General features: G+C 72.4%; 52 protein-coding genes, 1 tRNA gene and 1 riboswitch. Of the genes, 24 read left to right on the plus strand and 29 right to left on the minus strand.

The features are described 5' to 3' along the window. Positions 1-94: 94 nt before the first annotated feature. From Q8791_RS01555 to Q8791_RS01565, 3 genes are all read left to right on the plus strand, one after another. Positions 95-1,618: a flavin-containing monooxygenase gene (locus Q8791_RS01555; protein WP_330089725.1), complete on the plus strand. Its 1,524-nt coding sequence runs from the start codon at positions 95-97 to the stop codon at positions 1,616-1,618. Positions 1,619-1,651: 33 nt separating this feature from the next. Next, positions 1,652-2,002: a DUF4873 domain-containing protein gene (locus tag Q8791_RS01560; RefSeq protein ID WP_330089726.1), complete on the plus strand. Its 351-nt coding sequence runs from the start codon at positions 1,652-1,654 to the stop codon at positions 2,000-2,002. 155 nt (positions 2,003-2,157) lie between these two features. Further along, positions 2,158-3,054: an alpha/beta fold hydrolase gene (locus tag Q8791_RS01565; protein ID WP_330089727.1), complete on the plus strand. Its 897-nt coding sequence runs from the start codon at positions 2,158-2,160 to the stop codon at positions 3,052-3,054. Positions 3,055-3,150: 96 nt separating this feature from the next. On the opposite strand, the gene Q8791_RS01570 is transcribed toward Q8791_RS01565, so the two are convergent. After that, complete coding sequence (locus tag Q8791_RS01570) at positions 3,151-4,509, minus strand: four-carbon acid sugar kinase family protein (RefSeq protein WP_330089728.1); 1,359 nt, start codon at positions 4,507-4,509, stop codon at positions 3,151-3,153. Positions 4,510-4,627: 118 nt separating this feature from the next. Then, the gene (locus tag Q8791_RS01575) at positions 4,628-5,740 is read right to left on the minus strand and encodes a Gfo/Idh/MocA family oxidoreductase (protein ID WP_330089729.1); all 1,113 of its coding nucleotides are present in this window, start codon (positions 5,738-5,740) and stop codon (positions 4,628-4,630) included. Between the two features lie 209 nt (positions 5,741-5,949). Between Q8791_RS01575 and Q8791_RS01580 the strand changes: the two genes are divergently transcribed. The 3 genes from Q8791_RS01580 (at position 5,950) to Q8791_RS01590 (ending at position 9,362) form a co-directional block, all read left to right on the plus strand. Beyond that, positions 5,950-7,305, plus strand: a complete 1,356-nt coding sequence (locus Q8791_RS01580; RefSeq protein WP_330089730.1) for an ABC transporter substrate-binding protein — start codon at positions 5,950-5,952, stop codon at positions 7,303-7,305. Positions 7,306-7,386: 81 nt separating this feature from the next. Continuing rightward, positions 7,387-8,364: a carbohydrate ABC transporter permease gene (locus Q8791_RS01585; RefSeq protein ID WP_330089731.1), complete on the plus strand. Its 978-nt coding sequence runs from the start codon at positions 7,387-7,389 to the stop codon at positions 8,362-8,364. Continuing rightward, positions 8,361-9,362, plus strand: a complete 1,002-nt coding sequence (locus tag Q8791_RS01590; protein WP_330089732.1) for a carbohydrate ABC transporter permease — start codon at positions 8,361-8,363, stop codon at positions 9,360-9,362. Before Q8791_RS01585 ends, Q8791_RS01590 begins: the two co-directional genes overlap by 4 nt. Before the next feature lie 168 nt (positions 9,363-9,530). On the opposite strand, the gene Q8791_RS01595 is transcribed toward Q8791_RS01590, so the two are convergent. The 5 genes from Q8791_RS01595 to Q8791_RS01615 all read right to left on the minus strand — a co-directional run bounded on the left by Q8791_RS01595 (position 9,531) and on the right by Q8791_RS01615 (position 14,763). Further along, positions 9,531-10,478, minus strand: coding sequence for a fructosamine kinase family protein (locus tag Q8791_RS01595; RefSeq protein ID WP_330089733.1), 948 nt, complete (start codon positions 10,476-10,478; stop codon positions 9,531-9,533). A gap of 5 nt (positions 10,479-10,483) precedes the next feature. Next, entirely contained in the window at positions 10,484-11,011 is a 528-nt protein-coding gene (locus Q8791_RS01600; protein WP_330089734.1) for a low molecular weight protein-tyrosine-phosphatase, read from the minus strand. 70 nt (positions 11,012-11,081) lie between these two features. Continuing rightward, complete coding sequence (locus Q8791_RS01605) at positions 11,082-11,516, minus strand: response regulator (protein WP_330089735.1); 435 nt, start codon at positions 11,514-11,516, stop codon at positions 11,082-11,084. Between the two features lie 29 nt (positions 11,517-11,545). Next, entirely contained in the window at positions 11,546-13,480 is a 1,935-nt protein-coding gene (locus tag Q8791_RS01610) for an ATP-binding protein (protein ID WP_330089736.1), read from the minus strand. Between the two features lie 23 nt (positions 13,481-13,503). After that, a complete protein-coding gene (locus Q8791_RS01615; protein ID WP_330089737.1) occupies positions 13,504-14,763 on the minus strand; it encodes a PP2C family protein-serine/threonine phosphatase in 1,260 nt (419 codons plus the stop codon). Positions 14,764-15,270: 507 nt separating this feature from the next. Between Q8791_RS01615 and Q8791_RS01620 the strand changes: the two genes are divergently transcribed. The 3 genes from Q8791_RS01620 (at position 15,271) to Q8791_RS01630 (ending at position 17,113) form a co-directional block, all read left to right on the plus strand. Further along, positions 15,271-15,957 (plus strand): biliverdin-producing heme oxygenase, encoded by a 687-nt coding sequence (locus Q8791_RS01620; RefSeq protein ID WP_330089738.1) that lies wholly within the window; start codon positions 15,271-15,273, stop codon positions 15,955-15,957. Positions 15,958-16,029: 72 nt separating this feature from the next. After that, positions 16,030-16,680, plus strand: a complete 651-nt coding sequence (locus Q8791_RS01625) for a TetR/AcrR family transcriptional regulator (protein ID WP_330089739.1) — start codon at positions 16,030-16,032, stop codon at positions 16,678-16,680. A gap of 163 nt (positions 16,681-16,843) precedes the next feature. Further along, positions 16,844-17,113: a hypothetical protein gene (locus tag Q8791_RS01630; RefSeq protein WP_330089740.1), complete on the plus strand. Its 270-nt coding sequence runs from the start codon at positions 16,844-16,846 to the stop codon at positions 17,111-17,113. Between the two features lie 15 nt (positions 17,114-17,128). Here Q8791_RS01630 and Q8791_RS01635 read toward each other — a convergent pair whose 3' ends face one another. Then, on the minus strand, positions 17,129-18,067 hold the full coding sequence (locus Q8791_RS01635; RefSeq protein ID WP_330089741.1) for a 3'-5' exonuclease: 939 nt from the start codon (positions 18,065-18,067) through the stop codon (positions 17,129-17,131). A 312-nt stretch (positions 18,068-18,379) separates the two neighbouring features. Here Q8791_RS01635 and Q8791_RS01640 point away from each other — a divergent pair, with 312 nt between their 5' ends. The 3 genes from Q8791_RS01640 (at position 18,380) to Q8791_RS01650 (ending at position 23,369) form a co-directional block, all read left to right on the plus strand. Then, entirely contained in the window at positions 18,380-19,342 is a 963-nt protein-coding gene (locus tag Q8791_RS01640) for an asparaginase (RefSeq protein ID WP_330089742.1), read from the plus strand. Between the two features lie 44 nt (positions 19,343-19,386). Further along, entirely contained in the window at positions 19,387-20,655 is a 1,269-nt protein-coding gene (locus Q8791_RS01645) for an NAD(P)/FAD-dependent oxidoreductase (RefSeq protein ID WP_330089743.1), read from the plus strand. Between the two features lie 368 nt (positions 20,656-21,023). Next, complete coding sequence (locus Q8791_RS01650; protein ID WP_330089744.1) at positions 21,024-23,369, plus strand: DUF4153 domain-containing protein; 2,346 nt, start codon at positions 21,024-21,026, stop codon at positions 23,367-23,369. Positions 23,370-23,468: 99 nt separating this feature from the next. Here Q8791_RS01650 and pip read toward each other — a convergent pair whose 3' ends face one another. Together pip and Q8791_RS01660 are read right to left on the minus strand one after the other, a co-directional pair. Continuing rightward, entirely contained in the window at positions 23,469-24,428 is a 960-nt protein-coding gene (pip, locus tag Q8791_RS01655; RefSeq protein WP_330089745.1) for a prolyl aminopeptidase, read from the minus strand. A gap of 259 nt (positions 24,429-24,687) precedes the next feature. Next, on the minus strand, positions 24,688-25,575 hold the full coding sequence (locus Q8791_RS01660; protein ID WP_330089746.1) for a DUF4429 domain-containing protein: 888 nt from the start codon (positions 25,573-25,575) through the stop codon (positions 24,688-24,690). A 162-nt stretch (positions 25,576-25,737) separates the two neighbouring features. On the opposite strand from Q8791_RS01660, the gene Q8791_RS01665 reads away from it, so the two are divergent. After that, positions 25,738-27,456 (plus strand): AMP-binding protein, encoded by a 1,719-nt coding sequence (locus tag Q8791_RS01665; protein ID WP_330089747.1) that lies wholly within the window; start codon positions 25,738-25,740, stop codon positions 27,454-27,456. A 250-nt stretch (positions 27,457-27,706) separates the two neighbouring features. Next, positions 27,707-28,768, plus strand: a complete 1,062-nt coding sequence (locus Q8791_RS01670; protein WP_330089748.1) for a 3-deoxy-7-phosphoheptulonate synthase — start codon at positions 27,707-27,709, stop codon at positions 28,766-28,768. Between the two features lie 221 nt (positions 28,769-28,989). Here Q8791_RS01670 and Q8791_RS01675 read toward each other — a convergent pair whose 3' ends face one another. The 3 genes from Q8791_RS01675 to Q8791_RS01685 form a co-directional block, all read right to left on the minus strand. Continuing rightward, a complete protein-coding gene (locus tag Q8791_RS01675) occupies positions 28,990-30,231 on the minus strand; it encodes a metal-dependent hydrolase family protein (protein ID WP_330089749.1) in 1,242 nt (413 codons plus the stop codon). 128 nt (positions 30,232-30,359) lie between these two features. Next, positions 30,360-31,961, minus strand: a complete 1,602-nt coding sequence (locus Q8791_RS01680) for an AbgT family transporter (protein WP_330089750.1) — start codon at positions 31,959-31,961, stop codon at positions 30,360-30,362. Between the two features lie 33 nt (positions 31,962-31,994). Beyond that, positions 31,995-33,269, minus strand: a complete 1,275-nt coding sequence (locus Q8791_RS01685; protein ID WP_330089751.1) for a metal-dependent hydrolase family protein — start codon at positions 33,267-33,269, stop codon at positions 31,995-31,997. Between the two features lie 191 nt (positions 33,270-33,460). Here Q8791_RS01685 and Q8791_RS01690 point away from each other — a divergent pair, with 191 nt between their 5' ends. After that, a complete protein-coding gene (locus Q8791_RS01690) occupies positions 33,461-34,486 on the plus strand; it encodes an Lrp/AsnC family transcriptional regulator (protein WP_330089752.1) in 1,026 nt (341 codons plus the stop codon). 40 nt (positions 34,487-34,526) lie between these two features. On the opposite strand, the gene blaOXA is transcribed toward Q8791_RS01690, so the two are convergent. Further along, complete coding sequence (gene blaOXA, locus Q8791_RS01695) at positions 34,527-35,456, minus strand: class D beta-lactamase (protein WP_330089753.1); 930 nt, start codon at positions 35,454-35,456, stop codon at positions 34,527-34,529. A gap of 247 nt (positions 35,457-35,703) precedes the next feature. Further along, positions 35,704-35,804: riboswitch (glycine riboswitch) on the plus strand. A gap of 145 nt (positions 35,805-35,949) precedes the next feature. Between blaOXA and gcvT the strand changes: the two genes are divergently transcribed. From gcvT to Q8791_RS01715, 4 genes are all read left to right on the plus strand, one after another. Next, on the plus strand, positions 35,950-37,065 hold the full coding sequence (gcvT, locus tag Q8791_RS01700; protein ID WP_330089754.1) for a glycine cleavage system aminomethyltransferase GcvT: 1,116 nt from the start codon (positions 35,950-35,952) through the stop codon (positions 37,063-37,065). 157 nt (positions 37,066-37,222) lie between these two features. Beyond that, on the plus strand, positions 37,223-37,603 hold the full coding sequence (gcvH, locus tag Q8791_RS01705) for a glycine cleavage system protein GcvH (protein ID WP_330089755.1): 381 nt from the start codon (positions 37,223-37,225) through the stop codon (positions 37,601-37,603). 7 nt (positions 37,604-37,610) lie between these two features. Further along, positions 37,611-38,879, plus strand: coding sequence for a serine hydroxymethyltransferase (locus Q8791_RS01710; protein WP_330089756.1), 1,269 nt, complete (start codon positions 37,611-37,613; stop codon positions 38,877-38,879). Positions 38,880-38,956: 77 nt separating this feature from the next. Then, on the plus strand, positions 38,957-40,369 hold the full coding sequence (locus Q8791_RS01715) for an L-serine ammonia-lyase (RefSeq protein ID WP_330089757.1): 1,413 nt from the start codon (positions 38,957-38,959) through the stop codon (positions 40,367-40,369). Between the two features lie 7 nt (positions 40,370-40,376). Here Q8791_RS01715 and Q8791_RS01720 read toward each other — a convergent pair whose 3' ends face one another. From Q8791_RS01720 to Q8791_RS01730, 3 genes are all read right to left on the minus strand, one after another. Continuing rightward, positions 40,377-40,778 (minus strand): type II toxin-antitoxin system death-on-curing family toxin, encoded by a 402-nt coding sequence (locus tag Q8791_RS01720; RefSeq protein WP_330089758.1) that lies wholly within the window; start codon positions 40,776-40,778, stop codon positions 40,377-40,379. Continuing rightward, the gene (locus Q8791_RS01725) at positions 40,779-40,982 is read right to left on the minus strand and encodes a hypothetical protein (protein ID WP_330089759.1); all 204 of its coding nucleotides are present in this window, start codon (positions 40,980-40,982) and stop codon (positions 40,779-40,781) included. Positions 40,983-41,200: 218 nt separating this feature from the next. Then, complete coding sequence (locus Q8791_RS01730) at positions 41,201-42,079, minus strand: oxidoreductase (protein ID WP_330089760.1); 879 nt, start codon at positions 42,077-42,079, stop codon at positions 41,201-41,203. 92 nt (positions 42,080-42,171) lie between these two features. Between Q8791_RS01730 and Q8791_RS01735 the strand changes: the two genes are divergently transcribed. Beyond that, complete coding sequence (locus Q8791_RS01735) at positions 42,172-42,837, plus strand: helix-turn-helix domain-containing protein (protein WP_330089761.1); 666 nt, start codon at positions 42,172-42,174, stop codon at positions 42,835-42,837. Between the two features lie 124 nt (positions 42,838-42,961). On the opposite strand, the gene Q8791_RS01740 is transcribed toward Q8791_RS01735, so the two are convergent. Together Q8791_RS01740 and Q8791_RS01745 are read right to left on the minus strand one after the other, a co-directional pair. Further along, on the minus strand, positions 42,962-44,443 hold the full coding sequence (locus Q8791_RS01740) for a sodium:solute symporter family protein (protein ID WP_330089762.1): 1,482 nt from the start codon (positions 44,441-44,443) through the stop codon (positions 42,962-42,964). A gap of 176 nt (positions 44,444-44,619) precedes the next feature. Continuing rightward, positions 44,620-45,453, minus strand: a complete 834-nt coding sequence (locus Q8791_RS01745) for a MurR/RpiR family transcriptional regulator (RefSeq protein WP_330089763.1) — start codon at positions 45,451-45,453, stop codon at positions 44,620-44,622. A 149-nt stretch (positions 45,454-45,602) separates the two neighbouring features. Between Q8791_RS01745 and Q8791_RS01750 the strand changes: the two genes are divergently transcribed. Continuing rightward, on the plus strand, positions 45,603-46,871 hold the full coding sequence (locus Q8791_RS01750) for a metal-dependent hydrolase family protein (protein WP_330089764.1): 1,269 nt from the start codon (positions 45,603-45,605) through the stop codon (positions 46,869-46,871). Positions 46,872-47,051: 180 nt separating this feature from the next. Here the strand turns inward: Q8791_RS01750 and Q8791_RS01755 are convergent, their stop codons facing one another. The 8 genes from Q8791_RS01755 to purU form a co-directional block, all read right to left on the minus strand. Further along, the gene (locus Q8791_RS01755) at positions 47,052-47,642 is read right to left on the minus strand and encodes an Asp23/Gls24 family envelope stress response protein (protein ID WP_330089765.1); all 591 of its coding nucleotides are present in this window, start codon (positions 47,640-47,642) and stop codon (positions 47,052-47,054) included. 2 nt (positions 47,643-47,644) lie between these two features. Continuing rightward, on the minus strand, positions 47,645-48,250 hold the full coding sequence (locus Q8791_RS01760) for a DUF6286 domain-containing protein (protein ID WP_330089766.1): 606 nt from the start codon (positions 48,248-48,250) through the stop codon (positions 47,645-47,647). Between the two features lies 1 nt (position 48,251). After that, the gene (locus Q8791_RS01765) at positions 48,252-48,629 is read right to left on the minus strand and encodes an Asp23/Gls24 family envelope stress response protein (RefSeq protein WP_330089767.1); all 378 of its coding nucleotides are present in this window, start codon (positions 48,627-48,629) and stop codon (positions 48,252-48,254) included. A 63-nt stretch (positions 48,630-48,692) separates the two neighbouring features. Next, positions 48,693-48,866, minus strand: coding sequence for a hypothetical protein (locus Q8791_RS01770; RefSeq protein ID WP_330089768.1), 174 nt, complete (start codon positions 48,864-48,866; stop codon positions 48,693-48,695). Positions 48,867-48,903: 37 nt separating this feature from the next. Beyond that, the gene (locus Q8791_RS01775) at positions 48,904-49,221 is read right to left on the minus strand and encodes a hypothetical protein (protein ID WP_330089796.1); all 318 of its coding nucleotides are present in this window, start codon (positions 49,219-49,221) and stop codon (positions 48,904-48,906) included. A gap of 2 nt (positions 49,222-49,223) precedes the next feature. Beyond that, positions 49,224-49,694 carry an Asp23/Gls24 family envelope stress response protein gene (locus tag Q8791_RS01780; RefSeq protein WP_330089769.1) on the minus strand — a complete coding sequence of 157 codons (471 nt, stop codon included), beginning with the start codon at positions 49,692-49,694 and terminating at the stop codon, positions 49,224-49,226. Positions 49,695-49,740: 46 nt separating this feature from the next. After that, a complete protein-coding gene (locus tag Q8791_RS01785; protein WP_330089770.1) occupies positions 49,741-49,950 on the minus strand; it encodes a CsbD family protein in 210 nt (69 codons plus the stop codon). Between the two features lie 304 nt (positions 49,951-50,254). After that, positions 50,255-51,142, minus strand: coding sequence for a formyltetrahydrofolate deformylase (purU, locus tag Q8791_RS01790; RefSeq protein ID WP_330089771.1), 888 nt, complete (start codon positions 51,140-51,142; stop codon positions 50,255-50,257). Between the two features lie 169 nt (positions 51,143-51,311). Here purU and Q8791_RS01795 point away from each other — a divergent pair, with 169 nt between their 5' ends. After that, positions 51,312-52,550 (plus strand): amino acid deaminase/aldolase, encoded by a 1,239-nt coding sequence (locus tag Q8791_RS01795; protein ID WP_330089772.1) that lies wholly within the window; start codon positions 51,312-51,314, stop codon positions 52,548-52,550. Between the two features lie 144 nt (positions 52,551-52,694). On the opposite strand, the gene Q8791_RS01800 is transcribed toward Q8791_RS01795, so the two are convergent. Further along, positions 52,695-53,090, minus strand: coding sequence for a DUF3618 domain-containing protein (locus tag Q8791_RS01800; protein WP_330089773.1), 396 nt, complete (start codon positions 53,088-53,090; stop codon positions 52,695-52,697). Positions 53,091-53,109: 19 nt separating this feature from the next. Next, entirely contained in the window at positions 53,110-54,234 is a 1,125-nt protein-coding gene (locus tag Q8791_RS01805) for a CDP-alcohol phosphatidyltransferase family protein (RefSeq protein ID WP_330089774.1), read from the minus strand. 328 nt (positions 54,235-54,562) lie between these two features. Between Q8791_RS01805 and bcp the strand changes: the two genes are divergently transcribed. Further along, positions 54,563-55,045 carry a thioredoxin-dependent thiol peroxidase gene (bcp, locus tag Q8791_RS01810; protein WP_330089775.1) on the plus strand — a complete coding sequence of 161 codons (483 nt, stop codon included), beginning with the start codon at positions 54,563-54,565 and terminating at the stop codon, positions 55,043-55,045. 87 nt (positions 55,046-55,132) lie between these two features. Continuing rightward, positions 55,133-55,207, plus strand: a tRNA-Leu gene (locus tag Q8791_RS01815). Positions 55,208-55,505 lie beyond the last annotated feature (298 nt).

Raw genomic sequence — 55,505 nt, forward strand, 5'->3', positions numbered from 1 at the left:
CCCCCGGGGGCGTACGCGCCACGTCCCCGGGGGGCACACCCCACGACCCGAGCGGCAGCACACCCCGGGCCGGTTCGCACGAAGGGACCTGAACGTGACCGAAGCACCACCGCACTTCCGGGTGGCCATCATCGGGTCGGGATTCGCCGGCATCGGCATGGCAGTCCGACTCAAGCAGGCCGGCCTGGAGGACTTCGTGGTCCTGGAACGCGCCGGCGACGTCGGCGGCACCTGGCGCGACAACGACTACCCGGGCGCCGCCTGCGACGTCCCCTCCCACCTGTACTCGTTCTCGTTCGCGCCCAACCCGCACTGGAGCCGCACCTTCTCCACGCAGCCGGAGATCTGGGAGTACATGAAGCGGGTCGCCGGTGAGCACGGCGTGGACAGGCACGTCCGCTACGACAGCGACGTCACGTCCGCGCGGTGGGAGCCCGACGACAACCGCTGGCGGATCACGACGGAGAGCGGGACGGTCACCGCCCAGTTCCTGGTGAGCGGAGCCGGCCCCCTCGCCGACCCGTCCTACCCCGACATCAAGGGACTGGACACGTTCGAGGGGAAGGTGTTCCACTCCGCGGACTGGGACCACGGGCACGACCTCAGCGGTCGCCGGGTCGCCGTGATCGGCACCGGGGCGTCCGCGATCCAGTTCGTCCCGAGGATCCAGCCGAAGGTCGGCACGCTGTCGCTGTTCCAGCGGACCGCCCCGTGGGTGATGTTCCGGCACGACCGCGACATCACCCGGACGGAGAGCTGGCTGTACCGGAACTTCCCGGTCGCCCAGCAGATCGCCCGCAAGAGCATCTACTGGGGGCGGGAGAGCTACATCCTCGGCTTCGCCAAGAACCCGCGGCTGCTCTCCGTCGTGGAACGGCTGGGCCGGGCCAACATCGCCCGCAGCGTCAAGGACCCCGCGCTGCGGGCCAAGCTCACCCCGGACTTCCGCGCGGGCTGCAAGCGCATCCTGATGTCCAACGACTACTACCCGGCGCTGGCCCGGCCCAACGTCGACGTGGTGACCGACGGGATCGTGGAGGTCCGCCCCCACGCGGTCGTCACCCGGGACGCGTCGGGCCGGGAGACCGAGCACGAGGTCGACACGATCATCCTCGGCACGGGCTTCCACGTCACCGACCCGCCGGTCGCCCGGCGCATCCTCGACGCCGACGGGCACTCCCTCTCCGAGCACTGGGGCACCAGCGTGCAGGCGTTCCGGGGCACCACCGTCGCCGGATTCCCGAACGCCTTCGTCCTCGCCGGGCCGAACACCGGGCTGGGCCACACATCCCAGGTGTTCATGATCGAGGCGCAGATCCGGTACACGATGGAGGCGCTCAAGTACCTCTGCAGGAACGGGCTGGACCGGATGGACGTGCGGCCGGAGGCACAGCGGTCCTACAACGACATGGTGGCCGAGTCCATGGAGGGGACCGTGTGGGTGTCCGGCGGCTGTGACAGCTGGTACCTGAACGAGGAGGGGCGCAACACGACGCTGTGGCCCACCTTCACCTGGAACTTCGCGCTGCGCACCCGCTGGTTCGACCCGCACAACTACGACCTGCGGGTGGACCGCGCGCGCACGCGCGGCGCCCGCCGTTCCACCGTCGCGGCCTGACACCCGAGGTCCGGAGTCTGAGGAGGAGTACCGATGAGCGGGTTCGGTGACGACGAGGAGGAGTACCGGGGCACGGTCACGGTCGTGCTGCCCGGTCCGGACAGCGGGGAGGGCGGCGCCGCCGTCGAGGTGGACGCCCACCTCGCGGGCAACTTCTCACCCCTGACCGGCGACTACCGGTGGCGCGGACGGCTGTCGGCCAGTCCGGAGGTGACCTCGGCCTTCCGGGACGGCACCCGGACCGTCGTGGTCCGCACCCCGGACGGGTTCGAGGGCACCGGCGACCTCGGCGAGCCCAACCTGTGGGGCGGCCACCCGGTCACCGGCGCGGGCTCGCCGCCCTTCGCGGTCCCCCGGATCGACGTCGAGGAGCTCGACGACTGATCCGGCCCCGAACGTCCCCCCGGGCCACGCGCCGACCTGGGGGGACACCCTGTGGCACGCCGTGGCGGGGACGCTCCGCCACGGCGTGCCCGCAGCGCCGCCCCCCGCCCCGGCGCGGCACCCCCGACGCACCCCCAGAGCGAGAGGTAACCCCGATGGCAACCCGACACGTGGGTCAGGCCCGCGAGCTCCAGGTACGCTCCGCCGACGGCACACTGCTGCACGCCGAGGTCCGCGGCCCGGAGGACGGGCCGACGCTGGTCCTCGCCCACTGCTGGGCGACGTCGCTGGCCTCCTGGGGGCCGGTGGTGCGCGAGCTGGACGCGAACCTGCGGGTCGTGCTCTACGACCAGCGCGGCCACGGCCGCTCGCAGACGCCCCTCACCCGGGCGGGGTACGGCACGGAGAAGCTGGCCGACGACCTGTGCGCCGTACTGGAGGCGACCGTCCCCGCGGGGAGCCGGGCCGTGGTCGGCGGGCACAGCATGGGCGGGATGACCGTCATGGCCGCAGCGGACCGCCGCGTGTTCCAGGACAGGGCGGGGGCGGTGCTGCTCACCAACACCGGGTGCACCCAGCTCCCGGAGCGGTCGACGGCCATCCCGCTCCCCGGCGCACTGGGCACGCTGGGCGCGAAGGCGTTCCTCCAGGCTCCGCTGCCCCTGGGACCGGCCGGCGCGGCGAGCGCGCGGGCGCTGAAGTTCCTGGTGATGGGCAGGGAGGCGGAACCGCGCATGGTCAGGCTGTGCGCGCGGCTGGTGCACGCGTGCGGCGGCGTGCCCCGCGGCCGGTGGGGCGAGGTGATGAGCGGGCTGGAGCTGGACGAGACGGCCCGGCGGATCTCGGTGCCGGCCGTCGTGGTGGTGGGGACGCAGGACAAGCTGACCCCTCCGTGGCACGCGCACCACATCGGGGGCCTGCTCCGGAACTGCGAGGAGGTGCGGGAGGTCCCCGGCACCGGGCACATGGGGCCGCTGGAGAACCCGCGGGTCCTGTCCGACCTGCTGGAGAAGCTCGCCGTCGACCACCTGGGAGCGGAACTCGCCGCCTGACGCGGGGAACCGCCCCGGCACACGGACGCCCCGGCCCTCCGGCCGGGGCGTCCGCCGTACGTCACGGGGCGAGCGGGCGCCGGCGGAGCGGGCCGGTCAGAGGTCGCGGGCCAGGGTCGGGACCACGTGCTCCGACACCTCCGAGTGCACCTGGTGCAACCGTGTCTGCACGGCCCTCCGCAGCTTGGTCAGGCACTCGACCAGGGTGATGTCGTCCCCGACCAGGCCGCCCTTGGCCACGGTCGGGGTCCCGTCCAGCGGCCCCCCGCTGAGGTGCCCGTGCACCGCCAGGGGCACGATCTCGCCGCCGACGTCGAAGGCGTGCACGTCCAACTCGTCCAGCAGGCTCGCGACGAGGTCTCCCCCGGTCAGGTAGAGGCCGCTGGGCAGGGCGTGGGCGCCCGTGGTGTCGGCCACGTCGTTGACGACGTCGGCGACCAGGCGGGCGATCCGGGCGGGCAGCTCCGCCCGCGTCTGGCCGGGCAGCGCCCGCACGCGCTCGGCGCTGGTGACCAGCCTCAGCACGCACAGTTCCGGGAACCCCGACGACGTCAGCTGCTCGGTCAGCTCCGCCGCGACCTCGTCCTCGTGGCCGCTCTCGGGGTCGGCGAGGGCCACCGCGTCCAGGTCCACGAAACGCACGGCGCCCGTGCGCGCCACGGTGGCGAGCTGCCGCCGGGTCAGGTCGGTGGTGCTGCCGACCACGCCGAGCAGCGGTCCGCGCGAGCCCGCCTGGCCGCGCAGCCGCAGCGAGTACGCCAGCAGGGCCCCCGTCGGCCCGGGGTCGGCGGACACCCACACGACGCCGTCACGCTGGTGCGCCTCGGCGGCGGCCTCCGCGATGTCGGTGAGGTGCTGCTCGGTGCTCGCGTCGCAGACGACGACGGGCTCGTCGCCCGCGAGGAGCTCCGAGGTCAGCATCGTCTGGGTGATCTGTCTGACCGGGACGTGCCGCACGGGGAGGTCGCACTGGACGGCGAGGATGTCCGCGACGACGCTGGTGTCCATGGGGAACAGCGGGTCCAGCGCGAGCTCGGTGCGTTCCAGCGGCAGTCCGTTGAGCAGCTGCACTCCGTCCTCGGTGATCCGCCCCGCGCTCGGGAAGGCCGGGGTGAACAGGACCCGTACCCGTGTCCCGGAGGGCACCCGTTCGCGGACCGCGTCGTAGACGGCCTGCAGTTCGGCGCCGACGTTGCCCCGCAGCGTGGAGTCGGTGCGCTTGACCACCAACCCCACCGGCCAGACGGCTTCGACCACGTCGGTGACCAGGTCGGCGGCCTGCTCGGCGGGGACGTGACGGCTGTCCAGGTTGGCCACGACCACGTCGTAGTCACCGACGACCTGGCTCACGTGCTCCGGGGTCACCGTGGCCACGCGCATCCCGGTCCGGGCGAACCTGGCCCCGGTGGCGTTCGCACCGGTGAGGTCGTCTGCGACCACGAGGACCTGGGCCACGACACGTCTCCTTCGGTCTTCGGGGCGAAACCCTGGGGCAACCTCCCCCCAACATAGGGCCACGCCGGGGTGCCGCAGGCCCGGACGCGTTCCCCGGGGCTGCCAGAAGGAGGCGGCCCTAGAGGCCGACGACCGTGCGGGTGCGGGCGCTGCGCCGCGCCGCCTCGATGACCTCCAGGCCGTGGATGACCTCGTGCGGGTCCACCGGCAGGGGGTCGCCCTCCCCCACCGCGTCGCGCACGCCCGCGTAGAACTCCGGGTAGGCGCCGCGCACGGACGGCACGCGGCTGGTGTCCCCGTCCACGCCGAGGACGCCCCACCGCTCCTCGGGGACCACGCCCCAGTCGTGGGCGTCGGGGCGTTCCCCCGCCGCCAGCCGGGCCTCCTGCCCGTCCATCCCGTGGCTGGTGAACGCCCCCCGGTCGCCCAGGACCCGGAAGCGCGGCCCGTCCTGGGCGGTGAGCGCCCCCATCCACAGGTGGGAGCGCGTACCCCGGACGTGTTCGAGCGCGAGGAACACGTCGTCGTCGGCGCCCGCCCCCTCACGGAGGGCGTCGACCTCGGCGTAGACGGATCCGACCGGACCGAAGAGGTTGACCGCCTGGTCGATCAGGTGCGGCCCCAGGTCGTAGAGCAGGCCCGCCCCGGCCTCCACCTCGCCGGACTCCCTCCAGGTCGCCTTGGGACGGGGACGCCAGCGCTCGAAACGCGACTCGAACCGGTGCACCCGCCCCAGGGCGCCCTCCTCGATCAGGTTCCACAGCGTGAGGAAGTCGGCGTCCCACCGGCGGTTCTGGTACACGGTGAGCACGCGGTCCAGCTTGTCCGCCAGGTCGGTGAGCTCCCGCGCCTGCCGCGCGGTGAGCGCGAAGGGCTTGTCGACCACGACCGCCAGCCCGGCCTCCAGGGCGGCCCGGGCGAGGGGCGCGTGGGTGTCGTTGGGCGTGGTGACGACGGCGATCTCGTACCGGTCGGCGTCGGCCCACAGGTCGGCGGCGGTGGGGTAGACGGTGACGCCCGGGTAGCGGGCCTCGGCGGCGCTCCGGCGTCCGGGGTCGCCGGTGACGACGGCGGACAGCCTCAACCCGGGGACCGCGTCGATGAGCGGCGCGTGGAACACCTCCCCGCCCTTGCCGTAGCCGATGAGGGCGACGTGCAGCTCGGGCCCGTCGTGTCCTGGGTCGCCGTTCCCCGGCGCCGACCGGTCCAGTCCGTGGGGTGCGTCAGCCATGCACTCCAATCTAGGGCCTCGCCCGCCGAAATCCGGCTCGACCCCTCCGAACTGCATGTTTCGGCATCGTTACGAAAGAATTTGCACAATATGTAGACATTTGCAGAGAAGCGGGCTTGCATCATGTCCAGGTATGCCATGGGTCACACGGACCCCGGCGGCGGTCCGACGCGCCACCGCCTCCCCACACGGACCAAGGGAGAACCCCCATGCCGAGACCAGACCGCAGGCCCCGACGCCCCCTGGCCGTGGCGGCCGCGGCCGGAAGCATCGTCCTCCTCGCCTCCGGCTGCGGATTCCTCAGCGGTGAGGGCGGCGGCGGCACCGTCGACACCTCCGACCTGGACTGCTCCCCCTACGAGCAGTGGGCCGACACCGGCGGCACCGTCGACGTCTACGCCTCCATCCGCGACACGGAGGGCGACCTCCTGGAGGAGTCCTGGGCGGAGTTCGCCGCCTGTACGGGGATCACCGTCCAGTACGAGGGCAGCGGGGAGTTCGAGGCCCAGCTGCCGATCCGCCTCGACGGCGGCAACGCCCCCGACCTGGCCTTCATCCCCCAGCCCGGCCTTCTCGAACGCGCCGCCTCCGACGGCCACGCGGTCCCCGTCGGCGACGGGGTGCGCGAGAACGTCACGGCCGGCTGGAGCGAGGACTGGCAGGGCTACGCCACCGTCGACGGAGACCTCTACGGCTCCCCGCTGGGCGCCAACATGAAGTCGATGGTCTGGTACTCGCCGACGTACTTCGCCGACAACGGCCACGAGATCCCCCAGACGTGGGACGAGATGATCGAGCTCAGCGACACGATCGCCGAGTCCGGCACCAAGCCCTGGTGCGTGGGCTTCGAGTCCGGCGACGCCACCGGCTGGCCCGGCACCGACTGGATCGAGAACGCGCTGCTGCGCACCTCGGGCACCGACGCGTACCACGAGTGGATCGCCCACGACATCCCCTTCGACGCCCCGGAGGTCGAGGCGGCCTTCGACCTGGCCGACGGGATCATCCGCAACGAGGACTACGTCAACGGCACCTTCGGCGGCGTCGACAGCATCGCCGTCACGTCCTTCCAGGAGGCCGGGCTCCCGCTGCTCGACGGCGGCTGCGCCATGTACCTGATGGGCTCGTTCTACGGCGCCCAGTTCGAGGACGACGTCGAGATCGGCGAGGACGCCGACATCTACGGGTTCGTCCTGCCCCCCATGGAGACCGGCACCGACGTGCCCATCATGGGCGGCGGCGAGTTCGTCGTGGCCTTCGACGACCGCCCCGAGGTCGTCGCCATGCACGAGTACCTGTCCTCCGGCGACTTCGCGAACAGCCGGGCCTCCCTCGGCTCGTGGGTCTCCGCCCACCAGGACCTGGACCCCGCCAACCTGGCCGACCCCACGGACCAGTTCACCGCCGAGGTCCTCAACGACCCCGACACCGTCTTCCACTTCGACGCCAGTGACGCGATGCCCTCCTCCGTCGGTACCAACGTGTTCTGGAGCGGCATCATCGACTGGATCACCGGCAGCTCCACCGGAGACGTCCTGGAGACCGTCGAGTCCGCCTGGCCGTAACCCCCTCCCCCCTCCCCGCACGGGGTCCGGCACGGTCCCGCCGGACCCCGTCACACCTCCTGGTACCGACAAGGGGTCTCCATGGAGTACTCGTTCCTGAACGAGCTTCCCAAGATCGTGTGGATGCTCATCGGGATCGCCGCCTTCCTGGCCGTCATCGGACTGCTGCTCGTCCTCGTGGACGTGCCCCGTACCCGGCGCGACCGCTGGCAGGCGTTCCTCTTCCTCGCACCGGCGCTGGTCCTCCTCGTCGGAGGCCTCGTCTACCCGGCACTGCGCACCACCGTCCTGTCCTTCCACGACCGCTCCGGCGAGGAGTTCGTGGGCCTGGCCAACTACGTGTGGATGTTCCAGCGGCCGGAGATCCTCCTGGTCCTGCGCAACACCCTCCTGTGGGTGGTGTTCGCACCCGCCCTGGCCACCGCCATCGGCCTGCTCTACGCGGTCCTCATCGACCGGTCCCGGTTCGAGGCGGTCGCCAAGTCCCTCGTGTTCATGCCGATGGCGATCTCGTTCGTGGGCGCCAGCATCATCTGGCGGTTCGTCTTCGCCTACCGTCCCGCCGACCAGGAGCAGTACGGGCTGTTCAACCAGATCGTCGTGTGGGCGGGCGGCGAGCCCCGGCTGTGGCTGCTCGACCAGCCCCTCAACACCTTCCTGCTGATCCTGGTGCTGATCTGGGTCCAGGCCGGGTTCGCGATGGTCGTGCTGTCCGCGGCCATCAAGGCCATCCCCTCGGAGACGGTCGAGGCCGCGCGCATCGACGGCGCGGGCGCGTGGCAGCTGTTCAGCCGGATCACCCTGCCCTCGGTGTGGCCCACCGTGCTGGTCGTTCTCATCACCATCACCGTCCAGACCCTGAAGGTCTTCGACATCGTCCGCACCATGACCGGCGGCAACTACGGCACCAGCGTGATCGCGAACGAGATGTACAGCCAGGCCTTCCAGCAGGGGCAGACCGGACAGGGGTCCGCCCTCGCGGTGTTCCTCTTCGTCCTGGTCGTCCCGCTGGTGCTGCTGCAGATCCGCCGCACCCGCAAGGCGAGGGAGCTCTCATGACCCCGACGACGAACCCCCCGCGTCCGGGCGGCCCCACGGGCGCCGGCGCGGACGGCGCCGCACGGGGCGGGAGGCCGCCCCGGCCCTCCGGCGGAGCCGCCGCGCGGGTGCGCCGCAAGCTCACCGGCTCCGCGGCGGGCCTGGCCGCGCTCGTGATCGCGGTGCTGTGGACGATGCCCACCGCGGGGCTGCTCATCTCGTCGTTCCGTCCCGCCGAGCAGATCCGCACGACCGGGTGGTGGACGTTCCTCTCCTCCCCCGAGGTGACCCTGGACAACTACCGCGACGTGCTGTTCGGCTCCGCGAACGACGGGCGGCTCGCCAGCCACCTGGTGAACTCGTTCGTCATCACCCTGCCCTCCACGGTGTTCGTGCTGGGCGTGGCCGCGCTCGCGGCGTACGCGCTGGCGTGGATCGACTTCCGCGGCCGGGACTGGCTCTTCCTGGGCATCTTCGCCCTCCAGATCGTCCCGCTGCAGATGTCGCTGGTCCCGATGCTGCGGTTCTTCTCGCAGGGGGTCTCGGTGGGCGGGGTCCAGGTCATGCCCGCGTGGGAGCTGACCGGCGCGATGGCGTTCACCAACGTGTGGGTGGCCCACGCGGTGTTCGGCCTTCCGCTCGGCGTGTTCCTGCTGCACAACTTCATCTCGCAGCTGCCCAAGTCGCTCTTCGAGGCGGCCAGGGTGGACGGGGCCGGACACGGTCGGATCTTCCTGCGGATCGTGCTGCCGCTCATCACCCCGGCGCTGGTCTCGCTGGGGATCTTCCAGTTCCTGTGGGTGTGGAACGACCTGCTGGTGGCCCTGATCTTCACCGGCGGGGACACGGCGACAGCACCGCTGACCGTCCGGCTCGCCGAGTTGGCGGGAACGCGCGGGGAGGCCTGGCACCGGCTCACGGCCGGCGCCTTCGTGTCGATGGTCGTGCCCCTGGCCGTGTTCTTCATGCTCCAGCGCTACTTCGTGCGCGGACTGCTCGCGGGCAGCGTCAAGGGCTGAGGCGTGCCGGGTGAACCGGGCCCTGCCCCCTCGGGGGGCAGGGCCCGCGGTGTTCCGGAGGCCGCGGAGTGCGCTCGCGGGGGACGTCGGCCCGCCGGGGGTTCCCGCTCCCCGGGAGCACGCAGGGTTCTTGGGGGACCGGTGCGGGGCGGCGCCGGGGAGGAGGGGTCAGCCGCCGCGCAGGGCGGCCCGCGCCGTCTCCAGGGTGGTCGTCCGGTAGGCGGCGCCGAACAGGCACACGTGCACCAGCAGCGGGTGCAGCTGGTGCAGGGCGACACGGGAGCGCCACCCGTCGGCGAGCGGGGCCACCTCGTTGTAGGCGTCCCGCACCCGTTCCAGGTAGGGCAGTCCGAACAGCGCGAGCATGGCGAGGTCGGCCTCCCGGTGGCCCCCGTGGGCGGCGGGGTCGATCAGCACCGCGTCCTCGGGGTGCCACAGCACGTTGCCGCTCCACAGGTCGCCGTGGATGCGCGAGGGCGGTTCCGGGGCTCCCGCCAGGTCGGCGACGGAGTCCACGACCTTCTCCACGGTGCGGGCGTCGCCGGGTGTGAGCGCCCCCTGGTCGAGGGCGTCGCGCAGGTAGGGGCGGAGCCGCTGCTCGGCGTAGAAGCGCGGCCAGTCGTGGGAGGGCGTGTTGTCCATGGGGAGGGGCCCGACGTAACCGGGCCAGTCGGCCCCGAAGCGGTCGGCGCCGGTGAGGTGGGTTCCGGCGAGCCGTCGGCCCAGGCGCTCGGCCGCGCCGGCGGTGGGCTCGCGCTGCTCCACCCACGGCAGGACGAGCAGGCGGTCGTCCCAGGCGAGGACCTCGATGGCCGGGGAGCCGAAGGCGCACCCCAGCCATTCGAGGCCGCGCGCCTCGGCGGTGAGCACCCCGCTGGCCGGGGCTCCCCTCACCAGGGACTTGACGAAGAGGCGGGTGCCGTCGGTCAGCTCGGCGAAGGAGATCTCCCAGTCGTGGCTGCTCCCGGCCCGGGCTGCACGCCTGACCTCTCTGCCGAGCAGGACGGACAGGCGTTCGGCCATGGTGCCGTTGACGGGGTCCCGGCGGCGGCCCCCCTGGGGCCCGCCGCCGTCGTCGTCCCCGCCGAAGGCACGCACGATCGGTTCCCCCTCCACCCGCGCTACCTCCGCAGCCGCGTGACGAGTTCGCCTGTGAGGCCCTTGGCCGCGGCTTCCACCATGTTGAGGACGGCGGTGAAACCGTCGTCGCCGCCATAGTAGGGGTCGGGGACCTCCGGGTTGGGTCCGCCACCGGGCGCGAACGACCGGTAGAGCCGCAGCCGCGACTCGTCGAACCCGTGTTCGCCGCCGTACTCGCCGACGAAGCGCCGCACCTCGTCGAGGTTGTCCAGGTCCATGGCCAGGATCAGGTCCCGGGTGGCCAGGTCGGCCGGGTCGAACTGTCGGGCGGTGTGGTTGGTCAGGTACCCGTGCACGCGCAGGGTGGAGGCGGCGCGCGGGTCCATGTCCCCGCCCACGTGCCAGTGGCCCGTGCCGGAGCTGTCGACCTCGACGAGGCCGCCCAGTCCGGCGCGTTCGAGGTCGGCGGTGAGGACCTTCTCGGCCATGGGCGATCTGCAGATGTTGCCCAGGCACACGACACTGACGCGGTAGGGACCAGCGGGATCACGCGGTTCCGGCAAGCTCATACCCCAACCGTAACGAAAAACCGCTGCGGCCACCCGCTCATGCACCAGCGCGTTCGCCCGGAGCGCGGCGTCACCCCTTGGGGAGGCGCACCACGGTGACGAAGAAGTCGTCGATCTGCCGGACGACCTTGATGAACTGGTCGAAGTCCACCGGCTTGGGCACGTAGGCGTTGGCGTGCAGGCGGTAGCTCCGGAGCACGTCCTCCTCCGCCTCGGAGGTGGTCAGCACCACGACGGGGATGTGTGCGAGGTCCGCGTCGTTCTTGACCTCCTCCAGCACCTCCCTGCCGTCCTTGCGGGGGAGGTTGAGGTCCAGCAGGATCAGGTGGGGGCGGGGGACGTCGGCGAACTCCCCCTCACGACGGAGGAACCGGAGCGCCTCGACGCCGTCGGAGACCACGTGCAGGCGGTTGCCCAGCTTGTGTTCCTCGAACGCCTCCTTGGTCATCAGGACGTCGCCCGGATCGTCCTCGACCAGCAGCACCTCGATGGGATGCACCAACATGACCTCGCTCAAACTTCCAGACCCCTGACTCAGGGCCCCGCCCCGTGGTCGGGGGGAACCGTATCGCCACCGGCGGCGGGCGGGTCGGGGGGCGCGTCCCCGGACGTGTCGTCCGGTTCCGTGCTCTCCGCTCCGGGATCACCGTCACCCGTGGACTGTCGTGCGGCCGTCGGCACCGAGCCCTCGGGGGTGGCCTCGGCGTCCTCGGTGCCCTCGTCTCCGATATCGGTCGGAACGCTTCCGACGGTTCCCGTCTCCGGGGCCGCCGTATCGTCCTCGTGTTCGGAATCCGCAGGCAAGGACCAGCATATGCGGGTTCCGGTCTGACCCGAGTCCCCTTCGTCAGAGGTTTCGGCCCCGTCCGGGGACTCGGACCCGCTGTCGAGCCAGATCCTGCCCCCGTGGAACTCCACGATCTTCTTGCACATGGCCAGGCCGATGCCCGTGCCCGTGTACTTCTCCCTCGTATGCAACCGCTGGAAGATCACGAAGATGCGCTCGGCGTACTGCGGTTCGATCCCGATCCCGTTGTCGGCACAGCAGAACACCCACTCGTCCCCCTGCCGCTCCACGCTGATGTGGACCCGGGGGTCCTCCTCGCCGCGGAACTTGACCGCGTTGCCCACCAGGTTGAAGAACACCTGCGTGAGCAGGGTGCGGTCGCCCTGGACGGTCGGCATCGGGTCCCAGGTGACCTCGGCGTCCACTTCCTCCAGGCGGGTGGACAGGCTGCTCAGGGCGTCGTCCAGGGCCGCGTCCAGGTTGACCGAGGTGAAGTTCTTGGTCCGCCCGACCCGGGAGAACGCCAGCAGGTCGTTGATGAGGGTCTGCATGCGCTTGGCGCCCTCGACCGCGAAGTCGATGTAGGAGTCGGCCCGTTCGTCGAGCTGCCCCTGGTAGCGGCGCTGGAGCAGCTGGCAGAAGCTGGCCACCTTGCGCAGCGGTTCCTGGAGGTCGTGGGAGGCGACGTAGGCGAACTGCTCGAGTTCCAGGTTGGAGCGGCGCAGCTCCTCCGTCTGGTGCTCCAGCAGCGTGGACTGCTCCTGGAGCTTGCGCCGCGCGGACGCCACCTCGTCCAGGTCCTGGACGATGCGTTCGCGCATGGAGTCGACGTCGCGGCCCAGCCGGACGATCTCCGGCGGTCCGTGCAGGGAGATCCGGTGCGCGTAGTAGCCCTCCGAGACCTGCCGCATGTGTCCGGCCAGCTCCTCCAGGGGACGCAGCACCCACTGCTGCAGCATGACCCACAGGAACACGGACAGGAACACGACGACCAGCCCCACCAGCACCAGGAGGGCGACGACCTGTTGGGTGGCCAGGGTCAGGCCGTCCCTCGCCTGGTCGATCTCGCTCTGGAGCTGCTGGTTGGTGGCGTCGGCGATCCGGGACAGGTCCAGGAACAGCACGCGCCCGCGCTGGAGGTCCTCGCGTGAGATCTCCTGGCCGCTGCTCACCTGCTCCAGCGCCGGCTCGGCGAACTCGTCGGTCCACAGCCGCCCGGCGGCGAGCAGGTCCTCGACGTTGGACGCGACCTCCGGGTTCTCCTCGGCCAGCTCGGACAGGGCCGCCTGGTTCTCCGCCAGCGTCAGCTGGGAGGCGATGTAGGGCTCCAGGAAGTCGCGGTCCCGCGTGAGGATGTAGCCGCGCAGGGCGTGGTCCTGGCTCAGGTACGACGAGTGCGTCTGGTCGACGGAGCTGACCGCGGGGGTCAGGGAGTCGACCTGGAGGGCGAGGTTGTCGCGGGCGTTGAGGGCCGCCAGGGTGATGACGGACACGGCCACGACCAGGACGACGGCGACGACCGTCAGCAGGCTGGTGACGCGGCGGCGCAGGCTCCACGACTCGTGCGCGGGGCGCGAGCGCTCGCGGTCGGCCCCGTTGACGAAGTGGCCGCCGCCGATCGACGCGGCCCCCGGCAGCACGGGGCCGGGATCCGTCCCGGAGTCCGTCGCGTCGGTGTCCATGGCCGTTCCCTCCCGGGTCGGGCTCACTCCAACTCTCCGTGGGTGATGAGCAGCATCGCCACGTCGTCCTGGAGCGGGCCGCCGTTACTGCGTTCCGCCTCGTCCACCAGGTGCTCCGGCAGGCGGGCCAGGGACACGCCCTGCCCCAGCACACCGGTGACCATCCGGCGCAGGCCCGCGACCTCCAGCCGTTCGGGCGGGCCTCCGTCGTAGGCGTCCACGAGGCCGTCGGTGTAGAAGAGCATGCTCGCCCCGACGGGCAGGACGACCTGGTCGGTGGAGGTCTCGTCCACCGGGAACACGCCCAGCGGCGGCTGAGGCATGACCTGGGTCTCCTCGACCGCCGCGCCCTGGATGACCATGGGCGGCGGGTGGCCGAGGACGCGGAGCCTGACCCGGTCGTCGCCGGTGTCCAGGCTCGCCATGCACAGCGTCGCGTACATCTCCTCCTGGGCGCGTTCGCTGACCAGGATGGCCTCCAGGTTGGGCAGCACCTTGGCCTCGTCGACCCCGCCCATGATGAGGGCGCGCCACGCGATGCGCAGGCTGACCCCCAGGGCTGCCTCGTCGGGGCCGTGCCCGCTGACGTCGCCGATGATGACGTGGGTGGTGCCGTCCTTCTCGACCGCGTCGTAGAAGTCGCCGCCGACCAGGGCGCGCTTGCGTCCGGGCCGGTAGTAGGCGCGGTGGCTGAGCGGCGAGCGCTGGAGCAGGACCTGGGGCAGCAGTCCGCGCTCGAGGCGCATGTTCTCCCGGGCGCGGATGCGCGCCTCGCGGAGCTGACGGGCGCCCTCGTCGGCGCGGCGGCGTTCCAGGGAGTAGCGGAGGCTGCGGCCGAGCAGCGACCCGTCGACCTGCCCCTTGACGAGGTAGTCCTGGGCGCCTGCCGCGACGGCGGCGACGCCCTCGTGCTCGTCGTCGAGTCCGGTGAAGACGACGACGGCCGCGGCGGGCGCCCCCTCCAGGATCTCGCGGAGCAGCTCGAGGCCGTGGGCGTCGGGCAGGTTCAGGTCGAGCAGCACGCAGCCGCGGAAGCCCTTGAGGTGCTCGCGCGCGTCCGCCAGGCTGGACACCCAGGTGATGCGGGTGTTCAGGGCGGTGTCGGCGAGCAGCTCCTCGGCGAGGAAGGCGTCTCCCGCGTCGTCTTCGACAAGCAGGACGTCAAGCGATTCGACGGTGGCCTCCACCCGGTCGTTGAGGACGGCGTCGTCACCCAGGGATGCGCTGCCGTGGGGGGCAGCACCATTGGCGGGAACGGCCTGTGCCGCACCCTCACCGATCACCGTCCGGGGATCGTGCCCTGTTCTCCTGGTATCCACTCATCGCCTCTGGTCTGCCGGTCCGCGGGTGCCCGCCGCGCCTGGTGGCCCGAGAATCTCCTCGGCGCCTCCCTGCGGTCGGAGCACACGCCACCCAAACGATAATCGCCCCGGCGACCTGTTGACCAGCAGGCGTAACGAGACACATCCGACGCCGTCGCCCGAAACCGCCACCGGAGCCACCCTCCGCGGGACGCCGATCCGTTCATCCGGCGCCCGGTGCGACGCTACCCGCACAGACGCCCGGAACGGACATATGCGCATGCAAGAGCACGTGCAGTGCGCCGCGGCGGAACGTGCGGGAACCCCGCAGTGAGAGGAGCGGGGGACGCGGTCGGGGCGTGTCGGGGGCCGCGCGACACGCGGGGGGCGGATTTTTTCATGACAGCATGTCGTATCCGTCTTGACAGCCCCCGCCGCCTAAATGACATGATGTCATAAAGTTTCCGACACGGAAGGCGGACAGCGCAGATGAGCGCAACGACCGAGGCCCCCTCGACGGTCGCCCCCGGCTCGCCCGAGCTGTTCTCCGAGCGCCTCAAGGCCGCGACGTGGAGCGACCACCAGGCCGCCGAGGACCACGGGTTCACCCGGGCCCTCCTCGACGGAACCCTCCCCCTCTCCGGCTACACCGAGATGGTCGCCCAGCACTACTTCGCCTACGCCGCCCTGGAGGACGTCGGCAGGAGACTGGCGGGCGACCCCGTCGCCGGCCGGTTCCACTACCCCGAACTCGAACGGCTCCCCGCCCTGGTCCGCGACCTGGAACACCTGCTCGGCGCCGACTGGCGGGAGCGGATCTCGCCGAGCCGCGCCACCCGCACCTACGCGGCGCGGATCGAGCAGATGGTCGACCACCCCGCGGGGTACGTCGCCCACCACTACACGCGCTACATGGGCGACGTGTCCGGGGGGCAGTTCATCCGCCGCGTCGCCGCCAAGGCCTACGGCCTGTCCGACGAGGCCGGCGTGGCCTTCTACGTCTTCGACGCGCTGGGCAGCCTGCCCAGGTTCCGCACCGGGTACCGCGAGCGGCTCGACTCCCTCGCCCTGGACGAGGCCGCCGCCGCCCGCCTCGTGGCCGAGACCAGGTTGGCCTACCAGCTCAACACCGAGGTGTTCGCCGACCTGGGCCGCACCCACGCCCCGGCCGCCTGAGGGCCGATCCACCGTGACCCCGTGGGGCCGGACCATGCCGGTCCGGCCCCACGGGCGTGCCACCATAGGAGGATGCCCAAGATCACGGCACCGACCATCGCCGCCCACCGTGCCCGCACACGGGAGCGCATCATGGAGGCCGTCGACCACCTGATCCGGAGCCAGGGGATCGACCGCGTCTCCATGACCGACGTGGCCAACTCCGCCGGCATCACGCGCACGGCCCTGTACAACTACTTCCCGGACAAGCCGGCGCTGCTCCTGGCCTTCACCGAACAGGTGAACAGCGAGTTCGTGGAGCGGTACCGTCGCGAGCTCCCCTCGGGCGTGTCCGCGGCGCGGAGGCTGTCGGCGTTCGTCCGCCTCCAGCTGGAGGGCATCATGGCGCACCCGCACCCGCCCGCCGCCGAACTCGGGGCCAGCCTCGGACCCGACGCCTACCAGGCCCTCGCCGACCACGTCGCGCCCATGCACCGGCTACTGACCGAGATCCTGGAGGAGGGGACGTCCGCGGGCGAGTTCGAGCCCCTGCCCGCAGAGCCCGTCGCGCGGCTCACCCTGTCGATGGTGGGCTCCCAGCGCCTCCCGCTCGTGAGCGGCGACATCGACCTGGACGAGACGCACGCCCTGGTCACCCGGTTCGTGCTCCGCGCACTCGGAGTGGAGCCCGAAACCATCGACACCGTCCTCCCGAAACCCCCCCGCACGAACCTCGGAGAGTGACCATAAGGGGACTCCGAGTCATAAGGGCTGGCCCGTAACGGGCACCGCTCCGTCGATCGGACGAGACCGAGTCGCAACGGCGCCGCGACATGGGTGAGAATCGGTGGCCCGCCCCTCCCTCCCGGGCGGCAGACCATCCGACCGAGTGTGAGGCCTCCCCGACGTGTCCCTCATCCTGCTCGCCGTAGGCACCGTCCTGGTGTCGATCGCCCTCTTCAACAAGCTGCCCCGCTACGTCCCCGGACGGCTCCCGGCCCCCGGGGCCGGCCGCGCCGCCCGCCAGGGCGCCCTGGCCACGGCGCACCGCACCGGGGCCGTCCCCCGCGTCCGACTGGAGTCGGCCCGGCTCACCGAGCAGGGGAAGGCGCTGCTCGCCACACTCGGCGGCAGCGCCCTGATCGTGGCCTTCTTCCTCACCCTGTCCGGGCTCTGAGCGCGGCAGGTCCGGTCAGCTCCGGCGGACGCCCGGAAGACCCCTCACCCGGTCGCCCGCCAGGCGCACCAGCAGACCTCCGGCGGCGGTGGCGGCGAGGCCGCCCGTGACGGCCGCCGCCGTCGCCAGCCGTTCCCGGAAGCGCGTGTCACGGTGCGCGGCCAGTTCCGCGATCGCCCGGTCCGTGGTGCCGAAGGCCCCGCCGCAGAGCAGCGCGTCCAGCTCCCGGGGCCGCCAGTTGGCCCGCCACGGGCTCGGCGCCGCCAGACCGCCCGGCACCGACGCCGTGCGCGGCTTCCAGCGGACGGGCTCGACCACGCCCCACGGCCCCGCCTCGGGTGCGGGCTCCGGCACGGTCAGGATCCGCGGCGCGGGGCCGTTGTAGCGCAGCTCGCCCGGGGCGTTGGCGATCATCTCCACCAGGAGCTTGGCGCAGGCCCGGGCGTCGCCCAGCGCCGTGTGCTGCCCTGTCGGCCAGTCGCCGCTGAGCCGGAAGGAGGCCTTGGGCAGCGAGTACTTGTCGAGGTCGATCTGGGAGCGCAGTGCGCGGAGCGTGCACAGCCCGGACTGCCCGGTCGGCAGCCCGGCCGGCACCAGTTCCGAACCGAGGAAGCGCAGCTCGAAGTCGAGGTTGTGGCTGACCACGACCGCCCCGGAGAGCAGTTCCGCCAGACGGGGCGCCACCCGGTCGATGGTGGGGGCGCCGATGGTGTCGCCGTCGCCGATCCCGTGGAACTCCTGTCCGCGCACCTCCGCGCGCGGGTCCACCAGGGTGCTGAACTCCTCGACGAGCTTGCCGTCGCCCCGCACCCGCACGACCGCGATCTCGACGATGCGCGCCCCCGAGCCCGGTTCGAGGCCCGTCGTCTCCATGTCGAGCACGGCGTACTCCAGGTCCGCCGCCCGCATGCCGACCCTGCGCCGGGTCAGCGCGCCCATCCGCAGAGTTCCCATCGTGTGCCCCACTCCTTCGTCGCGCCGTGCCACAGGCCTGTTTCTCCTGGTGCGTACCGGCAACGACCTTACTCCCCGCGTCCGACAGCGGACCCCCAGCACGCGTCACGGAGGCAGATCGTGTCCCGGGACACGGCCGTGCGCCGTCCGGGGCGCCCGTGCGGCCCCCACCTGGCCCCGTACGGTCCCCCGCGCACCGGCCGGGCGACCTGGGCGATCGGAAGAAAGGGCGGCTATGTAACGTTCTTACGCGTGTCCGCCCGCCGGAGGACGCGCCGCGCACACCGAAACCCAACGGCGAGGAGAGCCCGCATGCCGCAGAGCCCGCTGCCCGAGTACGTCCCCCTGGCGGAGGCCGTCCGGTCCGGGATGCGCGAGAGCGTCCACTACGGCGCGGTCGTCGGGCTGTCCGCCTCCGGCACGATCGCCTACGCGCGCGGACCGGTGCACCAGGCCATGTTCCCGCGCTCCTCCTCCAAGCCCTTCCAGGCGCTGGCCTCGCTGCGCGCGGGCGCCCCCCTCACCGGCCCCTCCCTGGCCATCGCGGCGGGCAGCCACGGCGGAGAGGACTTCCACGCGGACGAGGCGAGGAGCATCCTCGCCGCCGCGGGGCTCGCACCCGACGCCCTCCGGTGTCCGCCCGCCGTTCCGGGCGGCGGTGCCGCCCGGACCGCGTTCGTCCGCGCGGGACGCGAACCCGAGCGCCTGCTGATGAACTGCTCGGGCAAGCACTCCGCCATGCTGGCCGCCTGTGTCGCCCGGGGGTGGAGCACGGACGACTACCTCGACCCGGGCCACCCCCTCCAGGTCCTCGTCCGCGAGACCATGGAGGAGGTGTGCGAGGAGAAGGTCGCGCACACCGCCGTGGACGGCTGCGGAGCGCCCCAGCTCGCCGTGACCCTGGCCGGACTGGCCCGGGGCCTGTGGCGGATGCGCACCGCGCCCGGGGGCGGCCACGAGAGGGCGGTCCTCGACGCGATGAGCGCCCACCCCGAGTACGTGTCGGGCCCCGGCCGGGTCGACACCGACCTGATGACCCGCATGCCGGGACTGGTCTCCAAGATCGGCGCCGACGGCGTCCTGGTGGTCAGCGCCGCCACGGGCGAGACCGTGGCGGTCAAGATCAGCGACGGCGACGCCGAGGAGCGGGCGCGTACCCTGGTCGCACTCGACGCGCTGCGGACCCTCGGTGTGGACGTCTCCCCCGTCCAGGACCGGCTGCGCGTGAACGTCCACGGCGGTGGCGCCCCCGTCGGCGAGGTCCGTCCGCTCTGACGTTCCCCTCCCCCGGGAGGGACACCACCGAAAGGCACACCACCGTGCGGGACACCCTGAACGACATCGTCATCGTCGGCGCCGGGATGGCGGGGCTGCACGCGGCCGAGGCGCTGCGCGCACACGGGTTCGACGGGCGGCTGACGCTCCTCGGGGAGGAGGCGCACCGCCCCTACTCGCGTCCGCCCCTGTCCAAGGAGGTGCTGACCGGTGTCGGGTTGGACCCCTCCGGCGGAGCCCCCGGATGGCTGGTCGGCCACCGCTCGCTGCGGCTGCGCGACGACGCGGCCGTCGACGCCCTGGACCTGGACTTCCGCCCCGGCACGCGGGCGGTGGCCCTGGACGCCTCCGCACGCGAGGTGGCCGTGTCCGGCACGGGCGGGGGCTCCGGGACCGTGCGCTACGACGGCCTGGTCATCGCCACGGGGGCGCGTGCCCGGCGGCCCCACACCGACCTGGAGGGCGTCCACGTCCTGCGCACGCTCGACGACGCCGAGGCGGTACGCGCGGCGTTCGAACCGGGGGGCCGCCTGGTGGTGGTCGGCGCGGGCTTCGTCGGCGCGGAGGTGGCCGCAAGCGCCCGCGCCGCGGGCATGGACGTGACCCTGGTGGAGGCGGCGACGACACCGCTCACGCGGGTGGTGGACCCGAGGATCGGCGGGATCCTGACCGAACTGCACCGCGAGAACGGCGTGGACGTGCGCCTCGGCGTCGGCGTGTCCGGGTTCGAGGGCGCGGGCCGGGTGGAGAGGGTGCGGCTGGCCGACGGCAGCGCCGTGGAGGCGTCGCTGGTGGTCGCCGGGATCGGCGTGCACCTGAACACCGAGTGGCTGCGCGGGTCGGGGGTGGCGCTGCTGGACGACGGCGCGGTCGCGTGCGACGAGTACTCGGCGACCTCGGTCCCCGACGTGTACGCGGTCGGGGACCTCGCGAACTGGCCGCATCCGCGCTACGGCGGCCGGATCCGGCTGGAGCACTGGACCAACGCGGGTGAGCAGGGGGAGGCCGCGGCCCGCAACCTGCTGGCCGGGGAGGGGCGGACGCCCTTCACCCCGGTGCCCTACTTCTGGTCGGACCAATACAAGATGAAGGTCCAGCTGTTGGGACAGGGTGCTCCGGCCGATCAGGTCGCCTTCGTGCACGGTGCGCCGGAGGACCGGAAGTTCGTGGCCTTCCTCGGCCGGGGCGGGATGCTCACCGGGGTGCTGGGACTGCGCTCCACCCCCCGCACGATGCGCTACCGGGGGCTGTTGGAGAAGCCGACGACGTGGGACGAGGCGCTGGCGGCGGCGGGGGCGGCCCCCGTGCGGTGACGGTCCGCCCGGGGCGCGGGCTCCCGGTCCGGCGGACGCGGCGCGGGCCCCTCCGTCAGCGGGTGTCGCGGACCCCGAACGCCTGCGAGGCCCCGCCCGTGCGCAGGGCGCCGCTCCCGCACCGGTCGGGGTCGACCTCGACCCGCCGCCCGTTCGCCCCTCGCGCGGACGGCGGTGCGGGATCGCCCCCAGGGCCCGCCCGCGGCATCGGACGGGTCCGTCACCGCCGCGCACGCAGATATTTCGACCATCAGGTCCGAAAAGGCACTCCAGGGCATGATCCGGGCTTTTGGTGAACCGGGGGAGGCTGCGGACTGTCCTACTGCACGACAGCACGGGCCGTCCGCGCTGTCGTGGAGAGGGGTGGCATGTCGAGCGAGCGCACAGCCGGCGGGGACGCGGAGGCCTCCGGCGGTCACCCGGCGCCCGGAACGGCGACCGGGGCCGAGCTGGAGCCCGAGTTCCGGCGGGAGGCCGCCGGGACGCGCGCCCAGGACCCTCCGGGCGAGCACGCACCCCGCCCCGATCCGGCGTACCCGCGCGAACCGTATCCGCGGACGGGTCCGCGCAGTCCCCACGGCCGGACCTACGCGGAGCTGTACCAGCAGCAGGACTTCTGGTCGTCGAGACCGCGCGCCCCCCTGCCGACGGCGCCCGTGTGGCTGCCCGTCGCGCTGCTGGGGGTGGGGGTGCTGGCGGCACTGCTGGCGACGTTCGACCGCCCCGGGCTCGGGTTGGTGATCACGGGTACGGCCGCGGGGCTGACCGCCCTGGCCGCCCTGGTGGTGCGCCCCGCCGCTCCCGGGAACGGCGGAGCGGAAACCGACGGGGGCGGGCCGGGCCCGGGGGTGCTCCCCGCGGAGGACGCCCCCGAACGGGTGGCCGGGCTGCGGTCGGCGGCGGGCGTCTCCGGTCCCGACGACCCGACGCGGGAGCCGGCGGCCGGTCCCCCGGACACGGAAGACACGCACACGAAGCACGCCGACACGGAGGACGCGGCGGAGGCCACCGGGGCGGAGCACGCGGGAACGGGCTCCCGGGACGCCGACGCACGGGGCCCCGAACCCGCACAGGACTCCGGAACGGACGCCCCGGGGGACGGGGAGACCGGGCGGACGGACGCCGAGGCCCCGGACACGGCACCGGACACGGACACGGACACGGGTGAGAGTGCGACGGACGCGGCCGACGCGACACCGGACGCCCCGGGCCCGGAGGACGCGCGAACCCCGGACGTCCCGGCCCCGGACACGGACGGCGCCCCGGCCCCGGACGCCGCACAGCCCTCCGCCCCGACGCGCACCGGGGCGGAGGGCTCCCCCGCCGCCGTCGCGGACACCCACGGGCTCCGGACCGGCCGCCACGCCGCCGCCTGGTCGGCGGTCTACGGCGTGATCGCCGCTGCCCTGCTCCTCACCGCGGCCCTCCGCGACGCGGGCTGGGTGCTGTTCTGGACGCTCACCTCGTCCTTCCTCTTCGCTTCGCTGGCGTTCGCCACCCGCAACCCCTCCACGGGCGCGGGCGCGGCCGGCGTCGCCGCCGGGGCGCTCAGCCTGTTCCGCAACCTGCCCTCCACACCGCGGTTCCTGACGGAGCCCCTGCGGAGCGGGCGGGGGCGCCGCCTGGCCGGCCCCGTCCTGCTCACCACGGTCGTCACCGGCGGGCTCCTGTTCGTCTTCGGCCTGCTCTTCTCGTTCGCCGACGCGGTCTTCGCGAGCTACGTGGCCCGGATGTTCGAGGGCGCGTTCTCCGGGTCGACGTTCTTCGACGGGTTCGGCCGACTGTTCGCCGTGCTGGTGACCGTCCTGTTCACCGGGTCGGCGGTCCTGGCCGCGAGACGCCGCCGGGCGCCGCGGCCCGCTCCGGTCGACCGGCCCGGCTCCGTGCCCGCTCCCCCGGCCACGCCCCTGCCCGTGTGGGTGTGGACCATCCCGCTCGGCGCCCTGGTCGTCCTGTTCACCGCGTTCCTCGGGGTGCAGGCCGTCGCCATGTTCGGCGGTGACGACCACGTCCAGCGGGTCGCGGGGGTCACCTACGCCGAGTACGCGCGCCAGGGCTTCTTCCAGCTGGTGGTCGTCAGCCTGCTGGTGCTGTGCGTCATCGCGGTCGCCGTGCACGTCCTGCCGTCCCGGCCCGCGGCCACCCGCACCCTGCGCAACGCCCTGCTCGGGCTCCTGTGCGTGCTCACCCTGGTCATCCTCGCCTCGGCCATGATGCGGCTCCAGCTCTACATCGACACCTACGGCCTGACCCGGCTGCGGATCAGCGCGGAGGCGTGGATCGTGTGGAGCGCCGGGGTGTTCGGACTGGTCGTCGCCGCCGGGGTGCTCGACACCCTGGGACGCCCGGCCGCCTGGCTGCCCCGCGCCACCGCGGCCCTGGCCGGTGTCGCCCTGGTCGCGTTCGCCTACGGGAACCCCGACCTGCGCATCGCCGAGAGCCACCACGGCCTGGACCTGGCCCAGGTCGACACCTGGTACCTGAGGTACCTGTCCGCCGACGCCCTGCCCGCCCTGCTGGAGCTGGAGGGCGAGGACCGCGCGTGCGCACTGGCCGTGCTCTCGTACCGCGTGGACGACCCCGACAGCCAGGGGCTCGCGTCCTGGAACCTGTCCCGGCACAGCCTCGCGCGGACCGCGGAGGCCGGTCTGCTCGACGTCACCGGCCAGCAGGGGGGCACGGGCTGCTGGGATCGGTACGCGTCCGACCACTGACAGCCTCCCCGGGGCCGGGCCGCACACGGCCGGGCCCCGGGTACCGCTCCGCGAGGGACCGGCGCCGGGGCGCCCGAGCGGGGCGCCCCGGGGCCGGCCTCACTCCCCCGCGAAGCGGTCGGTCGCCTCGATCAGTCGGTCGAGGATGCCCGGCTCGCTGAACGCGTGACCGGCGTCGTCCACGATGTGGAACTCCGCTTCGGGCCACGCCTTGTGCAGGTCGTAGGCGGTGCGCACCGGCGTGCACACGTCGTAGCGGCCCTGCACGATCACGCCGGGGATGTGCCGGATCGCCTCCGCCCCGTCCACGAGCTGGTTCGGCGCGAGGAACCCCTTGTTGACGAAGTAGTGGTTCTCGATCCGGGCGAACGCCAGCGCGTAGTCCTCGTCCGCGTGGTGCTCCCGCAGGGACGCGTCGGGCAGCAGGGTGACCGTGGACCCCTCCCACACGCTCCACGCACGGGCGGCCTCCAGGCGCACCTCCCTGTCGGGTGACTCCAGGCGTCGCGCGTAGGCGGCGACGAGGTCGTCGCGCTCCTCCTCGGGGATGGGCGCCAGGTAGGAGTCCCACAGGTCGGGGAAGAGGTTCGAGGCGCCCTCCTGGTAGAACCAGCGCAGCTCCTCGTCCCGCAGCGTGAAGATGCCGCGGACGACCAGCTCGCTGACGCGGTCCGGGTGCTTCTGCGCGTAGGCCAGCGCCAGGCAGCTGCCCCAGGACCCGCCGAAGACCTGCCAGCTCTCCGCGCCGATCATCTCGCGCAGCCGCTCCATGTCCTCCACCAGCGACCACGTGGTGTTCGTGGACAGGTCGACGTCCATCTGCCCGGCGTGCGGGGTGGAGCGTCCGCAGTTGCGCTGGTCGAACAGCAGGATCCGGTAGCGTGCCGGGTCGAAGAGCCGCCGGTGGTCGGGGACGCAGCCGCCGCCGGGCCCGCCGTGCAGGAACACCACGGGCTTGCCCGCGGGATTGCCGCACAGCTCCCAGTAGACGCGGTGTCCGTCGCCGACGTCGAGCATGCCCGAGTCGTACGGCTCGATGGGCGGGTACAGAGTGCGCAAGGCGTGAGCCCTTTCCTGGATGTGGCCTCCCCCGCCGGGAGTCCCCGGCGGGTGCGAAGGCGGTGTGCGTGGGGCGTGCGGTGCGGTGACCCGCGCCCCGGAGGTTCACGGAGGGTCTGCGGCGGCGCCCCGGGGCGTTCGCGACGGGCCGTCCGGGGGTGCGGGGAGCCGGCCGCGACGCCGGTGGGGAACGGGCGTCGGACACGGACGGGGAGTCCCCGCCCCCGTCGCCGCGGACCCCGGGGGCGCGAGGACACGGTCAGAGCCGGTCGAGGAGCTGCGCCTTCTTCGCGCTGAACTCCTCGTCGGTGAGCAGCCCCTCGGAGTGCAGGCGCCCGAGTTCGCGGATCGTGGCGATGATCGCCTCGCTGCCGTCGTCCGGCGGAGCGCCCCCGCCCAGGGCCGCGGGCCCCGCCCCCTGCGGGGCCGCGAACGGGATGTGGGCGTTGAGGGTGGCGGCCATCAGCAGGGTCTCCTCGCTGCCCTTCGACCCGTGCGAGGCCAGCGAGAAGAAGTCGTGGTCGATCTTGGACGCCTCCGGGACGGTGACACCGCGCAGCACGATCCGCAGGTAGCCCTCGGTGACGTCCACCGGGGGGTGCCACTCGGCGGCCTGGATCTCGGAGAGCTGGAAGGTGCGCGACTTCTCCTTGTCCTTGGCCGTGCTCGCCAGCCAGCCGTCCCACTGGAGCCGGACCCGGGCGCCGTCGAAGGACGCCGACCCCTCCGCGGTGCGGACCTGGAGCGGAGGCTTGCCGACCAGGCCCCGGGCGACCTCCCGGTGGTCGATCTCGTCGGTGAGGGTCCCCCTGGCGTAGCGGACGGAGGAGGCGATCTGGTCGGAGTGGTACTCGGCGACCAGCTCGTTGTCGTGGGGGCCGGTGAGCAGCAGGGGGGTGAGGGCGTCACTGCCGGGCGCCCCCAGGGTCGCGTAGGGGTCGGAACCGTCCGCGAGCCGGAGGCGGAGCCGCCACCCGTGCTTGCGGTCGCCCTGGTCGAACTCGACCTCGCGGACGGCCGCCATCGGGACGGTGCAGCTTCCGAGGGACTTGAACAGGGTGGGCACCTTGCGGCCGGAGTCGAAACGGATGCGGACCGTCTCGTCGTCGATCCGCCAGGTCCCGTGGTGTCCGCGCAGTTCCTCCATGTCCACACATCCTAGAGCCAGCCGGGGCCGCCGCAGGGGAGGCGTCGGGGGCTCCCATCCCGGGTAGGACCAGCGGGGCACGCCCGTTCCTCCGCCCTCTCCGGGCGGAGTCCGTGGACAGTGCGGTCGGCGCCCTGTCCTCTGAACCGGAGGTCGCCAGACATGTCGAAAGAGATGGCCGCCGCGGGTGCGGCGGAGTTCCGCGCCGCACGTGACCTGCTCCTGTCGCACCGCTTGGACCAGCAGGCCGCCCACCGCGATTTCACGTGGCCGAAACCGGACATCTTCAACTGGGCGCTGGACTACTTCGACGAGGTCGCCGAGCGGCGCCCGGACCGGACCGCCCTGTGGATCGTGGAGGACGACGGGAGCGAGGCCAAGTACACCTACCGCCACCTGTCGGAGCGCTCCAACCAGGTCGCGAACTGGCTGCTCGGCCAGGGCGTGCGCGCCGGCGACCGGATCATGGTGATGCTCGGCAACCAGGTGGAGCTGTGGGAGACCACCCTGGCGGCCGTCAAGCTCGGCGCGGTCATCACCCCGACCGCCACCGCCCTGTCCGAGGGCGACCTGGTGGACCGGCTGGAACAGGGCGAGATCGCGCACGTGGTGTGCTCGGTCGCCGAGACCGCGAAGTTCGAGGCGCTCCGGGGCCACTGGACGCGGATCTGCGTGGGGTACATGGACGGGTGGCTGAGCTACCCCGACTCCGAGCACGCCGGGCTGGAGTTCCACCCTCCGCACCGGGCCGGTCCCGACGACCCGCTCCTGCTGTACTTCACCTCCGGGACGACGTCGCGCCCCAAACTGGTCACCCACACGCAGCGGTCCTACCCGGTGGGCCACCTGTCCACCATGTACTGGCTGGGGGTCCGCCCCGGCGACATCCACCTCAACGTGTCCGCGCCGGGGTGGGGCAAGCACGCCTACAGCAGCGTGTTCGGGCCGTGGAACGCCGAGGCGACGGTACTGGTCGTCAACCAGGAGCGGTTCGACCCCGGGAGGCTGCTGGACGAGGTTGTGCGCTGCGGCGTGGACACCCTGTGCGCGCCGCCGACGGTGTGGCGGATGCTCGTCCAGGCCGACCTGTCCGCGTGGAAGGTGGACCTGAGCGAGGTCCTGGCCGCCGGGGAGCCGCTCAACCCCGAGGTGGTCGACCGGGTGCGGGACGCGTGGGGTCTGACCGTCCGCGACGGGTTCGGCCAGACCGAGACGACGCTGATCATCGGCAACGGGCCTGGCCAGGAGGTCGTCCCCGGGTCCATGGGACGCCCCATGCCCGGCTTCGACATCGTGCTGGCCGACCCGGACACGGACGAGCTGTCCGACACCGGGCAGATCTGTGTGGACATGACCCAGGGTCCCGTGGGGGTGATGAAGGGGTACGCCGACAGCCCCGACCGCACCCGCGAGCTGACCCGTCGGGGGCGCTATCGCACCGGCGACATCGCGAGCCGGGATTCGACCGGTCACATTACCTATATCGGTCGGATCGACGATGTTTTCAAGGCCTCGGATTACCGCATCTCACCCTTTGAACTCGAAAGCGTCCTGATCGAGCACGAATACGTGGCCGAGGCGGCGGTGGTCCCCTCTCCCGACCCGCTGCGCCTGTCGGTCGCCAAGGCCTACGTGACCCTGGCCGAGGGGGTGCCGCCCGACGCGGACACCGCGCGGGCCATCCTGGCCCACGCCCGTGCGCGGCTGTCGCCGTACAAGAGGGTCCGCCGCCTGGAGTTCGCCGAGCTGCCCAAGACCGTGTCCGGTAAGATCCGACGTGTACAGCTGCGCACGGCGGAGTCCGAGCGCGGTGCGGTCACCGACGGTACGCGCAACCCGCGCGAGTTCTGGGAGGAGGACCTCCCGGGCCTGAAGGGCTGACCCGGCGGGGCCCGGGGGACGGTTCCGACCTCCTCCGCCCGCCATTGCGGCGGATTTCCACGGAAATGGCGTCTCACATAACGAGACGCCTATTTCCCTCCTCGGCCGGTGTGGTGTTTCCCATCCCGTGCCCCGCGTCGGCCCTCCGGCATGACGCCGCCCCGCACACACGGCCGCGCTAGTGTTTTCGTGGCGACAGCGTGACAGCCAGTGCGACACAAGGACAGACGGGACCAAGGGGAACTACACGATGCCGAGCACGAACGACACACGGGTGGCAAGCTACAAGCCGCTCATCGCCCCCCAGGACCTGCTCGCCGAACTCCCGCTGGGCCCGGAGCGCAGCGCCCTGGTGGAGGACTCGCGCGCCGAGGTCAAGCGGGTGCTGGACGGCGACGACGACCGGCTCCTGGTCGTCGTGGGGCCCTGCTCGGTGCACGACCCCGAGTCCGCCATGGACTACGCCCGGCGGCTGGCCGAGCTGGTGCCGTCCCTGCGTGACGAACTGTGCGTGGTGATGCGCGTGTACTTCGAGAAGCCGCGCACCACCGTCGGCTGGAAGGGCCTCATCAACGACCCCCACCTGGACGACACCTACGACGTCCACCACGGTCTGCGCCTGGCCCGCAAGCTGCTCCTCGACATCAACTCCCTCGGCCTGCCCGCCGGAACCGAGTTCCTCGACCCGATCACCCCGCAGTACATCGCCGACGTGGTCTCCTGGGGCGCCATCGGCGCCCGCACGACGGAGAGCCAGGTGCACCGCCAGCTCAGCAGCGGCCTGAGCACCCCGGTCGGCTTCAAGAACGGCACCGACGGTGACGTGCAGGTCGCGGTGGACGCGGTCGGCGCCGCCTCCGCCTCGCACACCTTCTTCGGCGTCGACCCGGCCGGGGCCGGCTCGGTCGTCGTCACCGAGGGCAACCAGGACTGCCACGTGATCCTGCGCGGCGGTCGCAGCGGCCCCAACTTCGACGCGGAGCCGGTCGGCGCCGCGCTCGACGTCATCGAGAAGGCGGGCCTGCCCCGCCGCCTCATGATCGACGCCAGCCACGCGAACAGCGGCAAGGACCACAAGCGCCAGCCCGGCGTGGCCGCGGCGATCGCGGCCCAGGTCGCCGAGGGCCAGAGGGGCATCATCGGCGTCATGCTGGAGAGCTACATCGTCGAGGGCGCCCAGAAGCTCGGTGACCCGGCGGACCTGACCTACGGCCAGTCGATCACCGACAAGTGCATGGGGTGGGAGATCACCGGCGAGGTGCTGGAGCAGCTCGCCGAGGCCGTGCGCCGGCGCCGCAAGAACGCCGCCTGACACACCCCTGCTCCCGCCGACCCCGGCGGTTTCCGGGGACGGCGGGAGCAGGGCCGGTCCGATCGGGCCGTGAGCGGTTCGCGCGAGCGCCCGGCCGGGGCTTCCCGGCCGGGCGCTGTGCGTGGGGCGTGGAGGTCCCGGGCGGCGCCGTCGGGGAAGCGGTGCCGCGGCGGGCCTGCGGGGGTCCCGTGCGAGACGCACCGCCGGGGACCGGTCGGCCCTCAGGCGGTCCGGATGTCCTTCACGACCTCGCCGCCCTGCACCACCAGCACCACGCGGCCCGGGTCTCCGAGCAGCGCGACGTCGACCAGCGGGTCGCCGTCGCACACGACCAGGTCGGCGAGCTTGCCCGCCTCCACGGTTCCGACCCGGTCCGCCGTGCCGAGCAGCTCGGCGGCGTTGCGCGTGCCCGCCACGATCGCGTCCATGGGGCTCATCCCCACCGACACCAGGTGGCGCAGCTCGTTCAGGTTGCGCCCGTGCTCGGAGATGCCCGCGTCGGTGCCCATGGCGACCCGGACGCCCCGCCGCACGGCCTCGGTGATCCGCTCGAAGGTGCGGTCGGCGAGGGCGCGCTTGGTCTCGACGGCCTTCGGCGTCATCAGGTGGACGCGGTCCTCGAAGTCGAAGGTGGCCAGCGTCGGCACCAGGAAGGTCCCCCGCTCCAGCATCAGGTCGATGCCCTCGTCGTCCACCAGGTAGCCGTGCTCGATGCTGGCCGCTCCGCCCAGGACCGCGTTGCGGATGCCCGCCGCTCCCTGCGCGTGGGCGGCGACGGGCCGGCCGCCGTGGCGGGAGGCCTCCTCCACGATGACGGCGATCTCCTCCGACGTCAGCCCCTCGTCGTCGGGGGTGTCCGACGGACTCGACACCCCGCCCGTCGCGCACACCTTGATGACGTCGGCCCCGTCGCGCATGAGGCGCCGCGCGGCCACCCGCGCCTCCTGCGGGGAGTCGACGATCTCGGTCACCGACAGCCCGTGCGCGTGGGGGTCGTGGCCGGAGGGGAGCGTGAAGTCGGCGTGGCCGCCCGTGTGGCTCATCAGCCGCAGCGCGACCCGCATGCGGGGGCCGGGCACGAGGCCGCTCGCCTGCGCGGTGCGGAACCCGGCGTCGGCGCCGCCGAGGTCGCGGACTCCGGTCACGCCCGCCGCCAGGGTGACCCGCATGCGCTCGGCGGTCTCCAGGGCGTGCAGGCTCAGCGGGATGTCCGCGTGGTTGGCGGCCAGCGCCCGGCCGTCGGCGACACCGAGGTGGACGTGGGTGTCGATGAACCCGGGCAGGAGGGTGCGCCCGCCCAGGGACACGGTCCGCGTCGCCCCGTCGGTCTCCGGCGCGCCCGCCGCGGGCCCGGCGTAGGCGACCGTGCCGTCCTCGACCAGCACGGCGGCGTCGGCGACCGGGGGCGCCCCGGTCCCGTCGATCAGGGTCAGGTCTCGGTACAGGGTCCTGGTGCCGGTCATGACGACTCCTCACGTCGGTGGTGCGGTGGTGCGGGGTGCGGTGGTGTGCGGTGGCGCCCGCCCCGCGCCGCTGCGGGAACGGGCGGGGGCCGGGACCCGCGGACGCGGGCCCCGGCCGTGCGGTCGGGTCAGAGGCGCGCGTTCATCCCGGGGCCGATGGGGATGCCGCCGAAGTAGAAGACCGCCAGCACCCCGATCCACAGGACGGTGAACACGATCGTGAAGGGCAGGCACCGGGCGATCACGGTGCCGATGCCCGCCTTGGGCTCGTAGGCGCGCAGGAACCCCAGCATGATCACCAGGTACGGGCTGAGCGGGGACAGGACGTTCGAGGTCGAGTCGCCGATGCGGAACGCGGCCTGGACGAACCCGGGCTCGTAGCCGAGCAGCGCGAACATCGGCACGAAGACCGCCGCGAGCAGAGCCCACATGGCCGAGCCGGAGATGATGAACAGGTTCACCAGGAACGCCAGGAGGATGAAGCACAGGATCGCGCCGAAGCCCGTGAACCCGGTGGCCTCCAGGCCCTCGGCCCCCTGGATGGCGATCCAGCTGGACAGGTTGGTCCAGTTGAACAGCGCCAGGAACTGGGCCATCACGAACGCCAGCACGATGAACGGCGACATCTCCTTGACCGTCTGGCCCATCACCAGCGCCAGGTCGGACCCCTTGCGGATGCTCCCGGTCACGACACCGTAGGTGACGCCGGGGAGGAGCAGCACCATGAGGACGATGAAGACCACCGAGCTGAGCAGCGGGGACTCCGGCAGGAAGGCGCCGTCCGCGTTGCGCATCGGTGCGCCCGGGGGCAGGCACAGGACGAGGACCCCGGCGACGGTCAGCAGCAGGGCCGCCCCGGCCCAGCGCAGGCCGCGCCGCTCGACGTCGGTGAGGTTCGGGTCCATGGCCTTGGCCTCGGCCTCCTCGGTGCCCACCTCGACCCGGACCTTGTCGCGGGTGATCCCCCGGCGGACCAGGGACGGCTCCAGGACGCGGTCGATCATGAGACCGGCGGCGAAGCTGAGGATGAGCGCGATGGTGAGGGTGATGAAGTAGTTGGACACCGGGCTGACGTGGGTGCCCAGCCCGACCGGTCCGGCGGCGGCGTTGGTGATGCCGGACAGCAGCGCGTCGGTGCTGGTGATGAACGGGCTGCAGCTGAACGCGGCCGTGGCCGCGGCGTAGGCGCCGAGAAGGCCCGCGACCGGGTGCCGGCCGGCGGCCTTGAACACCATGGCGGCCAGCGGCGGGATGACCACCATGGCCGCGTCGCTCATGATGCTGCCGGAGACCGCGACGAACGAGGCGACGTAGGGCAGCAGCCAGCGCGGGGCTCCGCCGAAGGCACGGCGCACCAGTGCGGTGAGGAGCCCGGTCCGCTCGGCCACGCCCACGCCGAGCAGGACCGTGAGGACGACGCCGAGCGGCGGGAACGACACGAAGTTGGTGACCAGCGACGTGGTCAGCCAGGTGACGCCCTCGGCCGAGAAGAAGCTCCTCACGGGCTGCGCGCCGTCCTCGCTCCCGGGCACCTCGACCGTGGCCCCGCCGAGGGACATGATCGTTGACAGGACCGCGACGACCGCGAAGAGGATCAGGAACAGGACGAACGGGTCGGGGATCTTGTTGCCGACGCGCTCGATGCCGTCGAGCGTGCGGGCGAGGAGGTGGGGGCGCTCCTGCGCGGTCCCACCGCCGGTCGCGCCCTTCTTGGGGCTCTGCGTGGTCATGGTTACCTCACCGGGGGTCGGGGGCGGGGGCGGTCAGGCCGTGGTCGGCTCCGGTCGGGTGGCGGTGGTGTCCTTGTGGACGGCGCCGTCCTTGACGACCACCGTGATGTTGTCCGGGTCGCCCGGCAGCGTGATGTCGCGGAGGGGGTCGCCGGCGCAGACGACGATGTCGGCGCGCTTGCCGACCTGGAGGGTGCCGACCTGGTCGGCGACCCCCAGGAGTTCGGCGGCCTCGCGGGTCCCGGCGAGGAGTGCGCCCATGGGCGTCATGCCGTGCTCGACGAGCAGGGCCAGCTCCCGGAGGTTGCGGCCGTGCGGGAAGATGCCGGAGTCGGTGCCCAGGGCGACGCGCACCCCGGCGGCGACGGCGGCGGAGATGTTCTCGCCGAGGTGCTCCTGGAGCCTGAGCTTCTTCTCCACCGCGTAGCCGGCCGACTTCGCGGGGTCGGGCGGGGTGGTGGCGGTGGCCAGGGTCGGGACGAGGAAGGCCCCGGTGCGGAGCATCATCTCGATGCCCTCGGCGTCGATCTCGTAGCCGTGCTCGACGCTGGTGACCCCGGCGGTGAGCGCGTTGCGGATGCTGCGGGCGCTCTGGGCGTGGGCGGCGACCGGGATGCCGTGCGCGGCGGCCTCGCGGACGACGACCGTCATCTCCTCGATGTTGAGCCCGTCGTGCCAGGGGGTGTCCTGGGGGCTCCACACGCCGCCGCTGGCCATGACCTTGATGACCCCCGCGCCCTTGCGCATGACCTCGCGGGTACCGCGCAGGACCTCCGCCACGCCGTCGGTGTTGATGGACACCGCTCCGCCGGGGCCCAGCGCGGTGCCGAAGTCGAAGCCGCAGCAGGTGCGGAAGTCCCCGTGGCCGCCGGTGGGGCCGAGGGCGCGGTAGGCGGTGGTGATGCGGGGCCCCGGGACGATGCCCTCCTCCACGGCGCGGACCACCGCGAGGTCGAGCCCCGCGAGGTCCCGGACGCTGGTCACGCCGGCGTCGAGGGTGGCGCGCAGCCGGGGGATGGCCGTGTAGTAGCCGTAGTGGGGCGGCTGGTGCAGGAGCGCGGCGGGGTTCAGGCCGTCGCCCTCCATGGTCATGTGTACGTGGGCGTCGACGAACCCGGGGAGGACGGTGCCGCCGCGGGCGTCGATCTCGCGGTGCGGGGCGGTGATCCCGGGGGCCTGGGCGGCGGGCCCCATCCAGTCGATGCGGCCGTCGCGGGCCACGACCACCCAGTCCTCGCGCGGTCCCGCGCCGGTCGCGTCCACGACCACCCCGTTGCGAACGACGACAGTGGTCTCCTCCGAAGGCATCGGCTCCACCTTCACCCTTCTCCTCGCCAAAGCACCGGACTTCCTTTTCCATAATGTGAAAGAAATAGCCCGACCTTGGTTAACGTCATGGAAACATGCAGCTCAGAGCCGTCTGTCGGCTGTGCGAAAACCTACGCTCGGCCTCCCCTAAGATGCGCAGATCGCCGGAAAAGAGTTTTTCGAGGACGCTGATGCCGGAATCCACCACCCCCAACGAGTTCGACCTCTCACTCGTCAACGCCCTCCAGATGGCCCCCCGCGCCACCTGGGCCGAGCTGTCGCCGATCCTGGAGGTGGACCCGACCACGCTCGCGCGCAGGTGGAAGCGGTTGGAGGAGGAGGGGCTCGCACGGATCGCCGTCTTCCCCCGGCAGCGCGTCATGGCACGGCGCAACCTCTCCTACGTGGAGCTCAGCTGCCGCAACGGCACCGTCGAACGGGTCGCCGCCGCACTGGCGGAGGACCGGGACACCCTCAGCATCCAGTTCGTGGCGGGGTCGCACCAGCTGATGCTCACCGTGATCCCCGGCGCCGGACTGGCCGACTACCTGCTCAACTGGGTCGGCGGCTTCCCCGACGTGGTCTCCTACCGCGTGCACGTGGTGACGGAGGTCCCCCGTGAGGCCTACCTGTGGCAGGTCCGCGCCCTGTCACCCCGGCAGCGGAGCCGGCTGCGATCCCTCGCCCCCGCGGTGAGCCCCCGACCGGACGAGGACCGCGTCACCCCGCTCGACCAGCGGATCATCGACCTGCTGTGCGACAACGCGCGACTCGGCTACCAGCAGATCGCCGAACACCTCGACATCGCGCCGACGACCGCCGCCCGCCGCGTCAACCGGCTCCTGCGCCAGTCCCTCGTCGGGCTGCGCTGCGACATCTCCCGCGCCCGCATGGGCTGGCACGCGGCCGCCACCCTCTGGGGGACCGTGGACCCCCGGGTCCTGGAGGGGGCCAGGGACCTGGGCGAGCGCATTCCCGAGGTGCGCCTGTGCACCACCATCGCCGGGCCGGAGAACACCCTGTTCATCCTGTGGCTGCGCAACGCCCCCGACCTGACCCGGGTGGAGCGGCAGCTCCTGGAGGAGCTTCCCGGCCTGCGCATCGCGGACCGGCGGATGACACTGCGCACCTTCAAGTTCATGGGCGGGGTGATGGACGGCGACCAGCGCTTCACCAGGTCGGTCCCCGTGCAGCTGGTGCCGGCCGGGGCGCCGTGACGCCGGGGCGCCCGGTCGGCATGGGGCGGACCGGCCGGGGTCAGTCCCCCGCGGCCTCCCCGGGAAGCGCGCCGAGCTCCACCAGCAGCTCGCGGGCCAGGGGCTCGCGCAGCTCGGCGTTCGCGTCCTCGTCCATCTCCATGCGCAGGGCGAACGTGTACAGGTCCGCACCGCGCTCCACCCAGCCGACCCACCAGCCGGGGGCGGGATCGACGTCCACCGCCCAGCCGCTCTTGGCGTAGAGGGTGTGGCCGTCGCCCTCCTCGACGAGGGCGATCTCGCGCAGCGCCTCCTGGTGGGCCCGGTCCGCCGGCAGCTCCGCGCGGGCCAGCGAGGCCAGGAACTCGGTCTGCTCCACGGCGGAGATCTCCAACGGACCCTCCAGCCAGAACCGGTCCCGCACGTCCTCGCCGCCGACGTCCCGGTTCCCGTACTCGAACCGGTCCACCCAGGCCGCCATCCGCTCGTGCCCGACCCTGCGGGCCAGCTCCTGGTAGACCGGGAAGTTCGAGGCGGGGAAGGCCTCCCTCAGGGACATGTCCTGTTCCCATGCGTCGACGCGCTGCGGTTCGCCGCCGTAGGGCAGCACCTCGTCCAGGCCCGACACCGCTCCCGTCTCCAGGCCGATCAGGGTGTTGGCCATCTTGAACGTGGACGCGGGCACCGCGCGCTCGTGGGCGGCGTCCGCCCCGACGACGGTCGACTCCCTGGCGCGGGTGTCGTGGAGCACGAACGTGCCCTCCACCCCCGCGTCGTCGAACACCGACTCCAGGTCCGGCCGCTCCACCGTGGTCACGTCGCCGCGCTGTTCCGGCGGTCGCGCCCCCGCCAGACCCTCGTCCGGCGCCTCGGACCCGGCGTCGCCGCCCTGCGCACACGCGGTCCCGGCGACCAGGGTGAGGGCGCACCCGGCGGCGAGCACCGCGGCCGCGCGCGCCGCTCCGGACCGCCGCGGCCTCCCCCGTACCACCGGAACCACTGTCTCCCCCGGTCGGCCCGTCGTCCGGATCCCGTGCTCGTCGGCTCGCACCGTTCATCCCTCCCACGCAGGAAGCCCGTCCCCGGCTCACGCTAACCTCTGGCACGCCCCGCCGCGAAGGGTTCGGGGAGACTGCCGCCGCCCGGATCACGGCTCCTGCGCCGCCGCGGAGGGGCCCTCCCCCGGCACGGGCACCCTCGGGTGCCGTGTTCGCCCGCTGCTAGGCTGAGCGTGTTGCTGACCCCGTACGGGAGAGTGCCCGCGTATCCATCTCGGGCCGCCGAAGGAGCAATCCCTCCCCAAGACAACCTCTCAGGCACAGCGGACCGTACGGGCGAGACCACTCTGGAAAGCAGGGACAGGCGTCCCTCGCCGAAGGTGCAAGCCACGCCGAGCGCGCGGTGAAGCTCTCAGGCACAGATGACAGAGGGGGAGGATGGCAACGCCTCTGCACGACACGACGCCCATCCTCTCGGGAGTGCCCATGTCAGATCCCGCATCAGCGCCGCGCGCCACCGCGCTCCGCGAGGTCCACGAGAAGGCCGGTGCCACGCTCGTCGACTTCGCCGGATGGCTCATGCCGCTGCGCTACGGCAGCGAGACCGCCGAGCACAAGGCGGTCCGCGAGGCCGCCGGACTCTTCGACCTCTCCCACATGGGCGAGATCCGCCTCACCGGACCGCAGGCCGCCGCGGCCCTCGACTTCGCCCTGGTCGGCCACCTGTCCAAGGTCAAGGTCGGCCGCGCCCGCTACACCATGATCACCAACGCCGAGGGCGGCGTCCTGGACGACCTCATCGTCTACCGGCTGGGCGAGGAGGAGTACCTCGTCGTGGCCAACGCCGCCAACGTGCCCGCGGTCTCCGCCGCGCTGGCCGAACGCGCCGGCGGCTTCGACGTCGAGGTCGCTGACGAGTCCGCCGACCACGCGCTGATCGCGGTCCAGGGGCCGCGCGCCGTCGAGATCCTGGCGCCGCTCACCGACGCGGACCTGGACGACATCCGCTACTACGCGGGCTACGAGCACACCGTCGCCGGTCAGCCCGTCCTGCTCGCCCGCACCGGCTACACGGGCGAGGACGGTTTCGAGATCTTCGTGCGGCCCGCCGAGAAGGCGCCCCAGGTCTGGGACGCCCTCATGGCCGAGGGCGAGCGGCACGGGCTCGTACCGGCCGGGCTGTCGGCCCGCGACACCCTCCGCATGGAGGCCGGGATGCCCCTGTACGGGCAGGAGCTCACCGACGGGCTCACCCCCTTCGACGCCGGGCTGGGCCGCGTGGTCAAGTTCGAGAAGGACGGCGACTTCGTGGGCCGTACGGCCCTGGAGGAGGCGTCCCGCACCTCCCGCCCCCGCCGTCTCATCGGCCTCGTCGCGCGCGGTCGCCGCCCGCTGCGCAGGGGCCAGGACGTCCTCCGCGACGGCGTGACCGTCGGCACCCTCACCAGTGGCGCGCCCTCCCCCACCCTGGGCCGCCCCATCGCCATGGCCTACGTGGACGGCGACCTCGACACCACGACCGGCGCGTTCACCGTGGACGTGCGCGGAAGGGGCGAGGACGTCGACGTGGTCGAACTGCCGTTCTACAAGCGGCAGTCGTAGGAGCAGGGGCCTTCACACCCCGAAGGCCCGTACGCCCCGCACGGCGGGATCCCCGGACCGGGGACCGGCACGCACGGGGCGCGACCGGGCGTAGGCCGGGCCGGGCAACCGTACGGGCGCGCGGCAGGAAAATGGAACACCTCCAAGGAGAGTTGAAGTGAGCGTTCCCACGGAGCTGGGTTACACGGCCAAACACGAGTGGGTCGTGGTCGAGGACGGGATCGCCACCGTCGGCATCACGTCCTTCGCCGCCGAGGCCCTGGGCGACATCGTCTACGTCGAGCTGCCCGGGGTCGGCAGCGAGGTGACCGCCGGAGAGCCGAGCGGAGAGGTGGAGTCCACCAAGTCCGTCAGCGACATCTACTCGCCGGTGAGCGGAGAGGTCGTCGAGGTCAACGAGTCCCTCGAGGACTCGCCCGAGACGATCAACTCCGCCCCCTTCGAGGGCGGCTGGCTGTTCAAGGCCCGGATCACCGGGGAACCCTCCGGACTGCTCTCCGCCGAGGAGTACACGAAGCTGACCGAAGGCGAGGAGTAGGCCCCCGATGGCTACTGACAACACGCTCAACCAGACCCTGAGCGAACTGGACCCCGAGGTGTCGGCCGCGGTCGACGCGGAGCTGGCCCGCCAGCGCGACACCCTGGAGATGATCGCCTCGGAGAACTTCGCCCCCCAGGCGGTGATCGAGGCGCAGGGCACCGTCCTGACCAACAAGTACGCCGAGGGCTACCCCGGCCGCCGCTACTACGGCGGGTGCGAGCACGTCGACGTCGTGGAGCAGCTCGCGATCGACCGCGCCAAGGCGCTGTTCGGCGCCGAGCACGCGAACGTGCAGCCGCACTCGGGCGCACAGGCCAACACGGCCGTGTACTTCGCGCTGCTCAGGCCGGGTGACACCATCCTGGGCCTGGACCTGGCCCACGGCGGCCACCTCACCCACGGCATGCGGATCAACTACTCCGGCAAGATCCTCAACGCGGTGGCCTACCACGTGCGCGACGAGGACGGCACCGTCGACTACGACGAGGTCCAGGCGCTCGCCAAGGAGCACCAGCCGAAGATGATCGTCGCGGGCTGGTCGGCGTACCCGCGCCAGCTGGACTTCGCCCGCTTCCGGGAGATCGCCGACTCCGTCGGCGCCCTGCTGATGGTCGACATGGCGCACTTCGCGGGCCTGGTCGCCGCCGGGCTGCACCCCAACCCGGTGCCGTTCGCCGACGTGGTCACCACCACCACGCACAAGACGCTGGGCGGCCCGCGCGGCGGCATGATCCTCGCCAAGTCCGAGTTCGGCAAGAAGATCAACTCCGCGGTGTTCCCCGGCATGCAGGGCGGACCGCTGGAGCACGTGATCGCCGCCAAGGCGGTCTCGTTCAAGGTCGCCGCGGGCGAGGAGTTCGCCGAGCGCCAGCGCCGCACCATCAGCGGTGCGCGCCTGCTCGCCGAGCGCCTCACCCGGCCGGACATGGCCGAGGTCGGCGTCAAGGTCGCCTCCGGGGGCACGGACGTGCACCTGGTCCTGGTGGACCTGGTCGACTCCCAGCTCAACGGCCAGGAGGCCGAGGACCGCCTGCACGACATCGGGATCACGGTCAACCGCAACGCGGTGCCCAACGACCCGCGTCCGCCGATGGTCACCTCCGGCCTGCGGATCGGCACCCCGGCCCTGGCCACCCGCGGTCTGGGTGACGAGGACTTCACCGAGGTCGCCGACGTCATCGCCGAGGCGCTCAAGCCGGAGTTCGACGCGGACGCGCTGCGCGGCCGGGTCCAGGCACTGACCGCCAAGTACCCGCTCTACCCCAACCTGTAGGGCATCCGCCGTGCGGGGCCCGCGCCCCGCACGGCACACCTGAACTCCGGGCCCTGTACTCAATGAGGAGGACAGCCATGGCCATCAGCGCGTTCGACCTGTTCAAGATCGGTATCGGACCGTCCAGTTCCCACACGGTCGGCCCGATGAAGGCGGCACGCACGTTCGCGGCCGGGCTGCGCGAGGCCGGCCTGGACGACGGCACCGCCCGCGTCAGGGCCGAGCTGTACGGGTCCCTGGCCCTCACCGGCAAGGGGCACGGGAGCGACACGGCCGTGGTGCTGGGGCTGATGGGGCACACCCCCGAGCACGTGGACGTGGACGCGGTCCCCGCGCTCGTCCAGGGGGTGCGTGACGAGCAGGCCCTGTACCTGGGCGGCCCGGACGGGCCCCGGGTGGCCTTCGACCCGGCCGTCGACGTGGACTTCCGCCGCAGGGAGAACCTGCCCGACCATCCGAACGGGATGCGGTTCGTGGCGCTGGACTCCCGGGGCGCCGAGCTGGCCGCGAAGGTCTACTACTCGGTGGGCGGCGGTTTCGTCGTGGACGAGCGCGCCGCGGGGGCCGACCGGATCACACCGGACGCCACCGTCGTCCCGCACCCGTTCGACAGCGCCGAGGAGCTGCTGCGGATCTGCGCCGACACCGGCATGTCGATCAGCGCGGTGATGCTCGCCAACGAGCAGGCGTTCGGGCGCACCCCGGAGCAGATCCGCGCCGAACTCCTGGTCATCTGGGCGGCCATGCGGCAGTCCGTGCGCCGGGGCGTGACGACCGAGGGCAGCCTGCCGGGCGGCCTGAAGGTGCCGCGCCGGGCGCACCGCCTGTACCGGCAGCTGGGCGGGAACTGCGACGAGGCGGGCCTGCTGGCACCGACCGGGGTGGACCCCGACCCGATGCGCGGGAGCGACTGGATCACCCTGTACGCCCTGGCCGTCAACGAGGAGAACGCGGCGGGCGGGCGCGTGGTCACGGCTCCGACCAACGGCGCCGCGGGCATCGTCCCGGCGGTGCTGCACTACTACCTGCACTTCAGTCCGGGGGCCGGCGACGAGGGCGTGGTGCGCTTCCTGCTCACCGCAGCGGCGATCGGCATCCTGTTCAAGCAGAACGCCTCGATCTCCGGCGCCGAGGTCGGCTGCCAGGGAGAGGTGGGGTCCGCCTCCTCGATGGCCGCCGCCGGTCTGGCCGAGGTCCTGGGCGGCACCCCGGCCCAGGTGGAGAACGCCGCCGAGATCGCCATGGAGCACAACCTGGGGCTGACCTGCGACCCGATCGGCGGTCTCGTCCAGGTGCCGTGCATCGAGCGCAACGCGCTCGCCTCGGTGAAGGCGATCAGCGCGACCCGCATCGCGCTGCGCGGCGACGGCAGCCACTTCGTGTCGCTGGACAAGGTCATCCGCACCATGCGCGACACCGGCCGCGACATGCACGACAAATACAAGGAGACCTCGCGCGGCGGCCTCGCCGTCAACGTCATCGAGTGCTGAGGGCCCTTCAGGAAACCTCGTGGAAGGTACGCAGTTCCGCCGCGATGCGGGCCACGTCCTCCAGGCGTCCCGTACAGACGTCCAGGACGAAGCGCTCGGCACGGTCCGCGTCGACGGGATCCCTCAGGGGCATCCCGTTGACTTCGAGAAACGTGGCCGCGCAGTTCCACGCGGCACGCTTGTTGCCGTCGATGAAGACGTGGTTCCTGGCCAGGGAGTGCATCAGCGCCGCGGCCTTCTCGAAGAGGTCGGGGTAGTGCTCGTCCCCGAACGAAGAGCCCCGCGGACGGTGCACGGCGCTCTCCAGGAGCCCGAAGTCGCGCACCCTCGCGGAGCCCTGTCCGTTCTGGGCCAACGCCATGGTCGTGATTTCGAGGACCAGCTCCACGTCCAGGTGGACGACGTCCACCTACTTCGCGAGCCTGTCGTTGAGTCCGGCGGAGAGAGTGGTGACGCGCTGTGCGGCGGCCATGACGCGCCGACGGCGGACCGTGGCGAGCACGGTCTCCCTCATCTCCTGGACCAGCTCCTCCGGCGGCCGGTTCTCGGCCGCGGCGGCCTGACGGATCTGTTCCGCCTCGGCCTCAGAGAACTCGATGGTGAGCTCGGACATGCTCGCCTCCCTCCGGGACACTGCCTGGATCCAGGGTACACGTGAGCACCGGGACAGACGGCGCCCTGTGGATCCGCAGGGGTCATCAGCGACATGCACGAGGAGCCAGGGGAGACCTCACGAGGCGGCCCCGCCGTCGACGGCATGGGCCGAACGGCGACCCCGCCCCGGAGGCGCGGCGGCGGGCCCGGCCCGTGGTCCCGAACCGTCGCCCGGTGTCACCCGGCGAGTGCCGCGAGGTCCTCGTCGGTGAGGCGGACCCCCGCCGCCGCCATGTTCTCCTCCAGATGGTCCGGAGAACCGGTCCCCGGGATGGCGAGCACGTGCGGTGCGGTCGCCAGCAGCCAGGCCAGGGCCACCTGGGCGGACGTTGCCCCGTGCCCGTCGGCGACCTTCGCCACCCGGGCCCCGTCGACCGGCCGGTGGCCGCCGCCGAGGGGGAAGAAGGGCACGAAGGCGGCTCCGGACCGCCCGCACAGGTCGAGGAGGGCGGCGTCGTCCCGGTGGTGGACGTGGAAGTGGTTCTGCACCGCGACGACCGGGGCGATGGCAGCGGCCTCGGCGAACTGGTCGGCCGTGACGTTGCTGACTCCCAGGTGGCGGATCAGCCCCTCGTCCCGCAGGCCGGCCAGCACGGCGAACCGGTCGGCGAGCGAGGAACCGTCCGGCGGGTTCATCCCGCCCACCCGCAGGTACACCAGGTCGAGCCGATCGAGGCCGAGCCGATCCAGGTCCTCCTCGACCAGCCCCCGCAGCTGCCCCGGCGTGGCCTCGGACGCGGGCACGCCGGCCTCGTTGCGCACGGGGCCGACCTTGGTCACGATGACCAGGTCATCGGGGTAGGGGGAGAGCGCCTCGCGGATCAACTCGTGCGCGCGGACCCCGCCCCGCCCGTAGAAGCCCGCCGTGTCGATGTGGTCCACACCCAGTTCGACGGCTCGGCGCACCACAGCGACGCCGGTTCGAGGATCCCGCACAGGACCGGCGGGCGTTCCGGCGGCCAGGCGCATGGCACCGAACCCGAGGCGGCTGATCCGCAGATCGCCGCCGAGGAGGAAGCTGCCGCCGGGGGCGGTGATGGTCTCGTTCGTCGTCATGGGTCCAGGCTGGCACCGACGGCGGGAACGGGTCGGCCCGTGGCAGGAAGCTGCCACTTGCGCACGCCGCCCCGGTCGGCGACACTGACCGCGTGACGGGCGATCAGGTGATCAGGGTTCGCGGCGAAGCCGAGCTCGTCGCGCGCGCCGGCCATCTATTCGGGACCGTCGGGTCCGAGTTCCTGTGCGCCGCCAACGACATGTCCACCTGGTCGCGGCCGAACGATCGCGCGGCCGTCGCGCAACGGATGGGCGCCTCCCTCGCGGAAGGCGTGACGGTGCGCAAGCTCTACACCCCCACCGCGCTGACCGACGAGGCGGGACGGCACCACCTGTTCGAGGTCGCGGCCGTGGGCGCGCTGGTACGCGTCTGCGCGTCCCCGCTTCCGCACGAGACCATCGTCATCGACCGGCGGGTCATGATCCTGGCCGACCCCGTGCCGACGCGCGACCGCGGGTTCACGGTCACCTCGTCACCGTCGCTGATCGAAGGCGTGTGCTCGCTGCTCGACGCCGTCTGGCAGGCCTCGGACCCCCTGGACGTCTACCTGCGCCGCGACCGGCCGCGGATCGACGCCGACCAGAGGAAGATCCTGCGCGCACTCGCGGAGGGGCTCACCGACGAGACCGCGGCGCGACGCCTGGGCGTGTCCCTGCGCACCTACCGGCGACGGGTGGCCGAACTCCTGGCATCGCTGGAGTCGGCCTCCCGGTTCCAGGCGGGCGCACGCGCCGGAGAACTCGGGTTGACCCGCTGATCGGCCGGGACGGCGCCCCGGGTGGCCGCTGAGGGCCGTGCGCCCCGGAGGACGCGGTGGGCGCCCCCGCTCAGGTACGCGAGCGGGGCCCGCCGTCGGAAGGCGGGCCCCGTCGGAGGGCGGATCAGGCCTTCGTGCCGCCGGCGTCGGCCGCTGTGCCGGAGGCGTCGGACACGGTCCCGGGCTGGTCGGTGTCGGGTGCCGCGACGGCGGCGGCCACCCTCTCCGGGTCGGGCGCCTTCGTGAGCAGGCTGGCGACGACGAGCGCCACCAGTGCCGCGGGCAGTGCCACGATGACCCCGTTCAGACCGCCCGGGGTCCCCGCCAGCTGCCAGCCGATGGTGGTGGCCGCGCCGACGACCAGGGCGGCGACGGCTCCGGCGGTGGTCGCGCGCTTCCAGAACAGCACCGACAGGACCACCGGGGTGATCGCCGCGCCGTAGACGGTGTACGAGTACATCTGGAGTTCGAGGACGGTCGGGAAGTACAGGCTGAGGGCGAGGCCCGCGAGGGCGATGCCCAGGACCGACAGCCTCTGGACCACGAGCTTGCGCCGCTCGCTCACCCGGTCCCCGACGAATCGCGCGTACAGGTCGTAGGCGACGTTGGAGGCTCCCGACAGCATGTACGACGAGCCCGTGGTGATGACGAAGGCGACCGCGCCGGCCAGGATCAGGCCGCCCAGGACGGCGGGCAGGTAGCCCTCGGAGGCAAGGCTCAGGACCGCCATGTCCCCGTTGATGCCGGGCATGAGGACGGCGGCGGCCGTGGCGAGCAGGACGACGGGGATGAAGACGAAGAAGCTTCCGAACAGCATGCCCGTGGTGGACGACCTGGCCTCGCGCTCGTCCTTGGCGGCGGCGAGGCGCTGGTACATGTTCTGGTCGGCGAGGAGCAGCAGGAACAGCGGGAGGAAGTAGCCGAGCAGCTGGAGCGCGCTCAGTCCGCCGCTGAAGGTTCGCGCCTGCTCCGGCAGCCCGTCCCAGTAGGCGCCCGGACCGCCGACCGCGGCGAAGACCAGCGGCAGCGCCATGAACAGGCCCAGCACGATGAGGATGGCGGACACGAAGTCGGTGTAGGCGACCGAGAACAGGCCGCCGCTGATCGTCAGCAGGGTCACGACGACGGCGATGAGCACGGTCCCCTGGGTGGCGGACAGCGGGGTGACCAGGCTGACGACGTACCCCCCGCCGACGAACTGCGAGGCGGTCAGGCCCAGGAAGGCGATGGTGGTGACCACCGCCGCGACGGTGCGGACCCCGATCCCGAAGCGCACCTCCAGCAGTTCGGGGATGGTGTGCCTGGACGCCCTCCGGATGCGGCGGGCCGCCAGGAGCAGGACCAGGATGCCCAGCGGGGTGCCCGCGAAGAAGACGAGTCCGGCCATGGGCCCGTAGGTGTAGGCGAAGTTGGCGCCGCCGATGATGGTCCCGGACCCGACCCAGGTCACCAGCATGGTGGCGATCATGACCGGGCGGGGCAGACTGCGTCCGGCGAAGAGGAAGTCGTCGCCGCCGCGCAGCTTGCCGGAGCGCAGGAAGAAGAGGGCGATCCCCAGCATGGCCAGGATGTACACGGCGAGGATCACGAGATGGGTCGTCTGCATGGGCCACCTGCGGAGTTCGGTCAGGGGATGGGGACGGGGGGAGACCACCGGCGGTGATCCGTCCGCCATGAAAGCAGTCCCGCCAGTGAAGTGCAACACTTATTGCAAAGAACGTGACCCTGATCACGGCACCTGCACGTCGCTCCGTAGTCGCAGGTCATCCACCCGGACGCCACTCAGAAGAGCTCCGACTCCTCCCACAACCGCTCCGTGTCACGCACCGCCCGCAGCACCGAGTCCCCGCCGATCCGGGCCAGTTCGGCCAGCACGGCGTGGATCACCGCCATGACCGGGGTCAGCGAGGGGAACATGCCCACACCCTCGCTCGGGACGAGCAGAAGGTGCGCGGCCCCCTCCGCCAGAGGGGAGTCCCGGCGGTCCGTGATCACCGCGACCGGTACGGACCGCTCCCCGGCCACCCTCACCGCCGAGCGCAGCGCGGTGGGCAGCCGCCACAGGTCGCAGGCCAGCAACAGGTCGTCCGGGCCCATCCGCGCCAGCGTGTTGACCAGCACGGTTCCCCCGACCTCGCACCGCTCCACGTCGTAGCCCATGATCCCGGCGGCGTGCGCCAGCTGCAGGCCGGGCGCCGCGAACGTCCCCGACCCCACGACCCTGGTCCTGCGGGCGGTGTGGATGGCGGCCGCGAGCGCGCGCACCCTGGCGGGTTCCAGCGTGAGTTCGAGGGTCCGCAACCCCTCCCGGTCGGCGCGGACCGCGGCGCGGACCGGGTCCGCGTCGGACCCGGCGTGCTCGGCGAGCACCTCCCCCGCGGTGAGCGAGGCGAGGTAGCGCGAGCGCAGCTCGACACGGAGCGCCGGCCAGCCGCTGAACCCGAGGGCCTGCGCGGCGCGGACCACTGTGGCGACGTTGACGCCGGCGCGGTCGGCCAGCTCCGCGGTGCTCGCGTAGGACGCGAACCTCGGTTCGTCCCTCAGCACCCTGACCACGCGTTCCGCCGCGCGGCCGAGGCGCCCGCCGCCGAGCGCAGCCTCGATCCAGTCCGCCATCACCCCTCCGTCCCGGTGCGGCGCGGCCGGAACTCCCCGGGCCGCGCGTCCTCCAAGCGATACCACCCCCTGGCTGTTCGCGCGCCCGTGACGCAACATATATTGCACAAGCGTGGTCCACACGCGGAGCCGTCCCACCGGAGGTACACATGACCCGTCAGTCCCACCCGACTCTCCTCTTCACCGGAGCGGGCCTCCTCGACCCGGAGGCGGGCACCAGGACGCCGGACTCCTGGCTGCTCGTGGAGGACGGGGTCATCGCCGGCAGCGGGCGCGGGCCCGCGCCCGAGACGGGTGACGCCGTCGAGGTCGTCGACCTGGGCGGGGCCACCCTCATGCCGGGGCTCATCGACGCGCACATCCACGCGACCGCCTTCAGCGCCGACCTGGGCGCGGCCATGGACCACGCGCCCTCCTACGTCGCCAGCTACGCCGGCCGCTCCCTCAACGCCATGCTCCGACGCGGCTTCACCACCGTCCGGGACGTGGCGGGCGGCGACTGGGGACTGGCCCTCGCGGTCGAGGAGGGACTGGTCGACGGACCGCGGCTGATGTTCGGAGGCAAGGCGCTCTCCCAGACCGGCGGACACGGCGACTTCCGCGGCCCCGGCCGCCAGGGCGGCGACACCCACGCCTGCTGCCCCGGCGCCGGGGTGGTCTGCGACGGCCCCGTCGAGTTCCGGCGTGCCGCCCGCGAGCAGCTGCGCACCGGCGCCCACCACCTCAAGATCATGCTGTCCGGCGGGGTCGCCTCCCCCACCGACCGCATCGACTCCACCCAGTCGTCCGACGACGAGATCCGTGCCGTGGTGGAGGAGGCCGAGGCCGCGAACCGCTACGTCACCGGCCACGCCTACACCGCCCGCGCCGTCAACCGCGGCCTCCGGCTGGGGGTGCGCTGCATCGAGCACGGCAACCTCATCGACCGGAGCAGCGTCGAGCTGTTCCTGGAGCACGACGCGTTCCTGGTGCCCACGCTCGTGACCTACGAGGAGCTGTCCCGCCAGGGGGCCGCCCACGGGCTGCCCGCCGCCGGCCAGGAGAAGGTCGACACCGTCCTCACCCGGGGCATGGACGCACTGCGCCTCGCGCACGAGGCCGGGGTGAACCTGGTCTTCGGCAGCGACCTGCTCGGCGGCATGCAGGACCGCCAGAGCCGGGAGTTCGCCATCCGGGGCCGGGTCCAGCCCGCCGCCGACGTCCTGCGCGCGGCCACCGTCAACGCCGCCCGGCTCCTCGGCCTGGAGGGCGTCGTCGGCACCCTGCGCGACGGCGCACGGGCCGACCTTCTGGTCGTGGACGGCGACCCCCTCGCCGACATCGGTGTGCTCGCGGACCCGGAGCGCAACGTGCGCACCGTCCTGCGGGACGGACGCGTGCGGCACGAGCGCGGGCACGCGGACGACCGCCGCCCCTAGCTCGTTCTCGCATCCCGGCCCGCGAGCCTGCCGGGAACACTCCCGGCCGCCGGACGGGGCGCCGGCCCGCCCGGTGGCCGCGCACGCACGGCTCCGGCGTCCGGGGCCGCTCCCGGGAAGACGGCGAGCGGCATAACGGCAGGAGCGGAGACGGCCGGAGCGAGGACGCGCCCCGCGCTCTCAGGCGAGGCTGCGGCGGGAGTTCTTGGCCGGAGCGGTCATCGACATGCGCACGACGGCGGGGACCCTCTCCAGGTCGAGCGAGCGGCGCAGGTTGGCGAGCGCGTCCGAGCGCACCCGCTGCCACACCCCCGTGACGTCCGCGTCGTCGTCCAGGGTGAGCGCCAGCCGCAGGTGCGGCGCCTCGGAGGACTCGGTCAGCCTCGCACGGGCGCGGCGCACGCCCGGGTAGTCGGCGACCTCCTGTTCCAGGGCGCCGCGGGCCACGCTCTCGGACATCTCCACCCGTCCGTCCTGGCCCTTGTCCAGGACCAGGCGCCCCACGGTGTCGTTGAGGCCCTGCGCCATCAGCCAGCGCAGCGCGAGGAACCCGGCCGCGAGCGCCACCGCGACCGCCGCGTACGGCACCCACTGCTGACCGAGGAACCCGGCGACCGGTTCGCTGAGCAGGGGACTCTCCGCGAGGGAGGCGCCGAACAACCCGCGCCCCGCGGCGAGTGCCGCCGCCCCCGCGAGGAGCGGGACCGCTCCGACGACCGCCAGCCCCCACCGGTTCCCCCGGGCCGACCTCCGGGACCTGTCTCGCACCATGGTCACCCCTCCGCGTACCGGACGTGGGTGGCGATCCGCAGGCTGCGCAGCGGCGCCAACTGCTCCAACCGCCGCTCCACGGCCGCGGTCACCTCCGCGGGCAGCCCCGCCGACTCGCGCATCCCGGTGCGCACGTGCACCCGGAGCCGGTTGCCCCGCACCGTGACGTGGACCGCGTCGACACCGCTGACGTCGTGCGCGGCCGCTGCCACGGCCCGGCGCAGCGCGGGCCGGGTGAGCCCCACCACCAGGGCGGGGTCGTCGGTGCGCAGCGCGGTCCAGTGCCCGCGCCCGGGGGTGAGGGCGGCCACGATCAGCGCGAGCCCGATCAGGGCCAGGACCGCGGACGCGATCTGCACCGACGGGGCGGACCAGGTGGTGGCGCCCGCGTACCCCGTGGCCGCGCCCACGGGGATGAGCCGCAGCGGGCTCCCGGCGAGCGCCGAGATCACCTCCGCGGCGGCCACGACGGCGACGATGAGGATCAGGAAGCCCGTGATCACCGCAGGCCACGACCGCCTCGGCCGGAAGGTATGGACGGCCACCCGCTTGGCCCGACGGTCGACGCCCTGGTCAGGACGGCCGAGCACCTCTTCCACGGTGGTCATGTCAGCGCACCAGCTCCGCGATCTCGATGTCGATGTGGTGGACTTGCTTGCCGGTGATCCGCTCGACCCGTTCCTTGACGTGCCCGCGGACCCGCGCGGCGACCTCCCGCGCCGATCGCGGGTAGCGCACGGTGATCCGCAGTCTCAGGAGGACCACCTCACCGCTCACCCGTGCCCGTGCCGGCCGCGATCGGGCGGCGCGGGCCCCCTCGACCTCGCGGACGGCCCGGACCGCGGACTTCTCGACCACGGCGGCCTCGATGACGGTGCGACCGCCCGGGTCGCCGTGGCTCCCGTCGCGCTCGTGGCGCCCGCGGGACCGTTCGTCGCCCGGGGGCTCCCTCTGTTCGGGGACCGTATCGGTCCGCACTCCGGCCACGGCCGTTCCTTCCCTCGAGGACGTGTGCCCCGGCGGTGCCCCCGGCGAACCGGGGGCCTCGCCTCAGGCCGAGCGCCGAGAGAACATCTCGGTGAGGTCGATCTCGCCCTCCATCGCCCTGCCCGCGACGAACCCGACGAGGCCCAGAACCAGGACCAGCGCGAACGCCGCGAACCCGCCGAAGGCAGCGGCGAGACCCAGTACCGTCCCGTAGGACAGGCCAACGATGGGCCACATGGCTTCCCCCTCTTGTCCAGCACCTGATGCTTCCAGTTCAGCGACCCGTGCGGGTGCCGTCGTCGAGGCCGGCGACCACGTCCTCCACGGAGACGTGGACGGTGCGGCCGCCGGCCAACGGGGCGAGGCCCCGGCGCAGCTCGGCGGCGATCTCCGGCAGTGGCCTCCCGAAGCGGACCACGACGCCGACCTCGATCCCGTCGCCGCGCACGGCGACGCCGCGTACGCGCCCCCCCGGTACGGGGGTGGCCAGCGTTCCGAACCCTCCGGACGACAGCTCCACCACGTCCGGGAAGCGGACGGCCTCCTCGGCCACGCGTCGGGCCACCTCGCCCGGATCCTCACCGCCGTACACCACTACTGGACCCTGGGCCCGGAGTCGCCGGTGTCGTCGCCCTGATCGTCGTCGGGCAGGTGGATGTCGTCCACCCTGATGTTGATCTCGGTGACCTCCAGGCCCGTCATGCGCCCGACCGCCGTGGCGACGTTGCGCCGTACGGAGGCGGCGAGGTCCGGGATGGCGGCCCCGTACTCGACGACGAGGTCGATGTCGACGGCGGCCTGGCGTTCGCCCACCTCGACCGTGACCCCGCGGGAGACGGAGCCCGTGTCGCCCCCGCCCGTCACGGCGTCCCTGACGGCGCCGACGGCGCGCGCCGTGCCTCCGCCCATCGCGTGGACGCCGCCGATCTCGCGGGCGGCCATCCCCGCGATCTTGGCGACGACCCCGTCCGCGATCTGGGTACGCCCTCCCTCGTCGCCGGAGCCGTCGCCCCGGGCCGCCTCGCGGGCGCCCGGCACCTTCGGTTCGGTCTTGATGTCCGACACTGGTCCCCCTACGCCGTGTGCAGAAACCCCGTGGTCACAGCGATCGTCAACGCTTGAAGACGTTCTTGATCTTCTCGCCCGCGTCCTCGGCCCGGTCCTTGAGGTCCTCGGACTTCTCCTTGGCCTGGTCGGCCTTGTCCTTGGCCTCGGCCTTGGCCTGGTCCGCCTTGCCCTCGGCCTGCTTGCCCCGGTCACCCGTGGCCTTGCCGTAGGCGTCCTTGGCCTTGCCTGCCGCGTCGTCGAAGTTCTTGCCCATGTTTTCTGCCCCCTCCTCCGAGCGCATTGCTCTCGGAGATTTCGGACCGAAACCCGGTATCTGCGCCATGGAATGACCAGACGAGTTCCGAACTAAACACACCATATACACACTGTACGTAGTCGACAAGATACCTTGCGTAACAATTTGCTGGTCAGAGAAGGTAAGGCTCACCCCAAGAGGGCCCCACATCGACACGGGAAAGCCGCGCGGGGCACAAACGAAAGGGGCGCCCCCAGAGGCGCCCCCAAAGTCCGAAAACCGGTTCCGGCGGCAGGTGGCCGCGCGGAACAGTCCCCCGGTGTCAGCCGAAGATGACCGTCTTCTCCCCGTTGAGGAGGACACGACGCTGCGCGTGCCAGTTGACCGCGCGGGCCAGCGCCACCGACTCCAGGTCCCGGCCGATCGCGGTGAGCTGCTCCGGGCTGTGCGTGTGGTCCACCCGGGAGACCTCCTGCTCGATGATGGGCCCCTCGTCCAGGTCCGCCGTGACGTAGTGGGCCGTCGCACCGATCAGCTTCACACCGCGCGTGTGGGCCTGGTGGTAGGGGCGCGCGCCCTTGAAGCTCGGCAGGAAGGAGTGGTGGATGTTGATGATCCGGCCGGACATCTTCGTGCACAGCTGCTCGGAGAGCACCTGCATGTAGCGGGCCAGGACGACCAGGTCCACGTCGTAGGAGTCGACCAGCTCCAGCAGCCGCGTCTCCTGCTCCCGCTTGTTTCCCGCGGTCACCGGCAGGTGGTGGAAGTCCACGCCGTAGGAGTCCGCGAGGAACTCCAGGTCCGGGTGGTTGGACACCACGGCGGCGATGTCGACGTCCAGGAGCCCGCTGCGCTGGCGGTAGAGCAGGTCGTTGAGGCAGTGGCCGAACTTCGACACCATGACGATCATGCGCGGGCGCACGTCGCGGGGGCTGAGGGTCCACTCGACGGACGCGTCGCCCGATCCGGAGCCGAAGTCGCCCGCGAGGGCCGCGAACGCCCCGCGCAGCACGTCCTCGTCCACCACCCCGTCGGCGCCCCGCTCCGCCACGAACTGCATCCGCAGGAAGAAGCGGCTCGTGAAATGGTCGCCGTACTGCTGACTCTCGGTGATGTTGCAACCGTGGTCGGACAGCAGGTTGGCCACGGCTGCGACGATGCCCCTGCTGTCGGGACATGAAAGGGTCAGGACGTACTCGCGCTCACTCATGGGAAGAACCATTCCTGGGGTCGGACCGGCTGATCAGCCGTGACATCCCAGGATATCGACCTGCGCCGCCCGGTGGAGCGGTTCGGGGACGTCGCCCGGGACACACGTCCGCCAAGTCGTGTCCGCCCAGGAATATGAAACACATTCATGTTCTGGCATCCTCAGACGCATGACAAGCCTGCGTGAGAAGTACGAGGCCGCGACAAGCGAACTCCAAGCCCCCTTCGCCATGGTCGACCTGGCCGCCTTCCGCGCCAACGCCGCCGACCTCACCCGCCGGGCCCACGGCAAGCCCGTCCGGATCGCCAGCAAGTCCGTGCGCAGCCGTGCCCTGCTCCGCACCGCCCTCGCCCTCCCCGGCTACGAGGGGGTCATGGCCTTCACCCTCCCCGAGGCACTGTGGCTGGCCGAGGGCGACTCCGACGGCCCCCTGAGCGACGACATCCTCGTCGCCTACCCAACCGTCGACCGGGACGCCCTCACCAGGCTCGCGGGAGACCCCGGCGCAGCCCGCACCATCACCCTGATGGTCGACGACACCGCCCACCTCGACCTGATCGCCGCCGCCGTCGCCGACGCCACCGCCTCCGGCTCACGCGGCCCCGGGTCCCCGCCGGTCCGCGTGTGCCTGGACATCGACACCAGCTGGCAGCCGTTCGGCTCCCGCGCCCGCATCGGCTCCTACCGCTCCCCCGTACGCACCCCCGCCCAGGCCGCCGCGCTCGCCCGCGCCGTCGTCGGCCGGCCCGACCTGGAACTGGACGGCATCATGGCCTACGAGGGCCAGATCGCCGGCGTGGGGGACGCCCCTCCCGGCCGCCCCCTGTACGGCCGCGTGCTCCGCGCCGTCCAGCGAAGATCGGCGCTGGAGCTCGCCGGACGCAGAGCCGCCGTCGTGCGCGCCGTCCGCGCCGTCGCCGACCTCCGCTTCGTCAACGGCGGAGGCACGGGCAGCCTCCACACCACCGGGCGCGAGAAGGCCGTGACCGAACTCGCGGCGGGGTCCGGGCTCTACCACCCCCGCCTGTTCGACCACTACCGGTCCTTCCGGGGCCGCCCCGCCGCCCTCTTCGCCCTCCCCGTCGTACGCCGCCCCGCTCCGGGCGTGGCCACGGCCCTCGGCGGCGGCTACCCCGCCTCCGGCCCCGTCGACGCCCACCGGCCGCCGACCCCCCACCTTCCCGCCGGGCTCTCCTACACCGTCAACGAGGGCGCGGGCGAGGTCCAGACCCCCCTCGTCGGCGCCGCCGCGAACGGGCTCGCCGTCGGCGACCGGGTGTGGATGCGCCACGCCAAGGCGGGCGAGCTGTGCGAACGCTTCGACACCCTGCACCTGGTCGACTCCGACACCGGCGAGTACGTCGGCGCCGCCCCCACGTACCGGGGCGAGGGCCGGACCTTCCTCTGACACCGGGCCCGGCCGGACCACCGCCGACCGCGCGGAGGCCCCGCCCGGGACGCGTCACGGCGCGACCGCGCCCCCTGGGGCACGGCCTCCGGGAACGGCAGGGGGCCCGTGCGGCGAACGCACGGGCCCCTGCTCGTCGGTCGGCTACCTGCGGCGGCGGACCGCCCAGGCCACCACGCCCACGGCGATGACCGTGCCGATGCCCACCGCGAGGATCAGTGCTTCCGGGGGCAGCTGGCGGCGCGACTGGTAGGTGGTCACGACCTCGTCATCGCCCTTGATGACGATGCTGCCCTCCTCGGGGTCCACGAGGTGGCTCTCCACGCGCACCGCGCCTCCGCCGACCACGAGGGCACGCGCCTCGTCGACGATCCGGGCGCCGCGCTCACGGGCCTTGCCGATCTGTCTCCGGGCGATGTTGGCGGGCCGCGCCTGCTCACTCAGCTCGTCCAGGGTCTCCGCCAGCCGCCGCTGTTCGCGGGTGATCTCGGCCTGGATCTCAGCCGGGGTCTGGCGCGGTTCGGTGTCACGTCCCGTCATGGGGCTCCGCCTCTCTCCACTAGCGCAGGGTCGTCTGAGAGCCCGGGTCCGAGTCCGAGCCGGAGTCCCGGCTCTCCTCCGCGCCGTCGGACGGACCGGAGAATCTCAGCGCGCCGTCGATTCCGTCGACCACGCGGAAGAAGTCCCGCGTGGACAACCACAGTTTATAGATGATGGCTATCTCGAAAGCGAGAAGCAAAACGCCCGCGACGGCGGCGATCCAGCCGATCAGCGACGGAGCCCCGAAGGCCGCCACCGCCAGGGGCGCGACCACGAAGACCGCCAGCTGGAACTCGATGCCGCCCACCAGGTGGGTCCTGATGCGACGCGCGTTGAGCGCCGCCCAGAAACGCTGGTACCACGGGAAGCGGGACCTGAACTCCTGGTGGAGGTCCACCTTGGGCAGCGTCAGGTCCGGTTGCTTGCCGGCCGTGCGCTGGTTGCGCGTCTCCCGCTCGGTCTGGCTGTGCAGGATCTGCTCCAGGACGCCGATGCCGTGGCGGAGCACCGCCTGCTCGCCGCCGTCGCTCATGGTCCGTCCGCCGCCGCCGGTGGCCGAGGTCGTGTCGTCCTCCTCCGGACCGAGCATCGACAGGGTCGCGCGGGCCCTCTCCAGCGCGGCGGCCAGGTGCGAGCGCATCTCCCTGCGGACCTTGTAGACCTGGAGGGCGTTGAGGTACCGCAGCATGTCCAGGAAGACCACGGCCAGGGCCAGCCACACGAACCACACCGGGTTCGAGTCGGGGTTGACCTCCTCTGCCACGACGTACTGACCGCCCATGAGGGCGACCGCGCACACCAGGACCCGGAACCGGTCGGACACGTAGTCCATCCACGAGCCGAACAGGGACTCCGAACCGGTGAGCCGCGCCAGCTTGCCGTCCACGCAGTCCACGAGGAAGCACAGGATGTACAGGAACGCGCCCAGGACCAGGAACTGCCGGTAGCCCAGGGCGAAGCAGACAGCCGCGCCGAGCCCCAGGAAGAGCGCGACCACGGTCAGCTGGTTGGGCGTGATCGACGTCCGGTTGGCGAGCAGGCGGACGACCCGGACCGCGACCGGGTCCACGAGGGAGACCGTCAGCCAGGAGTCGCGCTCCTTGAGCGTGCGGTCCCTGACCTCGTCGAGTGTGAATCCAGGCATCGTCGCCAATACTCCCCAACACGAAGCGGATGTGTTCCGGCCCGGAGGCCGTGCCGACCACCACCGGAGGGACGCGGCGCCCGGGTGCGCGTCAGGCGTCACCTGCGGGTCGACCGAAAGCACGAGTGCGGTCAACAATAGGTGATCGAACCGCTGGTCAACCCCGAAGCGGACGAACCGAACCGGAATCGCAACCGAAGCCGGTAAACCCAGCCTGACACAGGTCACGAAGCGTCGCCTCCCGGGGCACCCCGCACGCTCGCTACGGTAGGGAGGAGTGAGCGGGCGGGGCCCCACCGCCCCGCCGACGAGCAGATGGGAACACGACGTGAGCGACGCGATCCGCCTGGCGCCCGGCGACCAGGCACCCGACTTCACCCTCGACGACGCCGACGGCAAGCCCGTCACCCTCAGCGAGGTCCTGGCCTCCACCGGACAGCGCGTCGTCCTGTACTTCTACCCGGCGGCGATGACCCCCGGGTGCACCACGCAGGCCTGCGACTTCCGCGACAACCTGCGGGAGTTCGGCTCCGCGGGCCTCACCGTGCTGGGCGTCTCCCCCGACACGACCGACAAGCTCGCCGCGTTCCGGGACAAGGAGGCCCTGACGTTCACCCTGCTCGGCGACCCCGGCAAGGACACCCTGCGCGCGTACGGCGCCTTCGGGGAGAAGAAGAACTACGGCCGCGTCGTCCAGGGCGTCATCCGCTCCACCGTCGTCGTCGGCACCGACGGCAAGGTGGAGAAGGCCTTGTACAACGTGAAGGCCACCGGTCACGTCGACCGCCTCAAGAAGGAACTCGGCGTCTGACGCCCGGGCGCTCCGGGCCCGGCCGCGCCCGACCCTCCGGGGCCTGACGGCCGGGTCCGCCCCCGTCTTCGGTACAGTTGTCCCGACGGGGCCGTAGTCCAACCGGCAGGAGACGACAGCTTTAGGTGCTGTACAGTGCGGGTTCGAATCCCGCCGGCCCTACGAGGTAGACGCGTGCGGATCGGTGGGCTCCGCCCACCCTCCACACGCCCCCGTGGCGCCACGGGCGCCAACCGCGGGTGGGGCGCCCGGCCCGGCGGACTCCGCCCGGCCGGCGACACAGGTCCCGGAAGGCGCGATCCCCCTCGCGCACCTCTCCCGGGACGCCCTAGCTGTACTGACCACGGAGGTTGGTAACACCCACCCCCCTGACACACGCGAAGAGGGCCTCCGGTATCGGTGTGGATTGCGACATCTGCACCGACTCGCCGGAAGGCCCTCGATGCCCCACACTACCCAC

The sequence above is a fragment of the Nocardiopsis codii genome, assembly GCF_036327455.1.
GTDB classification, from domain to species: Bacteria; Actinomycetota; Actinomycetes; order Streptosporangiales; family Streptosporangiaceae; genus Nocardiopsis; species Nocardiopsis codii.

What these genes read in the sequence shown, in the direction of transcription:
- Q8791_RS01800 (WP_330089773.1), bottom strand. Translation starts at nt 53,090, where the DNA reads ATGACGGGACGTGACACCGAACCGCGCCAGACCCCGGCTGAGATCCAG.
- Q8791_RS01740 (WP_330089762.1), bottom strand. Translation starts at nt 44,443, where the DNA reads ATGCAGACGACCCATCTCGTGATCCTCGCCGTGTACATCCTGGCCATG.
- Q8791_RS01680 (WP_330089750.1), bottom strand. Translation starts at nt 31,961, where the DNA reads ATGACCACGCAGAGCCCCAAGAAGGGCGCGACCGGCGGTGGGACCGCG.
- Q8791_RS01610 (WP_330089736.1), bottom strand. Translation starts at nt 13,480, where the DNA reads ATGGACACCGACGCGACGGACTCCGGGACGGATCCCGGCCCCGTGCTG.
- Q8791_RS01650 (WP_330089744.1), top strand. Translation starts at nt 21,024, where the DNA reads ATGTCGAGCGAGCGCACAGCCGGCGGGGACGCGGAGGCCTCCGGCGGT.
- Q8791_RS01670 (WP_330089748.1), top strand. Translation starts at nt 27,707, where the DNA reads ATGCCGAGCACGAACGACACACGGGTGGCAAGCTACAAGCCGCTCATC.
- Q8791_RS01580 (WP_330089730.1), top strand. Translation starts at nt 5,950, where the DNA reads ATGCCGAGACCAGACCGCAGGCCCCGACGCCCCCTGGCCGTGGCGGCC.
- Q8791_RS01565 (WP_330089727.1), top strand. Translation starts at nt 2,158, where the DNA reads ATGGCAACCCGACACGTGGGTCAGGCCCGCGAGCTCCAGGTACGCTCC.
- Q8791_RS01725 (WP_330089759.1), bottom strand. Translation starts at nt 40,982, where the DNA reads ATGTCCGAGCTCACCATCGAGTTCTCTGAGGCCGAGGCGGAACAGATC.
- Q8791_RS01710 (WP_330089756.1), top strand. Translation starts at nt 37,611, where the DNA reads ATGGCTACTGACAACACGCTCAACCAGACCCTGAGCGAACTGGACCCC.
- Q8791_RS01590 (WP_330089732.1), top strand. Translation starts at nt 8,361, where the DNA reads ATGACCCCGACGACGAACCCCCCGCGTCCGGGCGGCCCCACGGGCGCC.
- Q8791_RS01640 (WP_330089742.1), top strand. Translation starts at nt 18,380, where the DNA reads ATGCCGCAGAGCCCGCTGCCCGAGTACGTCCCCCTGGCGGAGGCCGTC.
- Q8791_RS01685 (WP_330089751.1), bottom strand. Translation starts at nt 33,269, where the DNA reads ATGCCTTCGGAGGAGACCACTGTCGTCGTTCGCAACGGGGTGGTCGTG.
- Q8791_RS01690 (WP_330089752.1), top strand. Translation starts at nt 33,461, where the DNA reads ATGCCGGAATCCACCACCCCCAACGAGTTCGACCTCTCACTCGTCAAC.
- Q8791_RS01745 (WP_330089763.1), bottom strand. Translation starts at nt 45,453, where the DNA reads ATGGCGGACTGGATCGAGGCTGCGCTCGGCGGCGGGCGCCTCGGCCGC.
- Q8791_RS01730 (WP_330089760.1), bottom strand. Translation starts at nt 42,079, where the DNA reads ATGACGACGAACGAGACCATCACCGCCCCCGGCGGCAGCTTCCTCCTC.
- Q8791_RS01605 (WP_330089735.1), bottom strand. Translation starts at nt 11,516, where the DNA reads ATGTTGGTGCATCCCATCGAGGTGCTGCTGGTCGAGGACGATCCGGGC.
- Q8791_RS01795 (WP_330089772.1), top strand. Translation starts at nt 51,312, where the DNA reads ATGACAAGCCTGCGTGAGAAGTACGAGGCCGCGACAAGCGAACTCCAA.
- Q8791_RS01770 (WP_330089768.1), bottom strand. Translation starts at nt 48,866, where the DNA reads ATGTGGCCCATCGTTGGCCTGTCCTACGGGACGGTACTGGGTCTCGCC.
- purU (WP_330089771.1), bottom strand. Translation starts at nt 51,142, where the DNA reads ATGAGTGAGCGCGAGTACGTCCTGACCCTTTCATGTCCCGACAGCAGG.
- Q8791_RS01675 (WP_330089749.1), bottom strand. Translation starts at nt 30,231, where the DNA reads ATGACCGGCACCAGGACCCTGTACCGAGACCTGACCCTGATCGACGGG.
- Q8791_RS01635 (WP_330089741.1), bottom strand. Translation starts at nt 18,067, where the DNA reads ATGGGAACTCTGCGGATGGGCGCGCTGACCCGGCGCAGGGTCGGCATG.
- Q8791_RS01715 (WP_330089757.1), top strand. Translation starts at nt 38,957, where the DNA reads ATGGCCATCAGCGCGTTCGACCTGTTCAAGATCGGTATCGGACCGTCC.
- Q8791_RS01585 (WP_330089731.1), top strand. Translation starts at nt 7,387, where the DNA reads ATGGAGTACTCGTTCCTGAACGAGCTTCCCAAGATCGTGTGGATGCTC.
- Q8791_RS01760 (WP_330089766.1), bottom strand. Translation starts at nt 48,250, where the DNA reads ATGACCACCGTGGAAGAGGTGCTCGGCCGTCCTGACCAGGGCGTCGAC.
- Q8791_RS01785 (WP_330089770.1), bottom strand. Translation starts at nt 49,950, where the DNA reads ATGGGCAAGAACTTCGACGACGCGGCAGGCAAGGCCAAGGACGCCTAC.
- Q8791_RS01575 (WP_330089729.1), bottom strand. Translation starts at nt 5,740, where the DNA reads ATGGCTGACGCACCCCACGGACTGGACCGGTCGGCGCCGGGGAACGGC.
- Q8791_RS01600 (WP_330089734.1), bottom strand. Translation starts at nt 11,011, where the DNA reads ATGAGCTTGCCGGAACCGCGTGATCCCGCTGGTCCCTACCGCGTCAGT.
- Q8791_RS01665 (WP_330089747.1), top strand. Translation starts at nt 25,738, where the DNA reads ATGTCGAAAGAGATGGCCGCCGCGGGTGCGGCGGAGTTCCGCGCCGCA.
- Q8791_RS01560 (WP_330089726.1), top strand. Translation starts at nt 1,652, where the DNA reads ATGAGCGGGTTCGGTGACGACGAGGAGGAGTACCGGGGCACGGTCACG.
- gcvT (WP_330089754.1), top strand. Translation starts at nt 35,950, where the DNA reads ATGTCAGATCCCGCATCAGCGCCGCGCGCCACCGCGCTCCGCGAGGTC.
- Q8791_RS01750 (WP_330089764.1), top strand. Translation starts at nt 45,603, where the DNA reads ATGACCCGTCAGTCCCACCCGACTCTCCTCTTCACCGGAGCGGGCCTC.
- Q8791_RS01625 (WP_330089739.1), top strand. Translation starts at nt 16,030, where the DNA reads ATGCCCAAGATCACGGCACCGACCATCGCCGCCCACCGTGCCCGCACA.
- Q8791_RS01805 (WP_330089774.1), bottom strand. Translation starts at nt 54,234, where the DNA reads ATGCCTGGATTCACACTCGACGAGGTCAGGGACCGCACGCTCAAGGAG.
- Q8791_RS01755 (WP_330089765.1), bottom strand. Translation starts at nt 47,642, where the DNA reads ATGGTGCGAGACAGGTCCCGGAGGTCGGCCCGGGGGAACCGGTGGGGG.
- Q8791_RS01660 (WP_330089746.1), bottom strand. Translation starts at nt 25,575, where the DNA reads ATGGAGGAACTGCGCGGACACCACGGGACCTGGCGGATCGACGACGAG.
- Q8791_RS01620 (WP_330089738.1), top strand. Translation starts at nt 15,271, where the DNA reads ATGAGCGCAACGACCGAGGCCCCCTCGACGGTCGCCCCCGGCTCGCCC.